The sequence below is a fragment of the Streptomyces sp. CA-210063 genome, from assembly GCF_024612015.1.
In the GTDB taxonomy this organism is placed as follows: Bacteria; Actinomycetota; Actinomycetes; order Streptomycetales; family Streptomycetaceae; genus Streptomyces.
This window is the reverse complement of the sequence record NZ_CP102512.1, coordinates 4,200,873-4,255,199: the sequence shown is the minus strand read 5'-3', so window position 1 is coordinate 4,255,199 and position 54,327 is coordinate 4,200,873. Positions and strand designations below refer to the sequence as shown.

The 54,327-nt window shown below is 70.6% G+C and carries 59 protein-coding genes (2 of these 59 running past the window's edge); 26 read left to right on the top strand and 33 right to left on the bottom strand.

Going from position 1 to position 54,327, the window contains the following annotated elements; translation table 11 throughout:
• The 6 genes from JIX56_RS18270 to JIX56_RS18245 form a co-directional block, all read right to left on the bottom strand.
• Positions 1-1,628, bottom strand: the 5' portion of a protein-coding gene (locus JIX56_RS18270; RefSeq protein WP_257542038.1) for an asparagine synthase-related protein. The gene continues 229 nt to the left of window position 1, outside the view; 1,628 of the gene's 1,857 nt are visible here — the first part of the coding sequence; the start codon lies at positions 1,626-1,628; the stop codon falls past the left edge of the window.
• 190 nt (positions 1,629-1,818) lie between these two features.
• A complete protein-coding gene (locus JIX56_RS18265) occupies positions 1,819-1,953 on the bottom strand; it encodes a lasso RiPP family leader peptide-containing protein (RefSeq protein ID WP_257542036.1) in 135 nt (44 codons plus the stop codon).
• A 374-nt stretch (positions 1,954-2,327) separates the two neighbouring features.
• Complete coding sequence (locus tag JIX56_RS18260; protein WP_443032047.1) at positions 2,328-3,503, bottom strand: pyridoxal phosphate-dependent aminotransferase; 1,176 nt, start codon at positions 3,501-3,503, stop codon at positions 2,328-2,330.
• A gap of 175 nt (positions 3,504-3,678) precedes the next feature.
• A complete protein-coding gene (locus JIX56_RS18255) occupies positions 3,679-4,365 on the bottom strand; it encodes a hypothetical protein (protein WP_257542032.1) in 687 nt (228 codons plus the stop codon).
• 267 nt (positions 4,366-4,632) lie between these two features.
• Positions 4,633-5,571 (bottom strand): class A beta-lactamase, encoded by a 939-nt coding sequence (gene bla / locus JIX56_RS18250; RefSeq protein ID WP_443031838.1) that lies wholly within the window; start codon positions 5,569-5,571, stop codon positions 4,633-4,635.
• Positions 5,572-5,655: 84 nt separating this feature from the next.
• Positions 5,656-6,687: an Lrp/AsnC family transcriptional regulator gene (locus JIX56_RS18245; RefSeq protein WP_257542030.1), complete on the bottom strand. Its 1,032-nt coding sequence runs from the start codon at positions 6,685-6,687 to the stop codon at positions 5,656-5,658.
• Positions 6,688-6,802: 115 nt separating this feature from the next.
• On the opposite strand from JIX56_RS18245, the gene JIX56_RS18240 reads away from it, so the two are divergent.
• Both JIX56_RS18240 and JIX56_RS18235 read left to right on the top strand, forming a co-directional pair.
• On the top strand, positions 6,803-8,410 hold the full coding sequence (locus JIX56_RS18240) for an AbgT family transporter (RefSeq protein ID WP_257542028.1): 1,608 nt from the start codon (positions 6,803-6,805) through the stop codon (positions 8,408-8,410).
• 59 nt (positions 8,411-8,469) lie between these two features.
• The gene (locus tag JIX56_RS18235) at positions 8,470-9,654 is read left to right on the top strand and encodes a M20 family metallopeptidase (protein WP_257542027.1); all 1,185 of its coding nucleotides are present in this window, start codon (positions 8,470-8,472) and stop codon (positions 9,652-9,654) included.
• Positions 9,655-9,690: 36 nt separating this feature from the next.
• Here JIX56_RS18235 and JIX56_RS18230 read toward each other — a convergent pair whose 3' ends face one another.
• Entirely contained in the window at positions 9,691-10,620 is a 930-nt protein-coding gene (locus tag JIX56_RS18230; RefSeq protein ID WP_257542025.1) for a LysR family transcriptional regulator, read from the bottom strand.
• Positions 10,621-10,803: 183 nt separating this feature from the next.
• Between JIX56_RS18230 and JIX56_RS18225 the strand changes: the two genes are divergently transcribed.
• Entirely contained in the window at positions 10,804-11,508 is a 705-nt protein-coding gene (locus tag JIX56_RS18225) for an NAD(P)-dependent oxidoreductase (RefSeq protein WP_257550951.1), read from the top strand.
• A 76-nt stretch (positions 11,509-11,584) separates the two neighbouring features.
• Here the strand turns inward: JIX56_RS18225 and JIX56_RS18220 are convergent, their stop codons facing one another.
• Positions 11,585-12,022, bottom strand: coding sequence for a hypothetical protein (locus JIX56_RS18220; protein WP_003974483.1), 438 nt, complete (start codon positions 12,020-12,022; stop codon positions 11,585-11,587).
• 994 nt (positions 12,023-13,016) lie between these two features.
• Here JIX56_RS18220 and hemL point away from each other — a divergent pair.
• The 9 genes from hemL to JIX56_RS18175 all read left to right on the top strand — a co-directional run bounded on the left by hemL (position 13,017) and on the right by JIX56_RS18175 (position 22,758).
• Entirely contained in the window at positions 13,017-14,336 is a 1,320-nt protein-coding gene (gene hemL / locus JIX56_RS18215) for a glutamate-1-semialdehyde 2,1-aminomutase (RefSeq protein WP_257542023.1), read from the top strand.
• Positions 14,333-15,007: a histidine phosphatase family protein gene (locus tag JIX56_RS18210; protein ID WP_257542022.1), complete on the top strand. Its 675-nt coding sequence runs from the start codon at positions 14,333-14,335 to the stop codon at positions 15,005-15,007. The genes hemL and JIX56_RS18210 overlap by 4 nt, the downstream gene beginning before the upstream one ends.
• Positions 15,008-15,255: 248 nt before the next feature.
• Positions 15,256-16,524 (top strand): hypothetical protein, encoded by a 1,269-nt coding sequence (locus JIX56_RS18205; protein WP_257542020.1) that lies wholly within the window; start codon positions 15,256-15,258, stop codon positions 16,522-16,524.
• Positions 16,525-16,612: 88 nt separating this feature from the next.
• Positions 16,613-17,215: a TlpA family protein disulfide reductase gene (locus JIX56_RS18200; RefSeq protein ID WP_257542019.1), complete on the top strand. Its 603-nt coding sequence runs from the start codon at positions 16,613-16,615 to the stop codon at positions 17,213-17,215.
• Positions 17,216-17,291: 76 nt separating this feature from the next.
• Positions 17,292-18,029, top strand: a complete 738-nt coding sequence (locus tag JIX56_RS18195; protein WP_257550949.1) for a cytochrome c biogenesis CcdA family protein — start codon at positions 17,292-17,294, stop codon at positions 18,027-18,029.
• A gap of 3 nt (positions 18,030-18,032) precedes the next feature.
• Positions 18,033-19,796: a cytochrome c biogenesis protein ResB gene (gene resB, locus JIX56_RS18190; RefSeq protein WP_257542017.1), complete on the top strand. Its 1,764-nt coding sequence runs from the start codon at positions 18,033-18,035 to the stop codon at positions 19,794-19,796.
• A complete protein-coding gene (ccsB, locus tag JIX56_RS18185) occupies positions 19,793-20,911 on the top strand; it encodes a c-type cytochrome biogenesis protein CcsB (RefSeq protein WP_257542015.1) in 1,119 nt (372 codons plus the stop codon). Before resB ends, ccsB begins: the two co-directional genes overlap by 4 nt.
• 138 nt (positions 20,912-21,049) lie before the next feature.
• Entirely contained in the window at positions 21,050-21,691 is a 642-nt protein-coding gene (locus JIX56_RS18180; protein WP_443031837.1) for an RNA polymerase sigma factor, read from the top strand.
• Positions 21,688-22,758, top strand: coding sequence for a CU044_5270 family protein (locus JIX56_RS18175; RefSeq protein WP_257542013.1), 1,071 nt, complete (start codon positions 21,688-21,690; stop codon positions 22,756-22,758). The genes JIX56_RS18180 and JIX56_RS18175 overlap by 4 nt, the downstream gene beginning before the upstream one ends.
• A 65-nt stretch (positions 22,759-22,823) precedes the next feature.
• Here JIX56_RS18175 and JIX56_RS18170 read toward each other — a convergent pair whose 3' ends face one another.
• Complete coding sequence (locus JIX56_RS18170; protein ID WP_257550946.1) at positions 22,824-22,952, bottom strand: DUF397 domain-containing protein; 129 nt, start codon at positions 22,950-22,952, stop codon at positions 22,824-22,826.
• Positions 22,894-23,850 carry a helix-turn-helix domain-containing protein gene (locus JIX56_RS18165; protein ID WP_257550944.1) on the bottom strand — a complete coding sequence of 319 codons (957 nt, stop codon included), beginning with the start codon at positions 23,848-23,850 and terminating at the stop codon, positions 22,894-22,896. The genes JIX56_RS18170 and JIX56_RS18165 overlap by 59 nt, the downstream gene beginning before the upstream one ends.
• A 121-nt stretch (positions 23,851-23,971) precedes the next feature.
• Between JIX56_RS18165 and JIX56_RS18160 the strand changes: the two genes are divergently transcribed.
• Together JIX56_RS18160 and JIX56_RS18155 are read left to right on the top strand one after the other, a co-directional pair.
• Positions 23,972-24,181 carry a hypothetical protein gene (locus tag JIX56_RS18160; RefSeq protein ID WP_257542011.1) on the top strand — a complete coding sequence of 70 codons (210 nt, stop codon included), beginning with the start codon at positions 23,972-23,974 and terminating at the stop codon, positions 24,179-24,181.
• Positions 24,178-24,606 carry a DUF7848 domain-containing protein gene (locus JIX56_RS18155; protein WP_257542009.1) on the top strand — a complete coding sequence of 143 codons (429 nt, stop codon included), beginning with the start codon at positions 24,178-24,180 and terminating at the stop codon, positions 24,604-24,606. Before JIX56_RS18160 ends, JIX56_RS18155 begins: the two co-directional genes overlap by 4 nt.
• Here the strand turns inward: JIX56_RS18155 and JIX56_RS18150 are convergent.
• The 18 genes from JIX56_RS18150 to JIX56_RS18065 all read right to left on the bottom strand — a co-directional run bounded on the left by JIX56_RS18150 (position 24,576) and on the right by JIX56_RS18065 (position 38,694).
• Complete coding sequence (locus JIX56_RS18150) at positions 24,576-26,759, bottom strand: hypothetical protein (RefSeq protein ID WP_257542008.1); 2,184 nt, start codon at positions 26,757-26,759, stop codon at positions 24,576-24,578. The genes JIX56_RS18155 and JIX56_RS18150 overlap by 31 nt on opposite strands.
• Positions 26,756-27,877, bottom strand: a complete 1,122-nt coding sequence (locus JIX56_RS18145; RefSeq protein ID WP_257542006.1) for an alpha/beta hydrolase — start codon at positions 27,875-27,877, stop codon at positions 26,756-26,758. Before JIX56_RS18145 ends, JIX56_RS18150 begins: the two co-directional genes overlap by 4 nt.
• A 214-nt stretch (positions 27,878-28,091) precedes the next feature.
• Complete coding sequence (locus JIX56_RS18140) at positions 28,092-28,781, bottom strand: hypothetical protein (protein WP_257542004.1); 690 nt, start codon at positions 28,779-28,781, stop codon at positions 28,092-28,094.
• Positions 28,782-28,881: 100 nt separating this feature from the next.
• Positions 28,882-29,706, bottom strand: a complete 825-nt coding sequence (locus JIX56_RS18135) for a C40 family peptidase (protein ID WP_257542002.1) — start codon at positions 29,704-29,706, stop codon at positions 28,882-28,884.
• Between the two features lie 262 nt (positions 29,707-29,968).
• Positions 29,969-30,355, bottom strand: a complete 387-nt coding sequence (locus JIX56_RS18130) for a GntR family transcriptional regulator (RefSeq protein ID WP_257542000.1) — start codon at positions 30,353-30,355, stop codon at positions 29,969-29,971.
• Positions 30,352-31,173, bottom strand: coding sequence for a hypothetical protein (locus JIX56_RS18125; protein ID WP_257541998.1), 822 nt, complete (start codon positions 31,171-31,173; stop codon positions 30,352-30,354). The genes JIX56_RS18130 and JIX56_RS18125 overlap by 4 nt, the downstream gene beginning before the upstream one ends.
• A 175-nt stretch (positions 31,174-31,348) precedes the next feature.
• Positions 31,349-32,359 (bottom strand): isopenicillin N synthase family dioxygenase, encoded by a 1,011-nt coding sequence (locus tag JIX56_RS18120; protein ID WP_257541996.1) that lies wholly within the window; start codon positions 32,357-32,359, stop codon positions 31,349-31,351.
• 4 nt (positions 32,360-32,363) lie between these two features.
• Entirely contained in the window at positions 32,364-32,813 is a 450-nt protein-coding gene (locus JIX56_RS18115; RefSeq protein WP_257541994.1) for a nucleoside deaminase, read from the bottom strand.
• Between the two features lie 102 nt (positions 32,814-32,915).
• On the bottom strand, positions 32,916-33,329 hold the full coding sequence (locus JIX56_RS18110; RefSeq protein ID WP_257541992.1) for a gas vesicle protein K: 414 nt from the start codon (positions 33,327-33,329) through the stop codon (positions 32,916-32,918).
• Complete coding sequence (locus JIX56_RS18105) at positions 33,304-33,642, bottom strand: gas vesicle protein (RefSeq protein WP_257541990.1); 339 nt, start codon at positions 33,640-33,642, stop codon at positions 33,304-33,306. The genes JIX56_RS18110 and JIX56_RS18105 overlap by 26 nt, the downstream gene beginning before the upstream one ends.
• Positions 33,643-33,678: 36 nt before the next feature.
• Complete coding sequence (gene gvpJ, locus JIX56_RS18100) at positions 33,679-34,191, bottom strand: gas vesicle protein GvpJ (protein ID WP_257541989.1); 513 nt, start codon at positions 34,189-34,191, stop codon at positions 33,679-33,681.
• Positions 34,188-35,309, bottom strand: a complete 1,122-nt coding sequence (locus tag JIX56_RS18095; protein WP_257541987.1) for an SRPBCC family protein — start codon at positions 35,307-35,309, stop codon at positions 34,188-34,190. The genes gvpJ and JIX56_RS18095 overlap by 4 nt, the downstream gene beginning before the upstream one ends.
• Positions 35,302-35,937 carry an ABC transporter substrate-binding protein gene (locus tag JIX56_RS18090; protein ID WP_257541985.1) on the bottom strand — a complete coding sequence of 212 codons (636 nt, stop codon included), beginning with the start codon at positions 35,935-35,937 and terminating at the stop codon, positions 35,302-35,304. The genes JIX56_RS18095 and JIX56_RS18090 overlap by 8 nt, the downstream gene beginning before the upstream one ends.
• Positions 35,934-36,194, bottom strand: a complete 261-nt coding sequence (locus JIX56_RS18085) for a gas vesicle protein GvpG (protein ID WP_257541983.1) — start codon at positions 36,192-36,194, stop codon at positions 35,934-35,936. Before JIX56_RS18085 ends, JIX56_RS18090 begins: the two co-directional genes overlap by 4 nt.
• 91 nt (positions 36,195-36,285) lie before the next feature.
• Positions 36,286-36,999: a GvpL/GvpF family gas vesicle protein gene (locus JIX56_RS18080; protein WP_257541982.1), complete on the bottom strand. Its 714-nt coding sequence runs from the start codon at positions 36,997-36,999 to the stop codon at positions 36,286-36,288.
• 8 nt (positions 37,000-37,007) lie between these two features.
• Positions 37,008-37,460, bottom strand: a complete 453-nt coding sequence (locus JIX56_RS18075) for a gas vesicle structural protein GvpA (RefSeq protein WP_257550942.1) — start codon at positions 37,458-37,460, stop codon at positions 37,008-37,010.
• 110 nt (positions 37,461-37,570) lie between these two features.
• A complete protein-coding gene (locus JIX56_RS18070; RefSeq protein WP_257541980.1) occupies positions 37,571-37,897 on the bottom strand; it encodes a gas vesicle protein GvpO in 327 nt (108 codons plus the stop codon).
• A 53-nt stretch (positions 37,898-37,950) separates the two neighbouring features.
• Positions 37,951-38,694 carry a MerR family transcriptional regulator gene (locus JIX56_RS18065; RefSeq protein ID WP_257541978.1) on the bottom strand — a complete coding sequence of 248 codons (744 nt, stop codon included), beginning with the start codon at positions 38,692-38,694 and terminating at the stop codon, positions 37,951-37,953.
• Between the two features lie 108 nt (positions 38,695-38,802).
• Between JIX56_RS18065 and JIX56_RS18060 the strand changes: the two genes are divergently transcribed.
• Together JIX56_RS18060 and JIX56_RS18055 are read left to right on the top strand one after the other, a co-directional pair.
• Positions 38,803-39,621: an RNA polymerase sigma factor gene (locus JIX56_RS18060; RefSeq protein WP_257541976.1), complete on the top strand. Its 819-nt coding sequence runs from the start codon at positions 38,803-38,805 to the stop codon at positions 39,619-39,621.
• Complete coding sequence (locus JIX56_RS18055; protein WP_257541974.1) at positions 39,618-40,685, top strand: CU044_5270 family protein; 1,068 nt, start codon at positions 39,618-39,620, stop codon at positions 40,683-40,685. The genes JIX56_RS18060 and JIX56_RS18055 overlap by 4 nt, the downstream gene beginning before the upstream one ends.
• Before the next feature lie 26 nt (positions 40,686-40,711).
• Here JIX56_RS18055 and JIX56_RS18050 read toward each other — a convergent pair whose 3' ends face one another.
• Positions 40,712-41,710: a quinone oxidoreductase family protein gene (locus tag JIX56_RS18050; RefSeq protein WP_257541973.1), complete on the bottom strand. Its 999-nt coding sequence runs from the start codon at positions 41,708-41,710 to the stop codon at positions 40,712-40,714.
• A 126-nt stretch (positions 41,711-41,836) separates the two neighbouring features.
• On the opposite strand from JIX56_RS18050, the gene JIX56_RS18045 reads away from it, so the two are divergent.
• Positions 41,837-42,163: an ArsR/SmtB family transcription factor gene (locus JIX56_RS18045; RefSeq protein WP_257541971.1), complete on the top strand. Its 327-nt coding sequence runs from the start codon at positions 41,837-41,839 to the stop codon at positions 42,161-42,163.
• Positions 42,164-42,229: 66 nt separating this feature from the next.
• On the opposite strand, the gene JIX56_RS18040 is transcribed toward JIX56_RS18045, so the two are convergent.
• Positions 42,230-42,634, bottom strand: coding sequence for a PLD nuclease N-terminal domain-containing protein (locus JIX56_RS18040; RefSeq protein ID WP_257541969.1), 405 nt, complete (start codon positions 42,632-42,634; stop codon positions 42,230-42,232).
• Positions 42,635-42,751: 117 nt separating this feature from the next.
• On the opposite strand from JIX56_RS18040, the gene JIX56_RS18035 reads away from it, so the two are divergent.
• Positions 42,752-44,209, top strand: a complete 1,458-nt coding sequence (locus JIX56_RS18035; RefSeq protein ID WP_257541967.1) for a menaquinone biosynthesis decarboxylase — start codon at positions 42,752-42,754, stop codon at positions 44,207-44,209.
• Complete coding sequence (gene mqnP / locus JIX56_RS18030) at positions 44,206-45,108, top strand: menaquinone biosynthesis prenyltransferase MqnP (protein ID WP_257541965.1); 903 nt, start codon at positions 44,206-44,208, stop codon at positions 45,106-45,108. Before JIX56_RS18035 ends, mqnP begins: the two co-directional genes overlap by 4 nt.
• Before the next feature lie 256 nt (positions 45,109-45,364).
• Here mqnP and JIX56_RS18025 read toward each other — a convergent pair whose 3' ends face one another.
• Complete coding sequence (locus tag JIX56_RS18025) at positions 45,365-45,982, bottom strand: rhomboid family intramembrane serine protease (protein WP_257541963.1); 618 nt, start codon at positions 45,980-45,982, stop codon at positions 45,365-45,367.
• Between the two features lie 91 nt (positions 45,983-46,073).
• Here JIX56_RS18025 and JIX56_RS18020 point away from each other — a divergent pair, with 91 nt between their 5' ends.
• The 6 genes from JIX56_RS18020 to JIX56_RS17995 all read left to right on the top strand — a co-directional run bounded on the left by JIX56_RS18020 (position 46,074) and on the right by JIX56_RS17995 (position 50,405).
• Positions 46,074-46,772: a UbiX family flavin prenyltransferase gene (locus tag JIX56_RS18020; RefSeq protein WP_257541961.1), complete on the top strand. Its 699-nt coding sequence runs from the start codon at positions 46,074-46,076 to the stop codon at positions 46,770-46,772.
• A 119-nt stretch (positions 46,773-46,891) separates the two neighbouring features.
• On the top strand, positions 46,892-47,347 hold the full coding sequence (locus JIX56_RS18015) for an Lrp/AsnC family transcriptional regulator (protein WP_257541959.1): 456 nt from the start codon (positions 46,892-46,894) through the stop codon (positions 47,345-47,347).
• A gap of 61 nt (positions 47,348-47,408) precedes the next feature.
• Positions 47,409-48,572 (top strand): aminofutalosine synthase MqnE, encoded by a 1,164-nt coding sequence (gene mqnE, locus JIX56_RS18010; RefSeq protein ID WP_257541958.1) that lies wholly within the window; start codon positions 47,409-47,411, stop codon positions 48,570-48,572.
• 185 nt (positions 48,573-48,757) lie between these two features.
• Complete coding sequence (locus JIX56_RS18005) at positions 48,758-49,282, top strand: GNAT family N-acetyltransferase (protein ID WP_257541956.1); 525 nt, start codon at positions 48,758-48,760, stop codon at positions 49,280-49,282.
• A 107-nt stretch (positions 49,283-49,389) separates the two neighbouring features.
• A complete protein-coding gene (locus JIX56_RS18000) occupies positions 49,390-49,701 on the top strand; it encodes a DUF4229 domain-containing protein (RefSeq protein WP_257541954.1) in 312 nt (103 codons plus the stop codon).
• Between the two features lie 59 nt (positions 49,702-49,760).
• A complete protein-coding gene (locus tag JIX56_RS17995) occupies positions 49,761-50,405 on the top strand; it encodes a TetR/AcrR family transcriptional regulator (protein ID WP_257541952.1) in 645 nt (214 codons plus the stop codon).
• Positions 50,406-50,628: 223 nt separating this feature from the next.
• On the opposite strand, the gene JIX56_RS17990 is transcribed toward JIX56_RS17995, so the two are convergent.
• Both JIX56_RS17990 and JIX56_RS17985 read right to left on the bottom strand, forming a co-directional pair.
• Entirely contained in the window at positions 50,629-51,921 is a 1,293-nt protein-coding gene (locus tag JIX56_RS17990; protein WP_257541950.1) for a DUF6716 putative glycosyltransferase, read from the bottom strand.
• A 247-nt stretch (positions 51,922-52,168) separates the two neighbouring features.
• Positions 52,169-53,164 carry a MaoC family dehydratase gene (locus JIX56_RS17985; protein ID WP_257541948.1) on the bottom strand — a complete coding sequence of 332 codons (996 nt, stop codon included), beginning with the start codon at positions 53,162-53,164 and terminating at the stop codon, positions 52,169-52,171.
• A gap of 278 nt (positions 53,165-53,442) precedes the next feature.
• Between JIX56_RS17985 and JIX56_RS17980 the strand changes: the two genes are divergently transcribed.
• Positions 53,443-54,327 carry the 5' end (the start) of an AMP-dependent synthetase/ligase gene (locus tag JIX56_RS17980; RefSeq protein ID WP_257541946.1) on the top strand. 1,065 nt of this gene lie beyond the right edge of the window, so only the first 885 of its 1,950 coding nucleotides appear in the window; its start codon is at positions 53,443-53,445; its stop codon lies beyond the right edge, outside the window.

Genomic DNA, 54,327 nt, shown 5'->3' with positions numbered 1-54,327 from the left:
CTCTGCATCTCGGCGCTGTACTCGCCCTTGGTGCGGCGGGCGAGCAGTTCGGCGGGCACCGCCTCCCGCATCGCCCGCACCAGGAGCGGCTTGTAGGCGAACGGGGTGGTGCGCTCGTGCAGCCGTACGGCGAGGGCCGCCTCGACCACGCGGTCGTCGTAGAACGGGTAGTGCGTGGGCAGGCCCGCCTCACTGGTGACGCGGGTGAGCTGGCGGGCGAGCCGGGTGCCGTTGCGCACGGACCACAGGACCTCGTGCTGCCCCCGGGTCGGTGCGAGGGGTTCGGCTTCGAGGGCGGTCTGCCAGAGGAGTTCGCGTACGGCCGCCGCCGCGTCCGGGCTCGCCCAGGGCGGGAGTTGGGGCCGCAGCATCTGCCAGCCCAGGGCGGGGGTGCCGTCCAGGGCCAGGACGGGGGAGAGGTCACGGGCGGTGTCCGCGAGCCAGCGCCCGTACGAGCGGCGGTCGGCCAGCGCTCTCAGGGTGGGGAGCAGATGCCAGCGCTGGGCGGAGAGGGTGGCGCGCAGATGTGTGAGCGCGGTGCGTGGCCGGGTGCGGAACGTGGTGTGCAGATACGGCGGTCGCGCGGACAGGATCTGGTCGGCGCCCTCTCCGGACAGATGCAGCCGCGAGCCCATGCCCGCCAGACGGCGAGCGGTCTCGGCGAAGGGCGCGCGGACGCGGACACCTGTGAACGGCTCGTCGACACCTTCGCCGGCCCGCAGCACACCGGTGTAGTGGGGCGGCAGTTCGTCCATCGGCAGCACCTGGTGGTCCGTGTCCGACAGGTGCGCCGCCGCCCGCCGGGCCCAGGAGAGGTCGTCGTTGGCGGGGTCCGCGCCGGTGAGGGTGAGGGCCAGCAGCCGGGCGGGGCCGCGCGCGGCCAGGAAGCACAGCGAGGTCGAGTCCAGCCCGCCGGACAGGTCCGAGCTGATCACCCCGCCCCCGGCGGTGCGTACGGCCACCGCGTCCGCGAGTGCCTCGGCCAGCCGCTCCGCGCCCTCGGCGAGGGGCAGTTCGGGCTCGGGGGCCTGCCACCAGCGGCGGGTGCGGGCGTTGCCGGCGGCGTCCGTCAGCAGGGCCGTACCGGCCGGGACCGCCGACACGCCCCGCCACAGGGGGCGTTCGGCGAGGGGGTGCGGGATCAGCGGGTCCATGAGCCGCAGCGCCACCAGGCGTTCGTCGATCCCGGCGTCGACGGCCGTGGCCAGGACGTCCGCCCGGTCGCAGGCGACCACGACCCCGGCCAGCCGGGCGGAGAACAGCTGCCGCAGCCCCGAGGCCGTGCCCTGGGAGCGCAGCCGCCCCGACTGCGACGCCAGCAGATGGCAGCCGCCGACCGGGCCGGTGGCGAGCCGGTCGAGCGAGCCGAGCGCGTCGTCCTCCCGGACGAGTGCGGCGAGGCGGGACTCGGTCAGCGGGGAGAGCCCCACCACCGCCACCCGGGCGTCGCCGACCGTCGCGACGACCGCCTCGTCCTCCGCCCACCGCCCGACGAGCCAGGGCCGCCCGGACGCGTGCTCCACGATCCGCGTCGCCTCCGCGCCCAGCACCGCGGCCGCCGCCCGCGCCGCGTCACAGTCGGGCAGCACCGCGAACCAGCCGCTGCCCGGCGTCGTACTTTCCGGCATCACGCTCATCGACCCCCTGGTCTTCTCTGCTTGCAGCCCGAATTCAAGAAGCTTTTCCGAAAGCATGTGGGAATGGGTGAATGAATTCCGGCAGCGGCCGGGAACTCGCACCCCGGCAGGAAAGGGCGGAGTGCGGTCCCGGCCGCGCCCCGTCACGCCGGACGCGCCGTGGCGATCGGGATGGTTGGAATCAGCAGATGTTGTGCTGGGCGGGCATCTCGAAGAAGTCGAACCCACAACCGGTGGTCAGCTCCGAGAATTCGGCGACCTCGGCCACCGCCGGCGGCTGGTACACCGGCTTCTCGTCCATCTGGGGCTGCTCCATCGCATGTCTCCTTCCGTGAACGGGTGGAAAATCCGGATACATGCTGCGATGCCGGAAGTGCGGCCCACAAGAGACGGTTTTCGCCGCTGCGGACCAGCGAATGTCGAGCGGATATTCGAGTTTAGGTGCGTGTCGATGGCCGAATGGACGGGCTGCGGCGGCCGTCGTTCGCGCGGGCGATTGTCGGGCTCGGATTCCCCGGTGTCCACCCCGGTGCGGCCAAACCCTTCCTCCCGGTGATTCGGTATCCCACTCGGAGAGATCGAATGCGATCGAATGCGGAGGAAGGATATTCATCGAGCCATGGCCGCTTTCCGTCCTCCGCTAATCCGACAATGGCTGAAAGGGCTGAGGCGTCGCCCTCGCCCGCCGGATCACCGCAGCGTGGCCATGAACTTCCCCAGCCGGGCGATCCCCTCGCGCAGCTCGTCCGCCGAAGCCGCGTAGGAGAGGCGGACATGGGTGCCGGCGGTGTGCGTGCCGAAGTCCTTGCCCGGGGTGAGGGCGACGTGCGCCTCCCGCAGGGCCCGTTCGCAGAACTGCCAGGAGGTGAGGCCGGTCCCGCCGACGTCGAAGTAGACGTAGAACGCCCCGTCGGGCGGCACCGGGACCGGCAGCCCGATCCGCGCCAGCCCGTCCAGGACGAGCGCGCGCCGCTCGCCGAACTCGACCCGGCGGGCCTCGCACACCGCGAGCGACTCGGGGGTGAAGCAGGCGAGGGCGGCGTGCTGGGCGGGGGCGGAGGCGCAGAGGAAGTAGTTCTGGGCGAGGCGTTCGAGGGCCGGGACGAGAGGTTCGGGGACGACGCACCAGCCGAGCCGCCAGCCGGTCATGCCGAAGTACTTGGAGAAGCTGTTGATGACGACGGCGCCGGGGTCCAGTGAGAGCGCGCTGCGCGGTGGGCGGCCCCGCTCGTCGTGGTCCCCGAGGTCGAGGTAGATCTCGTCGACGAGGCGCCACGCGTCGCGTTCGCGGGCGAGGTCGCAGATCGCGGCCAGTTCGTCGGCCGGTACGGAGGTGCCCGTGGGGTTGGACGGGGTGGCGACCATCACCCCGCGCGTGTGGTCCGTCCAGTGGGAGCGGACCGACGCCGCGTCCAGCTGGAACCGGGACTCGGCGGTGGTGGGGACGAGGGTGACCCCGGCGCCGAAGCTCTCGACGATCTGCCGGTTGCACGGGTAGGAGGGGTCGCCGATGAGGACCTCGTCACCGGGGTCGACGAGCGCGGCGGTGGCCAGCACGAGCGCGGCCGAGGCGCCGGCCGTGACGACGATCCGGCCCGGATCGACGTCGACGCCGTGCTGGTCGCCGTAGAACCCCGCGATGGCCTGCCGCAGGGCCGGCAGCCCGAGCGCCGCCGTGTACGTCATCGGCCGCCCGTCCATGACCTCGCGCATCGCCTCCAGGACGGCCGGGGGTGCGCCGAAGTCCGGCTCGCCGAGGCTGAGTCTGACGACGTCGTGCCCCTGGGCGGCCAGCGAGGCGGCCTGCTTGGCGAACTCCATCGCGTAGAAGGGGGCGACGGCCTGGGCCCGCCGCGAGATCCGCATGCCGCTCGTGTCTGTCCTGCCGCTCACGTTGCTCATGCCGCTCATGCTGCGGCCCCGAGGGGGATCGGGGCCAGCGGCAGGGGCGAGGCCCAGGACGGGAGGTGGTCCTGGGCCTCGCGGGCGCGCCCGGGGCAGGGGCGCGCGGGGTGGGTCAGCCGATGGCCGAGCTTGTGGGTCAGCCGACGTTCTTGAGGGTGGCCCGGTAGCTGCTCTTGGCGCCGAGGACGGTCTGCGCCTTGTACGCGGGCTTGCCGAAGGACTTCACCTGCGGGATGGCGGCCCAGGAGGCGGTGGCGCCGAAGCCCTTCACGCTGACGCGGTCGTTCTTGATCTTGATGGCCGCGTTGACGTTGGTGACCGTGGCGCTGGCCCTCGCCCGCTTCGGGCCCTTGCCGACCGTCGGGTAGCTGATGGTCAGGGTCTCGCTGGTGACCGGGATACGGAAGATCTCCTGGGTCACCGTGAAGCTGACGGTCGTCGTGCGGCTCTTGTCCTTGGCGACGATCGAGGACGCCTTGGTGACGAAGCGCACTTCCTTGTTGTACGGGTCGATGATGCTGACCGGCTTGCCCACGGGCGCCGCCACCTTGCCGAGCAGCGCCTTGTAGATCCTGCGGTCCTGGAGGTCCTTCACGAAGACGGTCTGCTGACCCTTGCTCAGCCCCTGGAACTTCTTGAGGGTCTGCTTCGCCGCGGGCGTCTTCTGTGCCTTGAGGTACTTGGTGTAACCGGCGACGGTCAGCTTGACCGCGGGCTTCGCCGGCGCCTGCTCCACGGCCTGGGCGGCGGGCGCGAGAACAGCGAGACCGGCGACCGTGGCGACGGCCGCGGTCGTGAGTCGACCGGTGGTGGAAGTAAGCATCTGGGCTCCCCGTGACGCGTGCGTTTACCTGCGTCAACGACCCTACGAACCCCGGCACTCGCCCGAAATTGTCTCTCCAGCCACTGCCCCGAAGGCCACCACCCCGAAGGCCACCACCCGAAGGGGCAGCACCCGGAAGGGCACTGCCTGATCGTCCCCGCGCCCCGTGAGGGGCGCGGGGCTGTGTCGAATGTGCGGCTACCGCCGCGTGGGCGCGACCAGCCCCCACCGGCCCGCAGCTTCGCCACCGTCCTACCAGCGGAGCGCTCAGCCCGTGAGTTCCCCCGCCACCAGCCCCGCCGCCCTGGCCACCAGCGGATTGTCCGTGGGCCCCGCGGGGTCGTACTTGGTCGACAGGACGGACAGGACGAGGGGCGGGCGGCCGGGCGGCCAGACGATGCCCACGTCGTTGGCGACGCCGTACGCCGATCCGCCCCCGGTCTTGTCCGCGAGGGTCCAGTCGGCGGGGAGACCCGCGCGGAAGCGCTGGACGTTGGTCGAGTTGGCGATCAGCCAGTCGGTCAGCAGTTCCCGGTCCCTGTCCGGCAGGGCCCGGCCGAGGACGAGCCGCGCGTAGGTCTTCCCGATCGCGCGCGGGCTGGTGGTGTCCGTGGTCCGCCACGGTTCCGCCGTGTTCAGCTCGGGCTCCCAGCGGTCGAGCCGGGTCGTGCGGTCGCCGAGCGAGCGGCTGAACCGGGTGATCGCGGCCGGCCCGCCCAGCTCGCGCAGCAGCAGGTTCGCCGCCCCGTTGTCGCTGTGCGAGACGGTGGCGGCGCACAGCTCCCCGACGGTCATGCCGGCGGCCACGTTCGCGTCCGTGCCGGTGATCGGGGCGTAGCCCGCCGCCGTGACGTACTCCTTCGTGTAGTGGATCCGCCGGGCGAGGTACTCGCCGTCGCGGTCGAGGTCCCGTAGGACCGCCCCGGCGGCGAGCGTCTTGAACACCGAGCAGATGGGGAACCGCTCGTCCGCGCGGTACGCCACCGTGCGCCCCGTGGCCGTGTCGTGGGCGAAGATCCCCAGCCGCGCGGAGTACTCCCGCTCCAGCTCACCCAGTCGCCGGGAGAGCCCCGCGTCGCCGGGAGCCGAGGCGTACGCCGCCCCCGGCACGGCGGCCGCGAACGCCGCGCCGGCACCGACGGCACCGAGGGCGAGCACCGCGCGGCGGCTTCGCTCCGGGGTGGGACGTGATCCTGTGGTTTCCAAGGTTTTCCCCTGCCTGGTCTTGATCTCCGCTCGCCTCTGAAGACGCCACCGTGGCCACACAGGTTTCCCTCCGCCCCAGGTCGCTCACAGCAACGCCGGTGCGTGGAACTCCCCGAGGCCCGAGGTCAGATCGCGGTCCAGCCAGTAGCGGCGCGGCTCCGCGAGCATCACGTCGACGCCGGCCGTGACGATGCCGGGGATCTCGGCCAGCTCGTGGTCGATGAAGGACGAGAGGGCGGAGCGGTCGGTGACGAGGCCGGTGGCGAGGACGGACATGTCGCTGGCGACGTGGGCGGCGAGGCGGGTCTGCGGGAGCCGGTCGATACGGCGCATGACGTCGGGGGTTTCGCCGGGGGCGACCCGCAGCCGGAGGATGAACGGGGTCTGGAAGCCCAGCCACTGCGACACGACCTCCAGCCGGGGCCTGACCCAGCCCTCGTCCAGGACCCGGCGGACGACGCGGTGCGCGGTGGAGGTGGCCAGGCCCGCGGCCCGTCCGATGCTCGCGGAGGAGGCCCGGCCGTCCCGGATCAGCTGGGCGACGACGGTGCGTTCGGCCTCGCTGAGGGGTTTCGCGGGGGGCGTGGCGGTCGCGGTCGCGGTGCCCTCCGGCCGGCCCCCGGTGAGCTTCAGCAGCTCGGCCCGCTCGGTGTCGGTCAGGAACTGCGGGTCCCAGGTGATGCCCCGGCGCAGCGTGCTGAGCGCGGGCAGGGAGTTGACGCGGCGGACGCCGGGGACGGAGAACATCCGGTCGACCGCCTCGCTGGTCGCCGCCTCGGAGGGGGCGTGCACGACGGCGTAGAGCGGGTAGTCGCCGGAGACCTGCGCGAGGAGCTGGAGGTGGGGCAGGTCGCGCAGCCGGTCGAGGACGGCCAGCGGGGTCTCGCCGGTGATGTCCAGGAAGACGTGGACCGGCATGGCCGTGGAGTGCATGCCCCAGTCCGCCTGCCCGATCACCCGCACCATCCGGGCCTCGTGCAGCCGGTCGTAACGGCGTTTGAGCGTGCTGGCGTCGGCGGACAGGATCCCGCCGATGTCGTCCCAGGTCGCCCGGGGCGCCAGGTGCAGTGCCCCGATGAGGCGCCGGTCGAGCTCGTCGAGGAGAGGGCGGGTCATGCTGCCCCACCTTAGACCGCCGATTAATCCCGATGTTACGTCGGCGTCCTGGGAAATCTCTCATGTGGGTGCCATCGTATGCAGGAACATCCCTCCAGTGCACGAAGAGGTACCGATGAGTGCCACCTCTGCCCAGCCACAGCCGCCCGACCCGACCGAGCCACACCCGACCGAGCCACGCCCGACCGAGTCACAGCCGGCCGAGCCCCGGTCGAAAGCCCTGCGTGCCGCGTTCCGGAGCTTGGCGGCGGTCGAGAAGGTCGGCAACAAGCTCCCCCACCCGTTCTGGCTGTTCTGGATCCTCGCGGGGGTCGTCGCCGTCCTCAGTGCCGTGCTGGCGGCGCTCGACGTCAGCGCCGTGCACCCGGGGACGGACGAGAAGATCAAGGTGCTGTCCCTGCTCAGCGGGGACGGCATCACGATGGCCGTCGAGGGGGCGGTCGAGAACTACGCGGCCTTCCCGCCGCTGGCCACCATCCTCACCGTGATGTTCGGCATCGCCGTCGCCGAGCGCAGCGGCCTCTTCTCCGCCCTCCTGCGCCGCATGGTCGCGCGCGTCCCCGGCCGGTATCTGACCTTCGCGCTGTCGATGACGGCCATGGTCAGCCATGTCGCCGGCGACGCCGCGTACGTCACCCTCATCCCGCTCGGCGCGCTCGTCTACCGCGCGGCGGGCCGCAGCCCGGTCCTCGGCTGCATCGTCGCGTACGTCTCCATCTCGGCCGGCTACGACGCCTCGCCGTCCCTCACCACGACCGACGTCCTGCTGTCGTCGATCTCCACCGCCGCCGCACAGACCATCGACGCCGACCATGTCGTCACCCCGGTCGCCAACTACTTCTTCGGGCTCGCCTCGTCGGTCCTCGTCGCCCTGGTCATCACCCTCGTCGTCGACAAGGTCCTCGCCCGCCGCCCGGACCTGGAGCCCGACGAGCCCGTCACCGCGCTGAGCGCCGACGAGCGAGAGGCGATCGAGGTGACCCCGCGCCAGCGCCGCGCCCTGCGCGTGACCGGGCTGGTCGCCCTCGGCTATGTCGCCCTGCTGGCCGCCGCCATGATCCCCACGTCCTCACCGCTGCGCGGCGAGCACGGCGGCATCGTCGACTCCCCGCTCATCGGCGGGATGGCACTCGTCCTCGGCGTGTTCTTCGCCGTCCTCGGCACCGTCTACGGCCGTATGACCGGCGCCTTCTCCGCCGCCCGCGACATCGTCTCCGCGATGGCCGACGGCACCCGGTCGATGGCGCCGATCCTCGTCCTGTTCTTCGCGATCTCCCAGTTCCTCGCCTACTTCAAGTGGACGAACATCGGCAACGTCCTCGCCGTCTCGGGCGCGGAGACGCTGCGCGACCTGAGGCTCGACGGCTGGACCGTGCTGGTCGGCATCGCCGTACTGATCACCCTGATGAACCTCCTCATCACCAGCGGTTCCGCGCTCTGGGCCCTGGCCGCGCCCGTCTTCGTCCCCATGCTGATGCTCATCGGCATCGAGCCCGAGACCACCCAGGCCGTCTACCGCGTCGCCGACTCCGTCACCAACTGCGTCACCCCGATGAGCCCGTACTTCGTGATGGCGCTGGGCTTCGTCCAGCAGTACCGGAAGTCCGCCGGCATCGGCACCCTCGCCTCCTTCACCCTCCCGATCGCCGCCGTCGTCTGGGTCGTCTGGATCGCGTTCTTCGTGGCCTGGTACCTGCTGGGCCTCCCGTTCGGCATCAGCTGACCCGCAACCCCCAGAGACACCCCCCCGCACACAAACGCCGTCGCACGAGAAGGCAGACCATGACCGCATCGCATGCCGCCGCCCTCACCGCCCGCGCCCAGGACGTCTCGGCGGAGATCATCGCCGACATCCTGACCCTCGTACGCCACGAGACCGGCAGCTACGACCTGCCCGCGCTCGCGGCGGGCCTGGACGTCCTGCGGGAGGTGGCGGTCACCCGCCTCGGTGCGCCCGACGGTGAACACCGGTACCCCGGCGGGGCGTGCGGGGACACCCTGACGCTCACCTACGCGGGCACGGGCGCCGGACACGTCGCGCTGGTCGGCCACTACGACACGGTGTGGCCGACGGGCACGCTGGCCGGCTGGGAGCAGCCGGAGGCGACGGACGAGGACGGACGGGCGAGGCTCAGCGGGCCGGGCATCTTCGACATGAAGACCGGCCTGGCGCAAGGGATCTGGGCCCTGAAGCTGGCCAGGGAGAGCGGCGCCCCGGTCCCCACCGTCACCTTCCTCTTCAACGGCGACGAGGAGATCGGCTCCCTCTCGTCCCGCCCGGTGATCGAGGAGACCGCCAAGAAGGTGGACGCGACGCTGGTCCTGGAGCCCACGGCCCACGGCGCGGTCAAGACCGCCCGCAAGGGCTCCGGAATCTTCAAGGTCACGGCCACCGGTGTGGAGGCACACGCCGGGCTCGCACCGCAGGACGGGGCGAGCGCGACCCTGGCACTGTCCGAATTCATCGTCGCCGCCGCGGCCGTGGCCGCGCCCCCACGGGGTACGACGATCAACCCCGGCCTCATCAGCGGCGGTTCGGCCATCAACGTCGTCGCAGGGTCGGCCAGCGCGGGCATCGACATCCGGGTCAGCAGCGAGAGCGAACAGCACCGTGTGGACGCCGAGTTCGCCGCGATCCAGGTCAGCGACCCCCGCGTACGCATCGAGGTCGACCACGCCTGGAACCGCCCCCCGATGACCCTCAACGCCGCCTCCGCGCCCCTCCTCGACCTCGCCCGCGAAGTCGCCCACGACCAGGGCCGCGCCCCCCTCCCCGACACCGCCGTCGGCGGCGCCAGCGACGCCAACTTCATCTCCGCCCTCGGCCTCCCCGTCCTCTGCGGCATGGGCGCCATCGGCGACGGCGCCCACGCCCGGGGCGAGTACATCCACCCCGACACGGTCCCGGCCCAGACGGCCCTGGTCGCGGGGCTGCTGTGCCGCCTGACGGAGCCGCTACCGGGCTGAACGCCGGCGGATGGGCCATCACCACCCCTGCCCGGGCTACGCCTGTCGCCCGACCCCGAGGACGTCGAGTATCGCTCGGGTGGCCGGGCTGGGGTTGAAGCGGCTCCACGCCAGATACTCGGTGCGACGCGGCCCGTCGGCCACCGGGACCAGCGCGAGTTCGGGATGGTCGGCGGCCAGCGGTCGGACGAACGCCGACGGCAGTAGCGCGATGCCGAGCCCGCGCGTGATCAGCCGGGTGATCAGCTCGACGACGCCGGCCTCGTACGCGACGTCGCGGACCAGGCCCGCGGCAGCGAACGCCTGGTCGGACTGGGCCCGGGCAGGTGTCCCGGCCACGAAGTCCACGAACGTCTCCTCGGCGATCTCCTGGAGCGCGACGCGGGAAGCGCCGGCCAGCCGGTGTCCGGCCGGCACCACCAGTACGTGCTCGTCATGGTCGAGGACGATGGCTTCCACGCCGGACGGCCGTTCGCCCTCCGGCAGGCCCAGGAAAGCGATGTCCAGGTCGCCGTTCCGGATCGCCGCGGCCAGGTCGTCGCTGCGTCCGGAACGGAGGAAGACGCGGACGTCCGGGTGCCGGGCACGGTATCGCTGCAGCAACTCGGGTACGTCGACGGCAGCCGTGGTCACGATCACGCCGACGGCGAGTCGGCCGCGTACCACGCCGTTCGCGGCGGCGGCGTCGGCGACCGCGCGGTCGGCAGCGGCCAGACACTCGCGCGCGCCGGCGACGAACGCCGTTCCGGCACTGGTCAGCTCGACGCGGCGGCTGGACCGGGCGAACAGCTTGACCCCGAGCTCCCGTTCCAGCCCGGCGATCCGGTGACTGAGCGACGACTGCACCACGGAGCAGCGCTCGGCGGCGCGGGTGAAGTTGCGGGTTTCGGCGACGGCGACGACGTAGCGCATCTGCTGGAGATCCACACCATCATCGTTGTCGTTCATGGCTGCCATGGCAAGCATGCTTTGGATTCATGGTGAGTGGTACTGAGACTTCATCACATGCAGAACACACAGAGCCCGCAGAGTGCTCGTGGCGCGCAGAACCCGCGGACCTCGACCGAGCGGTTACCGGGCCAGGAGCAGGAGCAGGAGCAGGAGCAGGAGCAGGAGCAGGTGAAGGTGAAGGTGAAGGTGAAGGCAGCCATGACGATCGCCGTGCTCGGCGCCACAGGGATGGTCGGCAGCCGGGTCATCGCCGAGGCCGGCGCACGCGGACACCGGGTGCTCGCCCTGTCTCGGAAGCCCGCGAGCGAGAACCCGAACCAGACGAACCAGGTGAACCGGGCGAACCAGGCAAGCCTGACGTCGATCACGGTCGACGCGAATGACTCGCACGCCGTACGCGAGGCGTTTGCGGGCTCCGCCTCGAGCGGCGCCGCGGACGCCGTCGTCCTGACCGTGCGGACCGATCCGGTCGACCAGGAGTTCCTGGTCGGCACCACCCGTACGGTGCTGGACATCGCCGCACAGCTCGGAATGCGCGTCCTCGTGGTCGGCGGAGCCGGGGCGTTGCGCAGCCCCGACGACCACGATCTGCTGGTCGCCGACAACCCCGCCTATGTGCCGGACGAGTTGAAGCCCGTAGCCGCCGCCGGGGTCGCCCAGTTGCGGACCTGCCAGGCTCATGCCGCTGCCGACTGGGTCTACCTGAGCCCGCCGGCCCTGCTGGAGCCCGGTGAACGCACCGGCAGCTACCGGCGCGGCACCGACACCTTGCTCACCGGCCCCGACGGCCGATCCTGGATCAGCGCCGAGGACCTGGCCGCCGCCGTCATCGACGAACTGGAGACCCCTGGCCCCGAACACCTCATCACGGTCGTCCACCACGAGGAACATCCGCCGACGTGAGCCCAAGACCCTCACCGACCCACCCATGACGAGGGCGGAGCCCGAAAGCTCCGCCCGCCAACCATGAGTCCCCGGGTCAGGGCCAGACCAGGCAGTACGGCTGATGCCCCGCCTCATGCAGCCGGTGGCTGAAGTCCTGCCACTCGTGCAGCAGTTGGTAGACGTTGAACGCGTCCCGGGGGCCGCCGCGGTCCGGGACCGTCGACCAGATGAAGGCCGCCGCGCCCACCGCTTCCTCGCCGATGCCACGGAGGGGGTCGACGACGGTCATCGGGAGCTTGACGACCGCGTAGTCGGGGTGGAGGACGACCAGTTCGAGCGGGGGCACCTTGTGGAGGGGGACGCCTTCGATGCCGGTCAGCACCATCGCGGCCATCGTCTCCGGCTTGATCTTGGTGAACATGCCGTTCATGCCGAGCTCGTCGCCGCCGAGTTCCTCGGGGCGCATCGAGATCGGGACGCGGGCCGCGGTCGCGCCGTCGGGCGCGCCGAAGTATTTGTACGTCACCCCCACCCGGCCACCATTCCCGCTCCCCGCCCGGAGCCGCTTGACCACGTGGTCCAGGCCTTCCACACGGTCCACGCGGTCCGCACTCTCGATGCGGTCCGTACGGTCCTTGCGGTCCGCGCGGCTCCTGCGTTCCGCGCGACTCCTGCGATCCACCAGGTCAGGACGGTCCATCCGGTCCGTCTGATCCATTCCGTCCACACGATTGACACGATCCACATGATCGGCACGATCCATACGGTCCATACCGTCCATACGGCTGCGCCGCCCGATCCGCTCAGGGCCACCGCTCTGGATCCGGTCGGACTCGTTGGTCTGGAGCCGGTCGGAACCGTCCTCGGCCCGGTCGGAACCGCTCGGGATCCGGTCGGTGTGGGTGTCGGTCCGGTCGGCGTCGCCCTGCGTACCGTGCGTACCGTGTGGGTCGTGTGTGCCGTGTGCACCCTGCGGACCGTACACGCCCGGCCGGCCCTGCGGAGCGTACGGGGGCTGTGACCCCGGCGACCCCGACAGCGGCGCGGGGGGTACCAAGGGAGCCGGCGGTACCGGGGGCACGGGTGGCCCGGGCGGCGGCGCGGGCAGCGAACCCGGCGACGAACCCTGCGGCCCGGGCGACGAACCCGGCGATCCCGGCCCGGTCGATCCAGCCTGCCCGGTCGGCCCTGCCGACCCGCTCAGCTCGCCCGGTGCGCCCGAAACACCTGGTGCGCTCCGGTCCGGGGACGCGCCCCGTTCCGTCGGCCCGCCCCGCTCCTGTCGCTTCTCCGCGGTCTCCTCCGCCTCGCGTCGGTGCCTGCCCCGCCGGGCACGACGAGGACCGAGGTCACCGGCCCCCTCGCCCAGTCCGCCACCGCGATGCATATCTCCACCCGAACGCATTTCTGGGCCGCGTGACCCCCGCCGCGCAACCCGATCATCGTGTCAGTGACCTCCCCCGCGACCGCCCGCCGAAACGTGCGCGGAAACACCAGTCCGCAGGATCTTCGGAGCCTCTGACACCATGGCCTGTGTGAGCTATCCGTACGAAGCCCCAGTTTCGCAGACTCTTTTCGAGCGCGCGGCGGCCGTCACGCCCGGCGGCGTGAACTCTCCCGTCCGCGCCTTCCGTGCCGTGGGCGGTACGCCCCGGTTCATGGTGTCCGGTACCGGTCCATATCTGACCGACGCCGATGGTCGCGAGTATGTCGATCTTGTGTGTTCGTGGGGTCCCATGATCCTCGGGCACTCCCGTCCCGAGGTCATCGCCGCCGTCCAGGAGGCCGTCTCGCGCGGCACCTCCTTCGGTACGCCCGGTGAGGGCGAGGTCGCGCTCGCCGAGGAGATGGTGGACCGCGTCGGGCCGTTGGAGCAGGTGCGGCTCGTGTCCAGCGGGACCGAGGCGACCATGTCCGCGATCCGGCTCGCCCGCGGCTTCACCGGCCGCGGCAAGGTGGTGAAGTTCGCCGGGTGTTACCACGGTCACGTCGACTCGCTGCTCGCCGCGGCCGGGTCCGGCGTCGCCACGTTCGCCCTCCCCGACACCCCCGGTGTCACCGGCGCCCAGGCCGCCGACACCATCGTGCTGCCCTACAACGACCTCGACGCCGTACACGCCGCCTTCGCCGCCCACCCCGGTGAGATCGCCTGCGTCATCACGGAGGCCTCCCCGGGCAACATGGGCGTCGTGCCGCCGCTGCCCGGCTTCAACCAGGGGCTCAAGGACGCGTGCGCCGAGAACGGCGCGCTGTTCGTCTCCGACGAGGTCATGACCGGGTTCCGGACCAGCCGGGCCGGATGGTTCGGGATCGACGGGGTCGTCCCGGACCTCATGACCTTCGGCAAGGTCATGGGCGGTGGCTTCCCCGCCGCCGCCTTCGGGGGGCGCGCCGACGTGATGGCGTATCTCGCTCCCGCCGGGCCCGTCTACCAGGCCGGCACGCTCTCGGGGAACCCGGTCGCGACGGCCGCCGGGCTCGCGCAGCTGCGGTTGCTGGACGACGCGGCGTACGACGTCGTCAACGCGGTGTCCGAGCGGATCCAGGGGCTCGTCTCGGACGCGCTCACCAAGGAAGGCGTCGCGCACACGGTGCAGAACGCCTCCAACATGTTCTCCGTGTTCTTCACGGACACGCCCGTGCGGAACTACGAGGAGGCCAAGGCGCAGGAGTCGTACCGCTTCAACGCCTTCTTCCACTCGATGCTGTCGCAGGGTGTCTACTTGCCGCCGTCGTCGTTCGAGTCGTGGTTCGTGTCGACCACGCACGACGAGCGGGCGGTTCAGCGGATCGCCGACGCCCTTCCGGCGGCGGCGCGGGCAGCAGCGGAGGCAACAGCGGCATGAGTGACATCACCGTCGTCCACCTGATGCGGCACGGCGAGGTCGCCAACCCGGACGGGATCCTGTACGGGCGACTCGCCGGCTACCACCTCTCCGACCTCGGGCGCCGTATGGCCGACCGGGTCGCCGACCATCTCGCACCCCGGGACGTCACGTTCGTCGGCGCCTCCCCGCTGGAGCGGGCGCAGGAGACGGCGACGCCGATCGCCAAGGCGCACGGGCTGGACCTCGCCACCGACGCGCGACTCATCGAGGCGGACAACGTCTTCCAGGGCAAGACCTTCGGCGTCGGCGACGGCGCGCTGAAGCGGCCGGAGAACTGGAAGCATCTGGTCAACCCCTTCAAGCCGTCCTGGGGTGAGTCGTACGTCGACCAGGTCATCCGCATGATGGGGGCGCTCGACGCCGCCAAGGACGCGGCGCGGGGGCGCGAGGCCGTGCTCGTCAGCCATCAGCTGCCGATCTGGATCGTCCGGTCGTACGTCGAGAAGCGGCGCCTCTGGCACGATCCGCGCCGCCGGCAGTGCACGCTCGCCTCCCTGACCACGTTCACGTACCAGGGCGACAAGATCGTGTCGGTCGGCTACAGCGAGCCGGCGCGGGATCTCGTACCGCCGCATCTCCTGGCCGGGGCCAAGCGGGTCAAGGGCAAGGACAAGGCGTTTGGGGCGTAAGCGCTCCGCTGGAGAGCCGGTGATTGAGGTCGTCGGGGAACTGCGGGCCCGTCGTGGTCGCTCGCGCAGTTCCCCGCGCCCCTAAACGAGCCGCGCAGTTCCCCGCGCCCCTAAACGACCCGCGCAGTTCCTCGCGCCCCCAAAGATCTGCGCTTTCCCGAGATCAATGGGAACCTCGGCGTTCCCTCATCCCTCTAAAACGGTGTGCTTCACGTGAACTGGTGCGTGAGCTGACCAAGGGGGATGTAATGCGTGAAATATCGCGAAGGGGGATGCTCGGGCTCGGTGCGGGTGCCGCTGCCGGGCTGGGGCTGACCGGGTGCGGTACGGGGCTCGGGGGCAAGCCCAGCGAGGCCGGTGGGTCCGGTGGTGGCGGCAAGGGGCCGGGGAAGAAGAAGCCGGGGAAGACGGCGAAGCCGCTGGGTGACGGGTCGACGTCGTACACGGGGAAGCAGCCGAACCAGCCGGGGAAGCCGCAGCCGTTGGCCGCGGGGGAGACGCCTCCGCAGTTCGTGGTGTTCTCCTGGGACGGGGCCGGAGACGTCGGGAACGGGCTTTTCGAACGGTTCCTGAAGGCCGGGCGGGAGCACGACGCCCATATGACGTTCTTCCTCTCCGGGATCTATCTCCTCCCCGAGTCGAAAAAGCGCACGTATCTGCCGCCGAACAACGCGCCCGGCGCCTCCGACATCGGTTATCTGACGGACGAACACATCAAGTCGACGCTGGGGCATGTGCGCACGGCGTGGCTCGACGGGCACGAGATAGGCACGCATTTCAACGGCCATTTCTGCGGCGGCACCGGCTCGGTCGGGAACTGGACGCCGAAGCAGTGGCGCAGCGAGATCGACCAGGCGAAGGCGTTCGTCAAGGAGTGGAAGACCAACAGCGGCTGGACCGACGTCGAACCGCTGCCCTTCGACTACGACAAGGAGCTGATCGGCGGGCGCACGCCGTGTCTGCTGGGGCAGGAGAACCTGCTGCCCACCGCGCGCGAGCTGGGCTGGCGCTACGACTCCTCCTCGCCCGGCGGCCTCCAGGTGTGGCCGAAGAAGAAGCAGGGACTGTGGGACCTGCCGTTGCAGTCCGTGCCCTTCCCGGGCCGTGGCTTCGAGGTTCTCTCGATGGACTACAACATCATGTACAACCAGTCCCAGAACTCCACCCAGGCCCCGCCCGCCAACTACCCGGCCTACCGCACCCAGGCGACCGGCGCGTACGTCGCCGGGTTCCAGCGCGCGTACGAGACGAACCGGGCGCCCCTCTTCATAGGCAACCACTTCGAGGAGTGGAACGGCGGGGTCTACATGGACGCCGTCGAGGAGGCCCTCAAGCACATCGCCCGGGCCAAGGAGAAGGCCAAGGACGGGGACATACGGATCGTCTCCTTCCGGCAGTTCGTGGACTGGATGGACGTCCAGAAGCCGGAGGTGCTGGCCAAGCTCCGGACGCTTGGGGTGGGGCAGGCGCCGACGGGCGGCTGGAAGGAGTTCCTGAAGGCCGGATCGGCCGCCTGACCTCGCCGTACGACGGCGTCTGACCTCGGCATACGACGGCGGCTGACCCCGCCGTAAGACCGCGAAACGGGCATGCGAAACTTTTCACATGAGTGTCCGTACGAGCCGTAGTCGTGCCGCTTTGCTCTCCGCCGGGGCCGCTGCCCTGGCGCTGGTGCTGTCCGCCTGTGCGGGCGGAGGTATCGAGGGCGGTAGTGGCGGGACCGGGTTCATCACCGGTTCCGACGGGATCGCGACGGTGGAGAAGGGAGAGCGGGACGACGCGCCCGCCCTCTCCGGGAAGACCATCGACGGCGACCAGCTCGATGTCTCGTCCGCCTACAAGGGCAAGATCGTCGTCCTGAACGTGTGGGGCTCGTGGTGCGCGCCGTGCCGTGCCGAGGCGCCCAACCTGGTGAAGGTCTCCGAGGATCTCGCCGACCAGGGCGTGCAGTTCGTCGGCATCAACACACGTGACACCAGCACCCGGCCCGCGCTCTCCTTCGAGGAGCAGTACAAGGTCGACTACCCGAGCCTGTACGACCCCACCGGCAAGCTGCTGCTGCGCTTCGAGAAGGGCTCGCTCAACCCGCAGATGATCCCCTCCACGCTCGTCATCGACCGGGACGGGAAGCTCGCGGCGCGCACCCAGCAGGCGCTCAGCGAGGACAAGCTGCGCAAGATGCTCAAGCCGATCCTCGCGGAGAAGTGACGTGCCGGGGACGTCCGTGCTGACCACGACCGCTGATCTGGCCACGACCACCGCGCTGACCACGACCGCCGCCGAGATGAACGAGACCGTCTTCAGCGGGGCGCTGCTCCTCGCCCTGCCGGTCGCCGTCCTCGGAGGGCTCGTCTCCTTCTTCTCGCCGTGCGTCCTGCCGCTCGTGCCGGGCTATCTGTCGTACGTCACCGGAGTCGGCGGCACCGATCTGGCCGACGCCCGCAAGGGGCGGATGGCGGCCGGGGCCGGGCTGTTCGTGCTCGGGTTCACCGTGGTGTTCGTCTCCAGCGGCGCGCTCTTCGGGTACTTCGGCCGGAACCTCCTGGAGCACCAGGCGGTGCTGACCAAGGTGCTCGGCGCGCTCATGATCGCCATGGGTCTGTTCTTCATGGGGCTGATGCCCTGGTTCACCCAGCGGGAGTTCCGCTTCCACACCAAACCGACCACCGGGCTGGTGGGCGCCCCGATACTCGGCGCGCTCTTCGGTATCGGCTGGGTGCCCTGCATCGGCCCGACCCTCGCCTCGGTCAACGCCCTCGCGCTTTCGGAGGCCAGCGCCGGTCGCGGGGCCCTGCTGATGGTGGCGTACTGTCTGGGCCTGGGCCTGCCCTTCGTGCTCGCCGCGGTGGCCTTCCGCAAGGCGCTCGGCGCCTTCGCCTGGGTCAAGCGGCACTACGCGTGGGTGCTGCGCATCGGCGGCGGCATGATGATCACGATCGGACTGCTGATGCTGACCGGCGCCTGGGACCGCATCATTCAGGAGATGCAGGTCTGGTCCTCCGGCTTCACCCCTGGGATCTGAGCCATGACGACGACCGACTCCGGCAACCGCGAGAACACGGCCGGGCGCGGAAGCGCCGCCACCGATGACACCGATCTCGGTGCCGCCGGTTCGCAGCTCTCCACGGCGCCGAAGGAGGACGCGCCGAATCTGCCCTCGCTCGGGGTGATCGGCTGGGCCCGCTGGTTCTGGCGGCAGCTGACGTCCATGCGGGTCGCGCTGCTGCTGCTCTTCATGCTGTCGCTCGCGGCGATCCCCGGCTCGCTGATCCCGCAGTCGGGGCAGGACGCGACGCGGGTCGCCGACTTCATGAAGCGGTACGACACCCTCGGGCCGATCTACGAGAAGCTCGGGCTGTTCCACGTCTACAGCTCGGTGTGGTTCTCGGCGATCTACATCCTTCTCTTCGTCTCGCTCATCGGCTGCATCGTGCCCCGCACCTGGCAGTTCGTCGGGCAGCTGCGCGGCCGGCCGCCGGGGGCACCCAAGCGGCTGACCCGGCTGCCCGCGTACGCGACGTGGCGCACGGAGGCCGCGCCCGAGCAGGTGCGCGAGGCCGCGCTGAAGGCGCTGAAGAAGCGCCGGTTCCGCGCGCACCTCGCCGGGGACGCGGTCGCCGCCGAGAAGGGCTATCTGCGGGAGGCGGGCAACCTCGCCTTCCACATCGCGCTGATCGTGATGCTCATCGCCTTCGCCTGGGGCCAGCTCTACCGGTCCGAGGGCAACAAGCTGATCGTCGAGGGCGACGGTTTCGCCAACACCCTCACGCAGTACGACGACTTCAAGTCCGGGAACCTCTTCACCGCCGAGGACCTCAACCCGTTCAGCTTCGACCTCAAGAACTTCCGGGGCACGTACGAGACCAGCGGACCGAACAAGGGCACCCCGCGGATCTACGAGGCCTCCGTCGACTACGCCGTCGGCGCCGACGGCGAGGAGAAGTCGACCAAGGTCGAGGTCAACAAGCCGCTGGAGATCGACGACTCGAAGGTCTATCTCGTCAGCCACGGGTACGCCCCCGTCATCACCATCAAGGACGGCAGGGGCGAGGTCGTCTTCAACGACGCCGTGCCGCTGCTGCCGTTGGACGCCAATGTCACCTCCACCGGTGCGATCAAGGTCATGGACGGGTACCGCGACGCCCAGGGCAAGTGGGAGCAGCTCGGTATCCAGGCCTTCTTCCTTCCGACGTACGGCGGTGCGAACACCGCTGTGGTCTCGCAGTTCCCCGCGCTGCTGAACCCCCGGCTGAACCTGACGCCCTACCACGGTGATCTCCGGGTCAACGGGGGGATCCCGCAGAGCGTGTACCAGCTCGACAAGTCGAAGCTGAAGGGGTTCAAGGACTCCGAGGGCAAGCAGATGCGGGCGAACCTGAAGATCGGCGACTCCGTGACGCTGCCGAACGGTGCGGGCACGATCACCTTCGACGGGGTCAAGGAGTGGGCCGGGTTCCAGGTCACGCAGCAGCCGGGCAGTGGGTGGGCCCTCGCCGGGGCGATCGCCGCGATCGGTGGGCTTGCCGGGTCGCTGTTCATCCAGCGGCGCCGGGTGTGGGTGCGGGCGACGGTCGGCTCCGACGGGGTCACTGTCGTGGAGATGGCGGGGCTGGGGCGCAGTGAGTCGGCGAAGGTGCCGGAGGAACTGGGCGACTTGGCTGCCGCCGTGCACGCCGAGGCCCCGACTGTTGCTGAGCCAGAGCCAGAGCCAGAGCCCGACCCCAAGAACCCCGCCCCTACCCCCACCACCGACCCCCAAGTCGTACCTGCCGAAAGGCCTGAGAAGTGACTCTCGCCGCCGCCACAAACGAGAACCTCGCGAATGTCAGCAATACGCTGATCTACTCCGCGATGGCCGTGTACACCCTGGCCTTCTTCGCGTACATCGCTGAATGGCTGTTCGGCAGCCGGAGCAAGGTGGGCCGTACGGCGGCCGCGCTGACCGCCGAGACGAAGGGGGCCGAGAAGGCGGACGGGCCCTCCGTGACCGTGAAGACGGCCGGTGGGACCACCGTGCTGGAGCGGCCGAAGGTGGTTGTGCGGGCCGCCGTCGGTGCGCGGGACGTGCCGGACGGGCCCGGCGCCCATGGCGGGGACGAGCAGGGCGACCTCTACGGCCGTATCGCCGTGTCCCTCACCGTGGTCGCCTTCCTCGTCGAGTTCGGCGGGGTGCTCGCGCGGGCGCTGTCGGTGCAGCGGGCGCCGTGGGGCAACATGTACGAGTTCAACATCACCTTCTCCACCGTGGCCGTCGGCGTGTACCTCGCGCTGCTCGCGCTGAAGAAGAACGTGCGCTGGCTCGGGCTCCCCCTCATCACGACGGTCCTCCTCGATCTCGGTCTAGCCGTCACTGTCTTGTACACCGCCAGCGACCAGTTGGTTCCCGCCCTCCACTCGTACTGGCTGTACATCCACGTCTCCACCGCGATCTTCTGCGGCGCGGTCTTCTACGTGGGCGCGGTCGGCACGATCATGTACCTGTTCAAGGACTCGTACGAGAGCAAGCTCGCGAGCGGCGGCAGGCCCGGCCGGTTCGCCACTTCTGTCCTGGAGCGGCTGCCCTCCTCGGCCTCCCTCGACAAGTTCTCGTACCGCGTGAACGCCGCCGTCTTCCCGCTGTGGACGTTCACGATCATCGCGGGCGCCATCTGGGCGGGCGACGCGTGGGGCCGCTACTGGGGCTGGGACCCCAAGGAGACCTGGTCGTTCATCACGTGGGTCTTCTACGCCGCCTACCTGCACGCCCGTGCCACGGCCGGCTGGAAGGGCCGCAAGGCCGCGTACATCGCGCTCGCCGCGTTCGTGTGCTGGCTGTGGAACTACTACGGCGTGAACATCCTCGTCTCCGGCAAGCACTCCTACGCGGATGTGAGTCTGGCCGTGCTGCAGTCCGTCGGAGTCTGACGGTCCGGCTCACGGACAGCGGCTCCCGGACAACGGCTCCTGGACAACCGCTCCCGTACAGCTTCCGTACACCCGAGGCCGGTTCTCTGTGACGTGGGTCACGGGAACCGGCCTTCGGCGTGCGGACAGGGGGAGGACGTGGAGACGAATGACGGGGACACGGGGGACCGGCGTGAGGTGCGCGCGCGGATCAGAGACGGGGACGCGGGCGCCTTCGGGGAGGTCTTCGACGCGTACGCGCGGTCCGTCTACAACCATGCCTTCCGGCTGACGGGGGACTGGTCGACGGCCGAGGACATCGTGTCGCTGACCTTCCTGGAGGCGTGGCGGCTGCGCGGGCGGCTGGACGCGGAGGGCGGTTCGCCGCGCCCGTGGCTGCTCGGCATCGCGACCAACGTGGCCCGCAACACCCGCCGCGCCGGCCGGCGGCACGCCGCCGCCGTCGCGCGGCTGCCGAGGCCCGAGTCCGTGCGGGACTTCGCCGACGAGGTCGCCGGGCACCTCGACGACCAGGCCTATCTGCGGGCCGTCCGCACGGCGGTGGACGGGCTGCGCCGTCCCGAGCGCGAGGTGCTCGCCCTGTGCGCGTGGGGCGGCCTCGACTACGCGGCCGCCGCCGAGGCGCTCGGCATCCCCGTCGGCACCGTACGCTCCCGCCTCTCCCGGGCCCGCGCGAAGCTGGCCGCGCGGTTGGGCGACCGGGAACCCGACGGCGGCCGCGGACAGACAAAGGGCGGCCACACCCCCGTGGCCGGGCCCATCCAGGAGGGGAAGCAGTGAACGACATCCCGTCCCCCCACGACAGGGACCTTCCGCCGGGCCGTCACCAAGCCCTGAGGGAGCACCTGATGCGTGAGATCGAGACCGGTGACGGTGCCGAGGCCGCCCACGGCACCCGTCCGCCGGTACGGCCCGCGCGGCGTCTCTGGCGCCGTCCCGCCTTCGTCGCCCCCGCCGTGGCCGCCACCCTGACCGCCGCCGTGGTCGTCGGCGCCACGTTCACCCAGAACGCCGCCGCGCCGCCGCGCCCCGGCGTGGACACCGCGACCGGGCGGCGCGGGGTGGCACCGAGCGACGAGAGCGCGGCCAAGCTCCTCGAGCGGATCGCGGAGGCCGCCGGCCGGCGGACGCTGCCCGCGATCAGGGACGACCAGTTCGTCTACACCGAGCGGGAGGACTACCACTGGAAGGTGGACCCCGAGAGGTCGAGGACCACCTGCGCGTCGACCGACGAAGGGCACTTCTTCGGCGTACGCGAGACCTGGTGGTCCGTCGACGGACAGCACGTCGGGCTGTCGCGGGAGCACAAGGACAACGGCAAGGTGGTGGAGCGGTCCGTCGCCAAGCAGCTGCGCGCGAAGAACAACGTCAACTTCTACCGGGAGGCGGAGGACGAACTGCCCACCGACGCCGGGGAGATGTACCGCTACCTGTACGGGCTGAAGTCCGCCGAGCAGCCGTCCGGCGAGAAGACCGCCGACCGGGACGCTTTCGAGAAGGCCTCCGCACTCCTCACGGGTCAGCTCCTGCCGCCGAAGGTCGAAGTCGCGCTCTATCTGGCCCTCGCGCGAATCCCCGGACTCACCGTGTACGAGGGCACCGAGGACGCGGTGGGCCGCACAGGGGTCTCCATCGGCATGGACGGGACATTCCCCCGTGACTTCGGCCAGGACCGCACGCGCCACGAACTGCTCTTCGACGGGCGGACGTTGGCCTTCCTGGCCCAGAACGCGGTCAACCTCGACACCCCGGACGACGACTGCGAGGTCCTCGAGGCCGGGGACCTCGTCTCCTCCGTCGCCATCCTCGAACGGGGGGTGGTCGACCGGACGGGACAACTGCCGTAGCGCTCCGCTGGGGGTGTCGGGCGGGTGCGGGTGGGGTGTGGTTGCTCGCGCAGTTCCCCGCGCCCCTAAAGGCGGCGACCTAGCTCTTCGATGAAGCGCTGCCAGGCGGAACGGTTGATGAGCAGTACGGGGCCTTCAGGGTTCTTGCTGTCGCGGACCGGGACGAGTCCGGGGAAACCGGGGGCTACTTCGATGCAGTTGCCGCCGTCGTTGCCGCTGTAGCTGCTCTTGACCCAGATCGTCGCGCTCAGCTCGTACCTGTCCATGACGCTCGTACCCCTCCATCACGTCGCTGATCAGGGCGGCGGACTCGCGGGCTGACGGGATGTCGGCCCTGAGCACATCATAGGTCTGGCTGTCGCGGGTGTAGGCCGCCGGATCGTTGTTGAAGTGGCCGCTGTGCTGCGATTCCGAGTAGACCCACCGCTCGCCGGGCAGGTCGATCAGCGACATGGAGACCTTGGGGCGGACGAGTCCATAGAGATCAGCCGGGACCACCTGGATGCGGATGTTGGGCCGTTGTCCGACGCTGAGCAGATGCGCGCACTGGTCACGCATGACCTCCGGGTTCCCGACCGCGTTGCGCAGGCAGCTCTCGTCCAGGACCGCGACATACAGCGGACCGCCGTCGGCCAGGAAACGCGGCTGGCGGCTCATCCTGGCTCGGACGCGTTCGTCCACCTCGTCACCAGTCGAGACCTGGGAGAACAGCGCGTGCGCGTAGGCCGGTGTCTGCAACAGGCCCGGGATGACCTGCTCTTGGTACTCCCTCAGCCCAACGGCTACCGCGTCCATCTCGACCCTGCGTTCGAACCAGTCGGGATGCTGGACGTCCGGATACCAGTCGATCTTGACCCACATCCGGGTCAACACCCCACCCGTATCCAGCACTTCATCGGCCCGCTTCGCGAACTGCTCGCTCGGGACCCTCGTGCCCGCCTCGATCTTCGCCACCTGCGACCGGTCGCACGGGATCTCCCTCGCCAGCGACCCCTGCGTCAACAGCGCCGCCTCGCGGTAGTGCCGCAGCACCTCTCCGAACAACGCCGCGCTACTGGCTCCGCTAGCCCCTTCCGAGTTCCGCCTGGACACAACGTCCCCCTCGTTCTCCCCGGTGGCAAAGCCCAGTGCCACACGTTTCGCGTTGATTGCGACCGTTCCCTTCGGCGACGCTATATACACCCAGAGTTACGAACAGGGCTGTGGAGTGCGCGTGGAACCAGAGGGACAGCTTGTCTACGATCCGCGGACGCGGCGCGTGGGCGAGTACCGGGACAAAGTCGGGCCGTACGCGGTGTTGCGCCCGGTGGGTGGTGGCCGGGAGTGGGAGGCGGACCCGGAGACGTTGCGGCCGGCTACTCCGGCGGAGCGGATCGGGGCGCAGGTGAAGGCGGCCAACCACCGTACGAAGAGGAGGGTGTGACGTTGCGTCAGCGAGATGAGGTCGGACTTGGGCGCCCACCCGTTCCGGCGCCCGGTTGTGTGACGTGCGCCGAACTGGTCGTACGACGGGACGAGGCGCGGGCCCGTTACGACCGCAGCGCGGAGACCGACGCGAACGTGCTGCTGCGTCATCATCAGCGGCGCGAACACGCCGTCGGGGCTGCCCGTACGCGTCGGGTGTTCCGGTACGTGCCGTACGTCATCGCGCAGGACGCGACGGCGGAGCCGGAGTACGAGGCGCGGTGTGTGTCCGGTGACGAGACAGAGTGCGGCGCGGAGTCGGGCGTACGGAGTGATCCGGAGGCCGTGGAGGAGTGGCAGCGCAAGCACATGCAGGAGACGCGGCACACCCGGTACCGCCGGAACTTCGCGGACTACGCGGTGATGGAGCCGGCCGGGTCGTGATCGTCCGCCGACCGCGCACCGGCTCCGGGCGGCCCTTCGTAGCGCCCTTGACGGGCCAGACGGTCTCGGAGCCGGGCGTGGCGGAACTGGTAGTACGCGCCGGACTGGCGCAGTACGCCTCGGTCGTGGGCGTCGCGGAGGAAGGCGCTCGGGCGCCAGGGCAGGCGTCCGGTCAGCGGCAGCCAGACGCGGCACAGGACGAGCCAGTGGCCCCAGGCGGTGAGACCGAGGCCGTAGGCGAGTCCGACGCCCAGGCCGCCGACCACCACGTACACGAACCAGTCGGCGACCCGGAACCATTCGAGCTCGTACAGGATGCCGCCGAGGGTGCCGCAGAGGAGCACGCACACCAGCAACTGGAAGAGCACGTTCGCGCGGTTGATGCTCAACAGGGCGGAGGGGCTGACGGCGGTTTCGATCCTGACGAGGGCCTCGAACCAGGTCATGAGCGTGAACACCAGCGCGGCCGAGACGCCGTACAGGATCCCGGCGTTGAAGCCTGCCCACAGTCCGGACTCCACATAGTTCATGAAGCCGCCGTACTCGAACCCCTCGTTGGCCCCGAGCAGAAGCATGGCCAGGGGCCATGACAGGAAACCGAAGACGAAACCGCCCGCCAGACCCAGCGACGGCTTGGCGACGACGGACCGGAGCGTCCTCCTCTCTCGGTCGTCCCTCGTGCGGCTGAGGATGCGGATGCTCTGGCGGGACGGTTCGCACGCCTTGTCCCCGTGTCTGAACCTGTACACGAGCCCGAAGACAAGTCCGGACGCGGATCCGAAGGCCGTTCCGTTCAGCAGCCCGATCCAGACCGCCTCCACGGGGCTGTGAGTGTGCAAGATCACGGCGAACATGAACCCGGCGGCCAGGGCGTCCGCGAGCCCCACGACCAGCCCGGCCGCGAGCCCGATCACCCACGCGCGCGACGAGCGGCCGAGGGAACTGCCCAGCTTCCACCAGGCGAGGTCGTCCGTGCCGAGTCGGGCGAGGTAGCCGAGCCAGCGCTGGACGCCGGGCGCGTCCTGGTAGACCGTCGGGACGAACTCGTCCAGGAGGTGGTCCTCGAGAGCCTCCGGGGTGCTGAACCGGTCGGCGTCCAGCAGATCCTGCGGATCGCGGTTCGTCTCCTTGCCGTAGACGGTGCGGGCGAGCATGACCATCAGGGGAGTCGTCAGTACGGCGGCGAGCCGGGCGGCGGCCGGGGCGTCGGGGTTCTCACGCAGGGTCCGCAGGACGGGGGTCCAGGGAGTGGGGGCGATGGTGCCCAGGGGCTTGCCGTCAGGGCCGCCGCCGGGTTCGCCGGAGGGCTTCTTGCGGGCGGTACGCGGCAGGTATGCCTCCAGATCCTTCAGACGGAGGTCTTGGAGTTGGATTCCCGCGGTGGAGGTCAGGGCGCCGGCCTCCGTCACGGCCGCGGCGTATTCGAGGGGGCGGCTGGTCAGCAGCAGCGGTCCGAGGTCGCTGCTGAGCGCCTTCAGCGCCGGACCGTGCAGGTGGCCGGCGATCTCGTCGAACCCGTCCAGCACGGGCAGGACGCGCCGGCCGTCGACCAATGCGGCGGCCAGAGTCGGGCCGTCGGGTGTGGCTGCCCGCAGGCCGGAGTGGTCGCGCTCCAGTGCGCCGACGAGCCAGTCGCGCAGGGGCGTCACGGGGTCCCACGATCCGAGGCCGAAGATGACCGGGACGACGCCGACGGAGGTGCCGGGCGGCCCCAGCATTTCCAGCGCGAACCGCATGGCCAGGACCGACTTTCCCGATCCCGAACGACCCAGCACCGCCAGCCGTCCGGACGGTATCCGCTCATAGACGTCCAGGATCTGGCTCAGCTCACCGGCCAGCGGCAACGGGTCGGGGACGGCTTCTGCCGGTACGCCCCAGATGTTCTCCGCGTGATCCGTGAGGGCGTCGGGGGCCAGGTCCCAGCGGATCGTCAACGGGCCCGGATTCGGTACCTTCCGTCGGTCCTCCTCGTGCTGCCACTGCTTGCGAAGCGCTGTCGCGAGTTTGTCCGCCGCGTCGTCCAGGGGCGTTCGGGGAGGCGAGGGACGGGTGCTGTCGATGTAGACGTCCCTGGCGTTGTTGAACTGGGCCACCGAACCGCCCACGTTGTTCCCGTCGGCCCTGTTGGACGCCTGTCCCTCGTGCGGGGTCATCGACTCGTGACCGGCCGCTTCGCGATCAGCTTCACGAAGTCGTCCATGTCCGCCTGGAGGCACGGATCCTGGTTGTGCTTGCCGTTGCAGCCCTCGCCCCACCCGGTGCCGTCGCCGTAGTCGGCGAAGCGGTACGGGATGCCCGCCGCCCGTAGGTGGGCCGCGGTCGTCACGGCCGACTGCCGGTCGACCTTCTCCGCCAGGGACAGGGCCGGGTCGACCGTCAGGTCACCACCGTTCCCGGCGTACATCGCGACGCCCATGCCGCGCAGCGGTGCGACGTTCTGCGCGGCGCTCGCCGCGTTCCAGCCGCCGTCGAGCGGCCACACGGGGGGTCCGAAGACCGCGTCGGGCCCGTTGAGCGGCGTACCGTACGCCGCGATCACCCCACTGCCGACGACGGCGGCGCGCAGGGCCGAGTCGTGGAGGTCGAGGGTGCCGGAGAAGCTGCCGACGTAGCTGAACAGCTCCGGCCGGGTCTCGGCGTAGTGGAACGCGCCGAGGCCGCCCATCGAGTGGCCGGCGATCGACCGGCCCTCTCTGGTCGCCACGGTCCTCAGATTGGCGTCGACGAACGGGATCAGTTCGTCGAGGTGGAAGGACCGCCAGTTCTGGGGGCCGAGCTCGCCGGGGTTCAGCCAGTTCGTGTACCAGCCCTTGCCGCCGCCGTTCGGTGTCACCGTGATCAGCGGCACGCCCTCGGTCGCCCGCTCGGGGATGACCTTGTTCCGCATGGCGTTCGGCAGGTCGCCGGCGCCGTGCAGGTTGTACAGCACGGGGTAGCGGGTGGCGTCGTCGCCGTAGCCGGCCGGGAGCGTGACCATGACGACGTGCTCGTCCGGGATCTGGCCCTCCATCGCGGCGTAGACCGGGACCTGTTCGGACCTCAGGCTGAAGAAGAACGTGCGCTCGTCGTCGTCCGCCCACTGCGGCTGGCGTACCACGGTGAGACCGAAGCCGTCCGCGAGGCGCGGTGGCGCGCTCGCGGCGTACGCGGCGGGCGCGGCCGGCCCCAGCAGCCCCCACAGGGCGACGAGGCTGACGAGCGCGGCGGTGACGGCGCGTAACGCGCCTCCGGCGTCGTTGTTGGCGTCGTTCTCGGCGTCGCGACTCTTCAACTGACCTCTCCGACATCGGCGTTGTGCGTCTGGAGACACCGGCCGTGGTGTGCGGTGCTCTGCGGTGTCGACGGCACTGCGGTGGCTTGGTGAAAGCCGGGACTCAGATGGTGAGGTGGGTGATTGCCGGTGTCAACGTCCTTGTGTGGCAAGGGAGTTGGGGTTTGGTGAGGGTGTGGTGCGCGGCGGGGAGGGGCAGGGCGTCCCAGAGGTTCTACTTCTTCTTGTCCCACGCGTTGGGGCCGAAGGCGCGCAGCAGGACCACCAGCGCGGCCCCGAGTCGCCAGTCCGACCCCGGTGCGTGCACATGCAGCTTGTCGCCGCTGGATCTGAACTCCAGCGGGACCCGCCCACCCGCGCGCCACACGATGCGCCGGGGGCCGCGCCCGCCCACGCCCTCATTGCCGGGGATGCCGTCGAAGACGGCCAACACGATGACCAGCACCTGCAGGGGCAACAACAGCCACCACATCCACCACCAGACGATCCGGCCCTTGAAGCCCACCGCCTCGGGGCCGCCGGCCTGCGTCACGGTCCAGCGGGTGCGCAGGCCCCTGCCACGGAGCGCCTTCTCGCGCACGAGCGTGCCGATGAGCTCGCCGTGCGCGCCGAGCACCTGAAACGTCGCGACACCGCCGGTGGCCGACAGGGTCACCAAGGTGGCCACCCGCTCCCGGCGGTGCTTGTCGGCCCACAGGACGAAGGAGCGAGCGCCGCTGCCGCGGGCCGCGAGGTATGCGGGTATGCCGCCCGGCGGCAGCTCGCGCTCCACGTACGCGACCACCCGGGGCGGTCCCGATCCGTCGGAGAACTCGACCACGTCCTTGACCGGCACCGGAACGCCGATGGGATCGACGGCGCGGAGTCCTTCCCGGAAGACCCTCATGGTCAGTGCACTGCTCATCCGACGTGCTCCCTCGTGCTGGTGTGGGTGCGGCTCCGGTCGGGCCCACCTTGACATCTGTGCGGACAACCGCGCCCCACACGGGACTGGACCGCTCGCGTCAGCGGGTGCCGAGCAGGGCGCGCCAGGTGTTCGGGCCGATGATGCCGTCGGCGGACAGGGACCGGGACTTCTGGAACTGGATCACCGCGGAGCGGGTGTTCGGGCCGAAGATGCCGTCGGTCCCGACCGTGTAGCCCTGCGCGGCCAGCAGCTGCTGGGCGGACCGCACGTCCGCACCCCTGGAACCGCTCTGGAGGATCGGCCAGGAGACACCCGGGGACGGGAGCTGCCCGCCGCCACCGCCGTCACCCAGGTTGACCGGGCGGAAGGGGTCGTAGTTGTCACTGCCGATCCGGTAGCTGAGCTGCCGGTGGGTCGTGCCGTACCTGTTGCGCTGTTCGTACCCCCAGTAGGCGTTGTGCGACGCGTTGGCCCACTTCTCGAAGATCACTACGTGACGGAAATCGCCGTCATCGGTGCGGTAGTCGATCAGCAGGTCACCCTTCTTGAGCTGACTCACGCTGCTGAGCCGCGTGGTGGCGCCGCTTCGCGAGTCGGCCAGCCCGACGGTGTTCAGGCCGGGCCTCCCCAGTCCGAGCGCCATGGAGACGAAGCCGGAGCAGTCCTGGCGGTAGCCGTCCTTCCAGGTGCGTTCCATGCTGTAGGGGACCGGGCTTCCGTTGTTGGCCGTGAGCCAGGTACGGGCCCGGTTGATCATCGTGTCGCGCGAGATGGTGGCCGTGGCCATGGTCGACAGCTCGCCGACCTGGGTGACGAGCTTGCTGTCGGCCTCGGGCTCGGGCCCGTAGCCGGTCTCCTTCGCGGCGTGAGAGTCGGCTGCGAAAAGACATGATTTCCCCGTGATTTCCCGTTGTTGTGGCACGCCGAGCCCAGTGGGCCAACCAGGGCTTGGAGTGCTTGTCGTTCATCGGGTGCCGCCTGTGGCCCCCGACGGGTCATCACGATGGCAACGATCACTGCTCCTGCCCAGCGTTGTGTGGAAGCCGCATCAGGCAGTGACGTGACCTCGACAATGTCCGGGATGTGCGGCCGATCTCGTGACAGCCGATCTCGCGGGAGCGGGACGTGCGACGCTCCTGATCACTGTCTCTGGGAGCCTCTCGACAGCTGGGAGCTGCGTCCGCTCAGGAAGGGTCCGGGCCCAGCGCGTCGCGGACGGCGGTCAGGATGGCGTCGGTGTCGGCGCCCAGTGCGCGGGCCGAGGATGTGAAGTCCCGGGCGAGTGTGGCCAGTTGGGCGTTGTAGGGGCGGGTCGGGCCGGCCGGGGGCGCCGCGACCCGGGTGCCCGCGCCACGGCGGGTGCGGATCAGCTCGGCGGCCTCCAGCTCGCGGTAGGCGCGGGCGACGGTGCCCGGCGCCAGACCGAGGTCCGTGGCCAGCTGGCGCACGGTCGGCAGCCGCTCGCCCTCGGCCAGCCGGCCGGTGACGATCAGCGCGGCGAGCTGCGAGCGGATCTGCTCGTACGGCGGAACCTGGCTGGTGGTGTCGACGCGGACGGCGGGGTCACTCATCGTCGCCGGACTCCGTCCTCGGCCGCATCGTCCTCGGCCGCTTCGTCCTCGGCCGCTTCGTCCTCGACCGCGCGGGGTGCCACCACGGTGACCAGGGACCAGACGACGGTGAACAGGTTCAGCAGGGCCAGGGGGTAGAACACCCAGAAGGTGAGGGCGCCCAGCACGCCGGCGCAGCCCGTCTCCGTCAGCGAGACGGAGACCATCAGCACGGCGTACAGCTGCTGGCTCGACACCAGCAGGCCCCAGGCCCCGGTGACCGCCCACGCGCGGTCGCGGCGCTGCTGTTCCTCGCCCGGGCCGTGGGCGATGCGGCGCAGGGCCCAGACACAGGTGGGGGTGGCTATGGCGAGCGCGCCGAACATCGGGAGGCTGTAGTACAGGCCGGGCCAGGGGCCGGTGGTCGCGCGCATCCCGTTGCAGGTGATGGTGAGGACCTTCCCCGTGCTGAAGATGCGGTCGGGGTCGACGGAGGCCGTGGCGGCCGTGATCACCAGCAGGGCGACGAGGGAGACCCCCTGGAGGGCGATCAGGGGGCCCAGGTGCGGTGGTACATGGTCCCTGACCAGGCGCGGGGCGAGGCTCGCGGTGCGTACCGCGTCCTGGGGGCGCAGGGTCAGGGCGTCGGCGAGCAGGACACCGGCCACCGCGCACAGGCCGAAGGCCGTGATGCAGAACACGACGCGCTGCTCGAACTCGACGTCCCCCAGGGTGGACAGCGCCTGTGCGACGACGAGGCCGATGGCCAGACCGGACCAGCGGGCGTAGTGGTCGGCGTGGTCGAGGAGTCTGGACGCCGGTGAGGCGGTGTCGAGCATGCGGAGGTCCCCCCGGATCATCTTGTATCAAGCGGTGAGTACAAGATGCCGTGGCCCGGATCTTGTGTCAAACGCTCGATACAAGGTGATACAAGGTGAGACGGCTTTCCGCGCGAGGGGGTTCCCCGGGGTGCGACGAAAGTGACGAGGGCTGACGAGGGGGACGGGGGCATCGTCAGTCGACGGTGATCGAGTCCAGCTGCGCCCGCAGGTACACGTGGGAGTCCACCGGCGGGTACGCCACCCGGCCGACCGGCGCGGGGACGGACTCGACGACCGTGCCCGGGGTGCACTCGCCGAAGTAGACCAGCGACATCAGCTCCTCGGCGGGCTCGTCGGCCGGGGGCGGCAGCACGCGGTGGCGGCCGGAGCGCCAGCGGTCCCCGGTCCAACGGGCCATCAGGTCACCGATGTTGATGGTGAAGGCGTCGGGGTCGTAGGGGGCGTCCTCCCAGCCGCCCTCGTCCGTGTACACCTGGAGCCCGCCCTTGCCGGCCTGCCGGTCCAGGATCGTGACCGTGCCGAAGTCGGTGTGCGGGCCGATGCGGAACTGACCCGGCGCCGGGTCGCCGATGACCTCCGTACCCGGATACCAGTTGATGTTGAAGCCGTAGGTGGGGTGGCTCATGTGCCGGGAGAAGAAGTCCGGTTCGAGGCCGAGGGCCTCGCCGAGGAGGGAGAGGAGCAGGTGCTCCAGCTCGCCCATCCGCGCCAGGTACTCCTCGCAGAGCGCCCGCAGCTCCGGGACCTCGGTCGGCCAAACGTTTGGTTGGTACCACTCCGCGTTCACGGCCGGGTCGTCGAAGGGCTCGTGCGTCGCGAACGTCAGCGACTCCTTGAGGTCCGGCGGTGTCTCCGTACCCTCCGCATACCCGTTCGCCTCGGCCCCCGGCCCGAGCCATCCGCGCCCGCCGACCTTCACCTCGTACGCCTGCTTGGCCTCGACGGGCAGCCTGAAGAAGGTGCGCGCGGCCTCCCGGACGCGGGTGCGGAGGGCCGGTTCGACACCGTGGCCGGTGACGAGGAGGAAGCCGGCGGTCTGGAGGGCCTCGTCGACGGTACGGGCGATGGCGGCGCGGGCCTCGGGGTCGCCGTCGCGCCAGGGGCGCAGGTCGATGGTGGGGATGCGGGGGCCGCCGGGGGCACCGAGGGCGCCGGGGGTGGCGGGGGTCGCGGGTGTCGTCATGGGCTCACTCACCGATGTCCTCGTTCCATAGAGCGGGGTGGTGCTTGATGAAGTCGCGCATCAGGGACACGCACTCCGGGTCGTCCAGTACGACGATCTCCACGCCGTGTTCGGCGAGCCAGTCGTGCCCGCCGTGGAAGGTGACGGCCTCCCCGACCACCACCCGGGAGATGCCGAACTGCCGTACCAGACCAGAGCAGTACCAGCACGGCGACAGCGTCGTCACCATCGTCGTACCGCGATACGTCCGCTGCCGCCCCGCCGCACGGAACGCGGCCGTCTCGGCGTGCATGGACGGGTCGCCGTCCTGCACACGGCGGTTGTGGCCACGCCCGAGGAGGGCGCCGTCGGGGCCGTAGAGCGCGGCGCCGATGGGGATGCCGCCCTCGGCCAGCCCGGCCCGGGCCTCCTCGACGGCGGTGGCGAGCCATCCGCGAGCTTGTGCCTGATCCATGACCATGACCTCACTCTGCCCTTGAAACAGCCGGGTTACCGACTGTGGTCGAGACAGGGTCGATCCTGGACACTCCGGGACAGAGCGGTACGGCGACGCTGGTCAGGGCGGGAGGAGGGTGCCCAAGGGGCCGAGGTCGAGGTTGAGGTCGTCCAGGGTGAGACCGTAGTGGTCGCAGAGCTCGGTCATCCGGTCGTGGAGGACCATCAGGGTCATGCCGAGGCGTTCTTCCTGTTCCTCGGTGAGGTTGCCCTGGTCGACGCGGTGGAGGGCCTGGCGTTCCATCAACTGGCGGAGGAGTTCGACGATGGTGAGGACGAGGCGGACGAGATCCCGCTCCACCGTGTCGGGGTCGGTGCGCAGCCGGCGCGCCACGGCTCCGCCCCGGCCGGCGGGCGGCGGGGCGACGTCGTCGGGCCGTGCCGGCAGCAGCGAGAACGCGCGGTTCGCGGCCTCGGACACCTCGCGGAGCCGGTCGGCGGGCGGGCCGTCAGGCAGGGGCGGCGGTGTCACCATGGCCGCCCCCTTCCGCGTACGTCCGCTCGGGCTCGGGGAGGGCGGGGGCCCGCCGGCCGGCCTGTCCGTCGTGTCCGGGCTCGGGTGCCGCTATCGACCACTGCTTGTCCATCTCCTCGCGGACGGCGACTATCACCGCGCGCAGCGAGACCCGCACCAGGTCGATGTCCGCGATGCTCAGGACGAGGTCGCCGGTGAGGACGACGCCGCCGCGCAGGAGCCGGTCGAGCAGGTCGATCAGCGCTACCTGCGGCCCGCTGATCGGGCGGTCGTAGTCGTCGTAGCCGTCGTCGTACGCGCCGTACGCGCTCATGGTCGGCGGGTCCTTCCTCAGCTCCGGTCCTTGTCGTCAGCCCCGGTCCTGGTCGTCCTCGTCGCCCTCGTCGGTCACGGCCTTACGGCGTTTGCGTCGGGGCTCTGCCGTACGGCTCTCCTCGCGGGGCTTCCGCTCGGTGGCGCGGGGGCGGCGGCGCTCGGTCGGTTCGCTCGGGGCGAGCTGCGGTGGGGGCTCCGCGACGCGTTGGCGTAGTTCCTTCACCTCGGCGCGGAGACGCTCGTTCTCGTCGGCGAGGCTCCGTCGGCCGGCGGAGCCGGACGCGCGGGAGGAGAGGGCGGGGTCGTGCTCCCACCAGTCGATGCCCATCTCCTTGGCCTTGTCGACCGAGGCGACCAGGAGGCGCAGTTTGATGGTGAGCAGCTCGATGTCGAGCAGGTTGATCTTGATGTCGCCGACGATGACGATGCCCTTGTCGAGGACGCGTTCAAGGATGTCGGCGAGGTTCGCGCTGGAGCCCTGGTTGTACGGATAGGGGCTCCGCGACGGCGGCGACGGCGAAGGGAGGGAGGAGTCGGGCTGGGTCACGGCTCACTCGACCTCGTTTCCTTCCGCCCTTCGTCCTCGTCCTCGTCTTCGTCTTCGTCTTCGTCCGCTTCCTCCTCCCGATCGTCCCGCTCGGAGCCGTCGTCCTCGTCGTCCTCGTCGTCCTCGTCTGTGGCCTCGTCCTCGTCGTACTCGTCCGCCGCGTCCGTGTCGTCGTCTTCGTCGTCGTCTTCGTACCGGTCCTCGGGCTCTTCTTGGTCCGCTTCCGCTTCCGCTTTCTCTTCTTCGCCCTCGTCCCGCTCCTCGTCGGCCGCCTCCGGTTCCTGGACCTCGGCGTCGCGGATCTCCCCGCGCCAGCCCCCGGTGGCCTCGCCGTGCGTCATGACGAAGGTGCGGTAGAGCTTGAGGTCGAGGCGGGTGCGGCGGCCCTGAACCAGGCCTCCCGCCTTCTCGAAAAGTCCCTTCGGGAAGTACTCGAGAACCAGCAGCACCTTGGTGAGGTTCTCCGCGAGCGGGTGGAACGTGACGACGCCCCTGGTCGTGGCCTTGTCGCCCTCGGTCGTCCAGGCGATGCGCTCGTCGGGCACCTGCTCCGTGATGGTGCCACGCCAGCGACGGTTCGACTTGGCGACCTTGACGTGCCACTTGGTGGTGACCTCGTCCTCCTGCTCGACATCGACCACACCCTTGGCGAACCGTTCGAAGTCCTGGAACTGCGTCCACTGGTCGTACGCCTCGCGCACCGGCACACCCACGTCGATGTCCTCGATGATGGTGTGCCCCTTGCCGCTGCCGCCCGGCGGCTCCTTGCCGTGCCCCTTGCCGACGGCGTCCTTCGCCTTCTCGGTGACGTCCTTGGCCTTATCGGTGACGACGTCCTTCGCCTTGCCCGTGACGCCCTTCGCCTTGTCGGCCAGCGCGTCCTTGGCATGGGACGCGGTCGACGTCAGCGTTCCCGCGCTCATGTCGCCCAGCTTGCGCGCACCCTCGCCGAGCCCATGGCCCACGCCCTGGAGCATCAGCGACAGCCGGGCCTCGATGTACTCCTCCAGCTCTTCCTTCAGCCGGGTCGTGCCCGCGGGCGGACCGGCCTCCTCGCGCGTCCTGCTGAGGGTGCCGGCACCCGCCGAGCCGCCTTTCGCCGTCCTGCCCTCAGCCATCGTCCTGCCTCCTCGACCGTGAGCCGGTGCCGCTCCTGGGGCGGTCGGCGGCGGCCCTCTTCTTCGGACGCGGTTCGCTCTTGCGGGCCGCCGACCCGCCCCGCGGGGCCGTCGAGCGTCCGCCGCCCCGCCGCGCCGAGCCCCCTTCGCCGGCCCTCGCGGCCCGGCCCGTCCGGCCCTCTCCGGCCGGCTCCTTCTCCTCGTCCTCTTCGACGTCGTCGCCCTGTTCGTCCTCTTCAGCCTCTTCGTCCTCTTCAGCCTCTTCGGGCTCATCGTCCTCTTCGGCCGGTGCCTTGTCCTCGTCCTCGTCCTCGGCCCGGTCCTGCTCGCCGGTCCCCTCGGCCCGCTCGCGCAGGCCCGCGGTGCGTTCGTGGAGGGTTTCGGCCAGGCTGTCGGCCTTCGCCGTCAGTACGGAGGTCGCCGCCGCCTTGCTCGCGTCCGTCAGCTCGGTGCGCACCTGCCGGGTGATATTGCCGATGAACGGGGAGTCGAGCGCCTTGCCGAGGTCCCCGGGCCTGACCCGGGATCCGGCCAGCAGCGCGCCGAGGCTGAGGGCGAGCTTGCCCTTCTTCGTCCGCCCCAGCAGATAACCGCCCAGGACGGCCGCGCCCATCGTGGCGTTGTTCATGACTCTGTCTCCCTCTGCCGAAGCCGGTAGGCGCTGATCTCCTCCAGCCGGTGCAGCAACTCCTCCTCGCGCCGCGCGAACGCCTCCTCGTCGACGCGTCCCTCGGTCCGCGCCCGCTCCAGGTTCACCAGCTCCTCCTGGACGGGGGCCGGGTCGTAGTACTCGTCCTCCGCGGCCTGTCTCACCTTGTCGACCACCCACCCGACGCCCCGCACGGGGGCGAACGGCAACGTCAGAATGGTCCCGACCAGTCCCACCACACCGCCTCCTCAGGCTGAACGGCCGTACGAACCGAACGGCCGCGAACCGAACGGTCGTGCGAACCGAACGGTCGTAGGAAGTGAACGGTCATACGAAGCTGTACGGCGGCAGCGGGCCGCGCAACCGCAGCTCCACCCCCTCTCCCAGGGCCTCGGCCAGCTCGCCGCCGGCTTCGGTGAACTCGTCGGACCGTTCGGCGTCCACCAGGAGGGACGCGTTCACGAAGTACTGCTGGGACGCCGGGGAGAGCCGCTCGTCCAGCGCGTACGGCCGCAGCGCGGCGAGGACCTCCTCGCCCAGCGCCTGCTCCCGGGCCTGTACCTCCTGCGCCACCAGCTCGCCGAGAGCGAGACGGTCCTCGTACGTGCCGCCGCCCTCGCGGATCGCCTCGTTCAGCTCACGGGCCCGCGAGGACTCCGTCAGGATGGTGCGCAGGAGGGCGTCCTCGTCGTGGACGCCCTTGACGTTGAACTCCGAGCGGCCGGTGAGCTCGTCGAGGCGCCGGGAGAACGCCTCGGCCTGCTCCTGGAGCAGCGCCTCCACGGAGGCCTCGTCCTGGGCCACGAACCCGAAGCTCATCGGGAGGATCGCGCCGTCGGCCCACAGCCGTTCCTGGACCTCGTGGTGCGCCTCGACGTCCCGGCGGCTGACCGACAGGTCCTCGGGGCTCTCGCTGACGACGGCGCTCAGACCGCCGCCGCTGACCGCGTGCAGTTCGGCGGGCTCCTCACCGACGCCCTTGACGTCGTCCAGGCCCAGCGGATGCGCCGCCTTGGTGATCGCGTAGACGTACACGGACATCGGCTCGCTCACTCCTCACGTTCTCTGGAGGAACGGCGGCTCGCGCCCCGCTCGGAGCGCACGCGCTCCCTCTCACGCCCGGACTCGCGGTCCTCGTCGTCCCCGCGCCCCTTCTGGAGCGACTCGGTGACGGCTTGGACCGCGCCCGTGAGCGCCCCTTTGCTCTTGCCCCGGGCACCCGACTCGACGGTGTTCCCGACGATGTCCGTCAGCTGGGAGGGGGCCTTGCGGCCCGACTCCAGGTCCAGCCGGTTGCACGCCTCCGCGAACCGCAGATACGTGTCGACGCTGGCCACGACCACCCGGGCGTCGATCTTCAGGATCTCGATGCCGACCAGGGAGACCCGTACGAACGCGTCGATGACCAGACCCCGGTCGAGGACGAGTTCCAGCACGTCGTAGAGGTTCCCCGAGCCGCCGCCACGGGCGGCTACGGCGCCGCCCTCGCCCTGCGGCACCACAGTCACGATCTCTTCCTTCCGGTGCGGGAAGCCGTACGACGGGGGTCGAGCCGTGGCGCCGGCGGCAGCTGTGCCTCAACGGCAGCCGTACCTGCCGCGGCTTCGGCGGCTCAGCGGGTGCCCCGGTCGACCTGTGCGCGCGTGTACCGGCGTCCTCGTTCGTACGCCAGCAGGTTGCCCGCGGGATCCAGAGCGACCCGGTAGGCCGCCATCACACTGGTCGTCTGCGGGATGCGCTCCAGCTCCATGACCTCGACCTGGGCCTCCCAGCCCTCGTCGGTCGGCTTCAGCTCGGAAACAGACTCGGGAGCGCGGCCCAGCAGCTGGCTGAGCTGCTCGATCGCGCTCCGCATGGCCTCAGGCGCGGAGACCCGGTCCTCGGCGGCCGACTGCCGCGACGAGGAACGGCTCTTCTCGGACTCGCGGCCGTTCGTCATCATCACCTTCTTACCCTTTGTCCATCATCGACCCCCGGCGCGGCATATGCCACTCAGGCGGGCGTCAAGCCGTCGAGAGACCTCAGATACGTGTGCAGGTGACCCGCGCCCTCCAGCATCGCCGCGGTGCGGGCGGTCAGGGCGGTGTGGCGGGTGGTGATCGCCGCGTGGAGGGCTTCGGTGGTGCCTTCGCGGCGGAGGGCTTCGAGGACGGGGCGGATGTGGTCGAGGAGGTAGTGGTTGCGGCGGAGGGCGAGGATGAAGCGGGCATCGCGTACTTCTTCGGGCGTGTAGTGCCGGTAGCCGGTGCCGGGCTCGCGGTGGGGGGAGAGGAGACCGGCCGCCTCCCAGACGCGGAGCGTGGACGTGCGGACGCCGAGCAGCGCGGCGACCTCGCCGATCAGCAGGTCGGTGTCGGGGACGTCGTCCTCGGGTGGCTCCCCGGCCAGCGTCCGAAGCGCCTCGTTCGTCGCCCGCAGCGACACCCGCTCCGCGTGCAGCGCCGCGTGCTCCGCGTCCACCAGGGCCAGCGCCCCGGGTACGTCCCCCTCGTGCACGGTCCGCATGATCCGCGTCGCCGCCACCGCCCCGTACCCCTTCGACAGCGCCCGGTACGTCAGCAGTGCCCGGCGGTGCGCGTCCCCGAAGACCCGGTACCCGGAGGCGGTGCGCGGGACGGGCGGCAGGACGCCCGCCTCCTCGTAGTTGCGGATCTGCTGGGTGGACACACCGGAGAGCCGGGCGAGGTCGACGGGGCGCAGGCGGGCGGCGGTCGCGGGTTGTTCGGGTCGGGACATCGGGTTGAAGGTTAGGGCGGTTCGAGGAGTGGGGGAGGAGCGTCCCCATGTGACCGGGGACACAGGGACGGCACAGGGACGGCCGGTACCGGGCGGACAGGGGAAGGTGTGGAACTTTCTTTACGGGCCCGAATTCGGGACGGCGATCCGGAGGCGTTCAGCCGCCTGTTCCGGGAGCACGCACAGGCCGTGTACGGCCATGCCGCGCGGCTCACGGCAGACCGGAACACAGCCGAGGACGTCGTCTCGCTGACCTTCCTGGAGGCCTGGCGGCTGCGCGAGAAGCTGCTGTCGGACGCCGAGTTGGCCGAGCTGGCCAAGGGATCCGGGATGGCCAAGGGATCCGAGACCGTCAAGGGATCGGGGGCGGACGGCTTCGACGACGGTGACGGAGGCCTGGGCGCCGGCGGTCCGGGGGACAGCAGTACGGGCGACAGCAGCCTGCGCGCCTGGCTGTTCGGCATCGCCACCAACGTGCTGCGCAACACCCGCCGCGCCGCCCGGCGGCACAGCGCCGCCCTCGCCCGGCTCCCGGAACGCCACGCCGAACGCGAGACCGTGCCCGACTTCGCCGACGAACTGGTCGGCCGTATGGAGGACTCCGACCGGCTCGCCGCCGCCCACGCGGCCCTCGCCAAGCTCCGCCGTCGCGAGCGCGAGGTGTTCGCGCTGTGCGTCTGGTCGGGGCTCAGTTACGCGGCCGCCGCCGAGGCCCTGGACGTGCCCGTCAGCACCGTACGGTCGCGGCTGGCCCGTGCCCGCCAACGCCTGCGCGGCCTCGCGGAGGCGGAACTCGCGCGGCAGCCCGTACGGCGCGAAAGAGCGAGACCCCTGCCCGGCGGCGGACAGATACCTGTCGGCCGCACCGAGGCGGTCGGGTCGGCAAAGGCGCAGGCGCAGGCACAGTCACAGGAGAGACTCCGATGAACCCAGTGGAACGAGAAGAGCTGGCGCGGTTGCTGCCGAGCCCGGGTGACCCGCTCCTGTCGGACGACCGTCTGGCGCGGCTGGAGGACCACCTCAGGCAGGAGATCACCGGCGAGGCCACGGTACGGATCACCGGAGCGCGGACGTCGACGGACGGCGTGCCGGGGGCCCGGACGGCAGGGGCCCGTCCGTCCCTGACGCGCCGCCGGTTCGCCCTGGTCGCGATGCCGCTCGGGGTGGCCGCCGCGGTTCTCGCGACGGTGATCGCGACCGGCGTGGTCGGGCGGGGGCCCACCGTCGACGAGGAGGCGGCCGGGCTGCTGAAGCGCATCGCCACGGTCGCGACGGACGGGGAACCCACACCCGTACGCGCCGACCAGTACCTCTACATCAGGACCCAGGGCAAGACGTCGGACTTCCAGTACACGATGGAGGGCGAGAAGATCGCGACGCCGGAGTACACCTACCGGCGGACCGACTGGATCTCCGCCGACGGCAAGCGGAAGGGGCTCGCCCGGACCACCTGGCTGGACGGGCAGCCGATCCCGCAGGGGATGCCGGACGAGGAGATCATGAAGCGCTTGGAGAAGCCGACCGAGGACATGACACTCTCCGCCGACCCGGACAACAGCTTCTACCACGAACTGCGGGCGCTGCCCACGGACCCCGACAAGCTCTACGACAAGGTGTGGGCCGACACCAGCGGCCAGGGCCCGACCCATGAGTGGGCGGCGTTGGAGCACATCGAGACGATGCTCGACGGGGCGCAACTGCTGCCCGACCTGAACGGCGCGCTCATCCTCGTGGCCGCAGAGATCCCGGGTGTGCGGATCGTCGAGACGGCGAAGGACGCCGTCGGCCGCGAGGGCATCGGCCTGGCCTTCGGCGAGGGCGACGACCGTACCGTGTGGGTCTTCGACAGGGAGAGCCTGAAGTACCTGGGTTCGGACAGCCAGGCCCTGCTGGAGGTCGGGGTCGTCGACAAGGTGGGGGAGAAACCGGAGACGCCGGAGACACCGGAGACACGGGCGACGCCGGAGACACCGGCGACGTCGGCCGGCTGAGAAGCGTCCTGCGGCTGCGGCGGCTGTTACGCCGTGTCGCCCCCCACCCGCAGCAACAGCTTCCCCACGCTCTTCCGCGCGCCCATCAGCCGGTGGGCCTCCACCGCCTCGGCCAGGTCGAACTCCGCGGTCACCGGCAGCGACACGACCCCGTCGACGACCGTGGCGAACGCCCGCTCGGCGAGGGTGCGCAGCTCGGCGGGGGCCGACTTGGCGAGGCTGAGGATCGAGAAGCCGGAGACGGTCAGACCGAGGGCGTACAGCTCCGGCTGGCCGACGGTCCACGGCCGCTCCCCGCTCGCGTTGCCGAAGGAGACGAGGCGGCCGAAGGGGGCGAGGGAGCCGAGCCCGGCGCGGAGGGTGTCGCCGCCGACGGGGTCGAGGACCAGGTCGACGCCACGGCCGCCGGTCGCGGCCCGCACCTCGTCCGCGAAGAACCCGGTGGCGGCGGCCCCGGCGAAGACCTCGTCGTAACCGTGGTCCAGCGCGTGCTTCGCCTTGGCCGCGTCCGACACGACCCCGTACACCGCCCCGGCGCCCGCCGCCCTCGCCAACTGCCCCACCACCGTGCCGATTCCGCCCGCCGCGCCCTGCACGAGCACGGTCTCACCGGTCCGCAGCCGCCCCACCGTGTGCACGAGCGCGTACGCCGTCGGCAGCACGGTGGGGAGCGTGGCCCCGGTGCGGAGGTCGACGCCCTCGGGCAGCGGGAAGACCGTGACGGCGTCGGCCACCACGACCTCCGCGTACGCGCCCGCGTCCGTCAGCGCGGTCACCGGCTGTCCGACATTCAGCCCCTCGACGCCCTCGCCGAGGGCGCGCACCCGCCCGGAGACCTCCAGGCCGGGGCGGTAGGGGAGCGCCGGGACCCGGTAGCCCTCGGCGCGGGCCTTCAGGTCGGCGAAGTTCACCCCCGCGTACGTCACGTCGACGCTCACCTGCCCGGGGCCGGGCTCGGGGGCCTCGGCCTCCACCACCTTCAGGACCTCGGGGTCGCCGTACTCCTGGAACTCGATCGCGCGCATGCCGGACTCCCCGCTCGACTGTTCAATGAAAAGCGAACAGTCGCGAGTGTATGATTCTCATCGAACACTCTGCAAGGAGCGAGCGCCCTGCGGGAAGCGGGAGCGGGACGAGAGGGAGGGCCGGACATGGTGGAACGCGCCAGTCATCGGGCGGCCCCCGAGCACACCCACCCCGACGACGTCCCGGTCCTGACCGCCCTCGCGGCTCTCGCCGATCCCGTACGCATCACGCTCGTACGGGAGTTGGCGGGTTCCCCGGTGTGGACGCGCAGCTGCGGCAGCTTCGACGTGCCGGTCGGCAAGGCCGCCCTCAGCCACCACTTCTCCGTACTGCGGGGCGCCGGGCTCGTCGAACAGCGCGACGAGGGCGCCAAGCGCGTCAACCGCCTGCGGCGCGAGGAGTTCGACGCCCGCTTCCCGGGACTGCTCGCCCTCGTCCTGCGCGAGGACTGACGCCTCGGAGACCCCTCGGAAGGGCCAGGGCCAGGGCCAGGGCCAGGGCCGTGCGGTGCCGCCGGGTTACTCCTCGCCGTCCTTCTTGTCCCCCTTGTCGCCCTTCTCCTCCTGCCGCTTCAGCTCCTCCTCGCGGCGGCGCAGGTCGGCCTCCCAGCTCTTGAGCAGGGACTCGTCCTTCTTGTTGTCCTCGGCGAGGGACTTCAGGAACTCGGGGTTGTCGTCGGGGGCGACGTACTCCGTGCGGTGGTTGCGGTGCCACTCGGAGGGTGTGCGGCCACCCGCGGGGGCGCTTCGCAGCTTGCCGGCGGCGAGCCAGGCGATCGGGCCGACGATCCAGAAGAGCAGGATGATGAAGACCCAGGCGATCTTCGGCAGGTGCTTCGCCTCGTCCTCGGGGGTGTTGAGGCAGTCGATGAAGGCGTAGATCGTCAGCGCCAGCGGCACGAGGTACATCAACACCCTGAGCATGGAACAGCCCCCTGGAAGCGGTGGCGGGCCGCGTGTGCCGGACCCGGACATTACGGCGGGACCGCGTGCGGGGCCCCGTGACGGGGTCAGGGTAGCCCCTCGGGGATACTTGACCCCATGGCTTACGACGATCTTCGCTCCCTGCTCCGCGCACTGGAGCGCGAGGGCGATCTCAAGCGCATCAAGGCCGAAGTCGACCCCTATCTGGAGGTCGGGGAGATCGTCGACCGGGTCAACAAGGCCGGCGGCCCCGCCCTGCTCTTCGAGCACGTGAAGGGCTCCTCGATGCCCCTCGCGATGAACGTCTTCGGCACGGACCGCCGCCTGCTGAAGGCCCTCGGCCTCAAGTCGTACGGCGAGATCAGCGAGAAGATCGGCGGCCTGCTCAAGCCCGAACTGCCGCACGGCTTCGTGGGCGTGCGCGAGGCCTTCGGGAAGCTCGGCGCGATGGCCCACGTACCGCCGAAGAAGGTGAAGTCCGACAACGCCCCCGTCCAGGAGGTGGTCCTCCAGGGCGACGACGTGGATCTGGAGCAGCTTCCGGCGCTGTTCACCTGGCCCAAGGACGGCGGCTCCTTCTTCAACCTGGGGCTCACACACACCAGGCACCCCGAGACCGGCGTACGCAACCTCGGCCTCTACCGCCTCCAGCGCCACGACCGCCGCACGATCGGTATGCACTGGCAGATCCACAAGGACAGCCGCAACCACTACCAGGTGGCCGCGAAGCGCGGCGAACGCCTGCCGGTCGCCATCGCCTTCGGCTGCCCGCCGGCGGTGACGTACGCCTCCACGGCCCCGCTCCCCGGTGACATCGACGAGTACCTGTTCGCCGGGTTCGTCGCGGGCAAGCGGATCGAGATGGTCGACTGCAAGACGGTGCCCTTGCAGGTGCCGGCGCAGGCGGAGGTCGTGATCGAGGGCTGGCTGGAGCCCGGCGAGATGCTCCCCGAGGGCCCGTTCGGCGACCACACTGGTTTCTACACCCCGCAGGAGCCGTTCCCGGCCCTGAAGATCGACTGCGTGACGATGCGGAAGCGGCCGCTGCTCCAGTCGATCGTGGTGGGGCGCCCGCCGACGGAGGACGGCCCGCTGGGCCGCGCGACGGAACGCTTCTTCCTGCCGCTGCTGAAGATCATCGTCCCGGACATTGTGGACTACCACCTCCCCGAGGCGGGCGGCTTCCACAACTGCGCGATCATCTCGATCGACAAGAAGTACCCCAAGCACGCGCAGAAGGTCATGCACGCGATCTGGGGCGCCCACATGATGTCCCTGACGAAGCTGATCGTGGTGGTGGACTCCGACTGCGACGTCCACGACCTGCAGGAGGTCGCCTGGCGCGCGCTCGGCAACACGGACTACGCCCGCGACCTCACGGTGGTCGAGGGCCCGGTGGACCATCTGGACCACGCCTCGTACCAGCAGTTCTGGGGCGGCAAGGCGGGCATCGACGCCACGAGGAAGTGGATCGAGGAGGGCTACACACGGGACGGGGGCTGGCCGGACATGGTCGAGTCGGACCCGGCCACGGCGGCGCTCGTCGACCGCCGCTGGAAGGAGTACGGGCTGTGAGCAGCGCCTCCGCCGCGATCCCTCAACCGGGCCGCACCAAGGCCTTCCTGCGCCTGGTGATGATCGAACACTCGATCTTCGCGCTGCCCTTCGCTTACATCGCCGCGCTCACGGCCATGTTCCAGCTGGACGGGAACGTCCACTGGGTCCGGCTGCTGCTGGTCACCATCTGCATGGTGGGCCTGCGCACCTTCGCGATGGCGGTCAACCGGATCATCGACCGCGAGATCGACGCGCGGAACCCGCGCACGGCGCAGCGTGAGCTGGTGACGGGCGCGATGTCGGTCCGCCACGCCTGGACGGGCGCCTTGATCGCGGTCGTGATCTTCCTGGGCTCGGCGGCGCTGCTGAACCCGCTCTGCCTGGCCCTGGCCCCCGTCGCGGTGATCCCGATGGTGGTCTACCCCTACGGCAAGCGCTTCACGAACTACCCCCAGGCGATCCTGGGTCTCGCCCAGGCCATGGGCCCGGTCGGCGGCTGGCTCGCCATCACGGGGTCCTGGTCCTGGGACGCGGTGATCCTGGGCCTGGCGGTGGGCATCTGGATCGGCGGCTTCGATCTCATCTACGCCTGCCAGGACGTCGACTCCGACCGTGAGTCCGGCGTCCTGTCGGTCCCGGCCCGCTTCGGTGTCCCGGCGGCGGTGTGGGCGGCGAGGGTCTGCCACGCCCTGACGACGGCGCTGTTCATCTGGTACGCCGTGCTGACGGACGCGGGTGCCTTCCTGTGGCTGGGGCTGGGGATCGTCGCGGCCGCGTTCGTGTACGAGCACACGATCGTCCGTCCGCACGACCTGTCCCGCCTCAACCGGGCGTTCTTCTCCGTGAACGGCTTCATCGGCATCGCCCTGTTCGTGTGCGCGCTGCTGGACCTGCTGGTGCGGGGGCTGACGCTGTAGCCGTGGCTTCGGGGCGGGGCTGTTCTCCTCGCCCCCGCCGCCCCTACCCGCCCCATCTCCAGGGGCGCTGCCCCTTCGACCCCGAGGGGGGTGGGGTGCGTGGTTGTTCGGGTGCGGGTGGTGTGTGGTTGCTCGCGCAGTTCCCCGCGCCCCTAAAAGACTCCGGGCGCGACCCATGCTGTCAAGGGGCGCGGGGAACTGCGCGACCAGCCCCCACTCACCCGCACTCGCCCGACAACCGCAGCCTCCCGAGCTCTCAGGCGGCGACAGCCTGGCGTCGGCGGCGGAACAAGAACGCCGCCACCACTCCCGTCACCAACCCGATCAGATGCCCCTGCCAGCTGATGCCGGCCTCGGTGGGGGCGATCCCCCCGAGGATCGACCCACCCCAGACCGCGGCGACCAGCACACCCACCGCGACCCCCCACAGCCGACGCTCGACGAACCCGCTGACGACCAGGAAGCCGAAGAGACCGAAGACGACGCCGGAGGCGCCCGCCGTGTTGGTGTGGGCCGGGGATATCAGCCAGACCCCCAGCCCGTCCGCGACGATGATCAGCGCACAGACCGCGGCGAAGCGGCGCAGCCCCCCGAGCGCCGAGAGGAACCCCAGCACCAGCAGCGGCACGCTGTTCGCCGCGACATGGCCGAAGCCGAAGTGGAGGAACGCGGCGGGCACGACATCGACCAGCTCGGGCACCGAGCGCGGCATGATGCCGAAGTCGTCCAGCGCGTGACCGCTCGCCACATCGATCACTTCGAGGATCCACAGCAGCGCCACCCAGCCCACCATCAGCTTGGCGGCGGCCCTCACCCGGTCCCCCCGCGACCACTCCCGCTGCGGGCTCAGCGCCCCACGCACTCCACCAGCCATCTCGAACCCCCGACTCGACTCGTCCCCTCAGGGAAACGGCCGTGCCCCCTTGACCGGTTCCCGCCCCGCGACGCCGGATAGGCTCGGTCTCGTGAACCCAGTCAAGCCAGGAGAGACGCCGCGTACGCCTTGGATCGTAGGGGTGTCCGGCGCATCCGGCACCCCATACGCCGCGGCCGTGCTGCGCGCGCTCCTCGCCGCCGGTGAGAGTGTCGACCTCGTGGTGTCCCGGGCCTCGCGGCTGACCCTCCTGGACGAGACGGGAATCCCCTTCCGGGACGCGCACTGGCGTGACGACCTGCGGGAATGGCTCTCCCGCGGGGCCGACGGCAAACCGGGCACCTTCCCGGCCGACATCGACGGCGACCGCGTACGGCACTGGAGCGCCGGTGATCTGGCCGCCGGACCGTCCTCGGGCTCGTACCCCGTCAAGGGGATGCTGATCGTCCCCGCGTCGACGGCCTGCGTGGCGGGCGTCGCCCTGGGACTGAGCAAGGACCTGCTCCAACGGGCCGCGAGCGTCACCCTCAAGGAGCGGCGGCGCCTGGTCGTCGCCGTACGCGAGACCCCCTTGAACGGGCAGACCCTGCGGCATCTGGTGACTCTGGACGACGCGGGCGCGACCGTACTGCCCGCCTCCCCGGCCTTCTACGCGGGGGCCACCCACATCCAGGACCTGGTGGACTTCGTCGCCGGACGGGTGCTGGACGCGGCGGGCGTCCCGCACACCCTGTACCGGCGCTGGGAGGGCGACGTCGGCGGGGCGCGTGCCACCCACAGGACCGACTGAGCGGCGGGCGTTCACCCTTCATCCCGCCACGACAACCCGCACCACCCTCATCCCACCCGTAACTCTCACCCGTGACTCTCACCCACAACGCAACTCTTCAGCGGAAGGCAACCGATCGCATGGACGCGGTGGACAGGCAGCTCATCCAGGCCCTGAGGGAGAACGGCCGGGCCTCCTACGCGGAGCTGGGACGCCTCGTCGGCCTGTCGGGACCCAGTGTCACCGACCGCATCAACCGGCTGGAGGCGGCCGGTGTCATCACCGGCTATCGCGCCACCGTCAACTCGGCCTCCCTCGGCCTCGGCGTGACCGCGCTCATCGGCATCTCGCTCTCCGACGCCGTCGACCACGAGGACGTGGCGCACCGGCTGCGGGACCTGGCCGAGGTCGAGGACTGCTGGTTCATCGCGGGTGACGACTCGTTCATGCTCAAGGTGCGCGCCCCGGACGTCGACGGCCTGGAGAAGACCATCCGCCGGCTCTCCGGCACGAAGGGCGTCTCCCGCACCCGTACGACGATCGTGCTCTCCACGAAGTGGGAGAACCGGGTGGGTGAGCTGCCGGAGGAGGAGTAGCCGCAGGGGGAGCAGAGGGCGGGGCGTACGGTTTACAGGGTCGTCGGAGAAAGGTGTGAGCATGGACGTCGGGCTCAAGCGCGAGCTGGAGGACAAGGTCCGGGCCGGTGAGCGGCTGTCCCGCGAGGACGGCATCGCGCTGTACGAGTCGGACGACCTGGCCTGGCTGGGCGGCCTGGCGCACGAGGTGCGGACGCGGAAGAACGGCGACGTCGTCCACTTCAACGTCAACCGCCACCTCAACATGACCAACGTGTGCACCGCCTCCTGCGCGTACTGCTCCTTCCAGCGCAAGCCGGGGGAGAAGGACGCGTACACGATGCGCATCGAGGAGGCGGTGAAGCTCGCCAAGGCGATGGAGGGCGAGAACCTCACCGAGCTGCACATCGTCAACGGCCTGCACCCCAACCTGCCGTGGCGCTACTACCCGCGCTCCCTGAAGGAACTGAAGGCCGCCCTCCCGAACGTGTCCCTGAAGGCCTTCACGGCCACGGAGATCCACCACTTCGAGACGATCAGCGGCCTGACGGCCTCCGAGATCCTGGACGAACTGATCGAAGCGGGCCTGGAGTCGCTCACGGGCGGCGGCGCGGAGATCTTCGACTGGGAGGTCCGACAGCACATCGTCGACCACCGCACCCACTGGGAGGACTGGTCGCGGATCCACCGCCTGGCGCACGAGAAGGGCCTCAAGACGCCCTGCACCATGCTCTACGGCCACATCGAGGAGCCGCGCCACCGGGTGGACCACGTCCTGCGGTTGAGGGAACTGCAAGACGAGACGAACGGCTTCCAGGTCTTCATCCCCCTGCGCTACCAGCACGACTTCGTGGACATGAAGGACGGCAAGGTACGCAACCGCCTCCAGGCACGGACGCAGATGGCGACGGGCGCCGAGGCCCTGAAGACCTTCGCGGTGTCGCGGCTGTTGTTCGACAACGTCCCCCACGTCAAGGTCTTCTGGGTCATGCACGGCGTCCAGACGGCTCAGCTGGCGCTCCAGCACGGCGCCGACGACATGGACGGCTCGGTGGTGGAATACAAGATCACCCACGACGCGGACAACTACGGCACGCCGAACAAACTCACCCGCGAGGACCTGCTGGACCTCATCCGCGACGCGGGCTTCCGCCCGGTCGAACGGAACACGCGCTACGAGATCATCCGCGAGTTCGAGGGCCCGGACCCGTCCCGCCGGGAATCCCCCCAGCCGATGCGCGTCTGATCCGGACCGGTCGATTTCGTCAGTTCCCCGCGCCCCTTTCAGGGGCGCGGGGAACTGCGCGAGAAGCCCCACCGGACCCGCGGCTGGGGGTCGAAGGGGCGCAGCCCCTGGGGATGGGAACGGGTAGGGGCGGCGGGGGCCGAACCCTCTTGAGACAAGCCCCAGGTAATGGCTACGGTCACCCCATGCCCCTTACGTTTCACCTGGACCCACCCCTCACCCCAGCCCTCCACGACGGCATCCTCAAACTCTGGGCGGACGTCTCCAACGCCGGCGGAGCCGTGGGCTTCGTCCCCCCGGTCACACGGGAGGAGATACGCCCGGAACTCCTCAAACACCTCACCGCCATGGCAGAGGGCAGACACCGCCTCCTCCTCGGCCTCGACGAGCACGGCACCCCCGCGGCCACCGCCTTCTTCAGCTTCAATGCGCATCGGCTGATGACGCACTGGGTGTGGCTGTACACGGTGATGGTCCACCCCACCCATCACGGCAAGGGCTACGGCCGCGCCCTCATGGCGGCGGCCGAAACCGCGGCCCGTGACTTCGACGGCATAGACGCCATCCGCCTCACCTGCCGAGGCGGCCTCGGCCTGGAACACTTCTACGCCGCCTGCGGCTACAAGGAGGTCGGCCGAGTCCCCGGCGCGATCCGAGTCGCCCCCGACGACCACCGGGACGACATCACGATGCTGCTGCCCCTGACCTGAGGCCCGGCCGGGGCCCCGCACCCCCCTGCAAGATCGCACGCCGACCGTGCTTCACTGGACGATGCCCTTGGCCCATGTCCGAAACGGAAACGAAAGAGTGGATTGAGATGCTCCGCTACACACTGATGCGCCTCGGTATCTTCGTGGGCTGCTTCGTGGTCGTCTGGGCCCTCGTCTACTCCGGCGTCGCCCCGCGCGGCCTCGGCGCCTCCAACGGCATGTGGATGGTCGTTCTCTCGCTCCTGGTCTCCGCGCCGATCAGCTTCGTCGCCCTCCGCAAGGAGCGCGACCGGGCCTCCGCCCGGATCGCCCCCCGCCTCGACCGCTCGATCGACCGCGTCAAGTCCAACCTCGCGGCCAACCGCAGCCAGGAGGACGAGGCCGACGACGAGGCGAGGACGCCGAGCCAGGCCTCGTAAGGGGCACCCCCTCCGACGCCCGGGTCCGTACCAGCGGTCGGAACCGTACGCTTGCCCGCATGGGTGCTGTGAAGAGCAAACGGATGCCCCGTGCGGTGCGGGAACAGCAGATGCTGGACGCGGCGGTGCGGACGTTCGGGCAGCGTGGCTACCGGGCCGCGTCGATGGACGAGATCGCCGAACTGGCGGGCGTGTCCAAGCCGTTGGTGTACCTGTACCTGAACTCCAAGGAAGACCTCTTCACGGCCTGCATCCGCCGCGAGGCGAAGGCGCTCACCACCGCCGTACGCGCGGGCGTGAACCCCGACCTGCCCGCCGACCGCCAACTCTGGGAAGGGCTGCGGGCGTTCTTCACGCACACCGCGCGCAACCCGGACGCGTGGGCCGTACTGCACCTGCAGGCCCGTACACACGGCGAACCGTTCGCCGCCGAAGTGGCGGCGATGCGGGAGGAGATGGTGGCGTTCGTGACCGGGCTGATCCTGGTCGCCGCGCGGGAGGCCCGCCGCGATCCGTCCCTGCCCGAGCGGGAGGTCGCCGGCCTCGCCGAGGGCCTGGTCGGCGCGGCCGAGGCGCTCGCCGCCTGGGCCAACGCGACGCCCGGCATCACGGCCAGGCAGGCCGCCGCCACCCTCATGAACTTCGCCTGGGCGGGGTTGGGCGACCTGATGGATGGCCGCCCCTGGGCGCCGCCGATCGCGTGAGAGCTCGGGGGTACCTGTACGACGGCGGGTGCGGGTCCGGTGGGGCTTCTCGCGCAGTTCCCCGCGCCCCTGAAAAGCATGGGCTGCGCCCCGTGCTTTTCCGCCCGCAGCCCGTCGCCTTTCAGGCCCGCAGGGCCTGGTCTTTCAGGGGCGCGGGGAACTACGCGACCAGCCCCCACTCACCCGCAGTCGAACAACCGGCCCGACACCCCCCAACGCCCCCCTACGCCGCCCCCCACTTCCGCAACGTAGGCGCCACCCTCTGCCGCCCCACCCGATACAGCGACTTCGCCCCACTGCGCGCCGCACGGCGAACCGCGGCCTTGACCCGCCCGGGGTCGCCGCCGAGCGCCGCAGGCACAGCGCGGCCCTTCTCGTCGAGGCCATGGCGGAGCAGGAGGTCGCCGAGGTAGAGGCCGGCGCGCTGGGGGGTGTAGTAGGGGCGGAGGGCCGGGAGGGGACCGCCGGCGCGGAGCGCGGCCACGCGGGTGCGGGCCGCGGCGTACGGGTCGGACTTGCCGATGCCCTGGGCCTCCGACCAGGCCGGGTCGGGCTGCGGCAGCACCCCGGCGTCGATGTCGTCCCAGGAGGCGAGGCACCCGGAGTGCAGGAAGTAGTGGTTGCCGTGGGCCTCGCGGACGCCGAAGTCGGTGAGGATCGCGGTCGGGATGCCCCGGTGCATCGACTCCAGCGCGGCCGTGGAGCTGACGGTCACCAGCAGGTCGGTACGGCCGAGGACCTCGCCCATGTTGCCGTAGACGAGCCGGAGATTGGCCGGCGCGGCCTCGGCCAGCTGCTCGACGAGGAGCTGGTACGGGTCGGCCTCGACGTGGGTCGTCGCCTCGCCGGGCATGCTGCGCAGCTTGATCAGCACCTCCCGGTCCGGGTGCCGGCGCGCGTGCGCCGCGGCCCGCTCGAGCAGTGCGAGCCGCGCCGCCTTGCCCTTCGGCACGGACGGCTGCACGGCGAAGGTGAGCGTGAACGGCCGGTCGCCGGACGACGCCAGATACGGGTCACCGCCGAGGAACGGCAGCGCGCACTCCACGACCGAGTCCGGGTCGACGCCCACACTCGCGAACGCCTTCCGGAAGCGGCCCGCGTCGTACGCCGAGTTGGCGAGGACGACATCGCTGCCGGCCCGGGTCATCAGCCCGTCGACCATCTTCTCGTAGACGACACCGACGTACCCGGTGACGGTGATCGGCCGCCGCTCCCGCCCCTCCCACGCCAGCCCCAGGCTGTGCGTGAGCGTGAGGACCGTACCGCCGAGCAGCGCCATCACCACGATGTCGGCCGCCGCCAGCTCCTCGTCGTCGACCAGTTCGGCGGCCGATATCTCACGCCGGGTGTCGGGCACGATCCCGATCTCGGCGAGCTGCCGCTCGGTCGGGGTCGACCGGCCGCGCAGGAAGTACGCGTCGAGCGCGTGCCCGGGAGCGAGCTGCTGAGCCACGGCCGCGCCCCACTTCCAGCGGGTGTCCGAGTCGGCGAGTACGGCGATGCGTCTGGGAGGCATGGCTCAGGGCCCTTCCTGGCATGAATCGTCCGGTGCGCGCCCCGGTTCGGCGTGTTCGCGCGGTGCGGAGAGATTAAGGAGGACTCCTGAGTGTCCTATGGGTATTTCTTCGCAAAGCCCAGGTGGCGGCTGTGAGCCCACTGTGGGTGATTCTCAACTCCCTTGATCCGCAAGCAAGTTGATCGACCGGTCCGATGGTCTACGCCGTCTCCCGGCCGTGAAGAGTTTGAGTGATGTTCATGTGTGCTCAAGCGACGAGCGGGTAAACATAGCCCCTCACATGGAGTCGTTCCCCGCCCGGGTCGGGAGCGCCGTCGGCCGAGGTGTGGAGGCCGCCGCTCCGGAGCTCGAAGCCGCCCCATGCCTGCCCGTCCGCCGCGTAGGTCACCGTGCTCGGCAGCGGTACCGGCGCCCGGAACTCCGCGCGGACGAGGGCCGCCGGGGGCGTGCCGTGCTCGGCGAGGCAGCGGGCCACGGTCCACATGCCGTGCGCGATGGCCCGGGGAAAGCCGAACAGGCGTGCGCCGAGCGGGTGGAGGTGGATCGGGTTACGGTCCCCGGACACCGCCCCGTACCGCCGCCCGACATCCCCGGCCAACCGCCACTCGGCGACCGCGGGCAACGGCTCGCGCTCCTCCCGGGGCCGCTCGCTCCCGCCGGTCCGCGCGTCTTCGCCGCGCCGGTGCCGGGCCAGATACGTGCTCCGCGACTCCCAGGCGACCCCGCGGCCACCCCCGCCCCCAGCCCCACCTTCGTATCCGCTCCCGTCCCGCACCTCGGTCACCACCGTCGCCGAGGTGCCCCGCCGATGGGGCGCCAACTCGTCGACGTACACGGTGATCTCGTACTCGCCGGTGGCGGGCAGTCGGCGCCGCCGGGTGATCTCGATCGAGGTGTGGACGAGACCGAGGAGGGGGAGCGGGAAATCCCGGCCGGACATGATCCGCATGGCGAGCGGAAAGCCGAGGACGTGCGGATAGGTCAGCGGGACGGCGTCCTCCCCGGTGGGGAAACCGCAGACGCGCTCGTAGGCCGCGAGGCGGACGAGGTCGATCCGGACGCCGGGGAGCGCGAGCCGGGGGAACCGGGTGGAGCGGGCAGGTCCGATGGCGGCATCGGCGTCGGCGTCGTACCCGGCGGCCGTGCGGGGGAGTCTGAGGCTCTTGCAGGGGGAGAGGAGGGCGCCCCGGGCGAGCAGGGGGCTGAGGGAGGGCGGGTCGGTGAGGGTGCGGGTGTGGTGCATCGGGCGGTTTTTCCCTTCCTCGCGCCGGCCTCCGCTTTTCTTACTCATCGGTCACGTTACCCGAGGTAATGGTCGGTCGGGGCTGCCGTGGAACCCGGGAGCTGAACGACCCTCAGGTAACTTGGTATGCCCTTGACCTGCACATGAGCCCTGCGCGGGCGACCGTCGACACTGCACATCCCTGGCGCGGTTCCATCTCCGGACCATCGCGATACTCACACCGACCTCACACAGCGGCCCCGTACGATCCGGGCACACCGAACGCCCAGGAGCCGCCCGTGTCCAGCCTCGAACACACCGAACCCGCGCTGGTGGAACCCGAGTTGAAGCGGCTGGACGGCATCGTGCGAGAGGCGTACGTCCCCGCGCTCGCCTCGCCGGTGACGTACGGCTCGCTCGCGGACATCCCGTTCGACAACGCGGCCCACGAGCCCGGCTCCGTGGTCCTCAGCCGTAAGCACGGGGGCGCGGCGGGCGGCGGTACGGCGGGCGGCCGTACGGACGGGGAGGGGGCCGGCGACGGCCGGTGGCGGGATGTGACGGCGGCGGAGTTCGCGGCCGAGGTGCTCGCGCTGGCGAAGGGCCTGATCGCCGAGGGCCTGATGCCGGGCGACCGTATCGCGATCATGGCGCGGACGACGTACGAGTGGACGCTCCTCGACTTCGCGGCCTGGGCCGCGGGCCTGGTGACGGTGCCCGTCTACCCGACCTCCTCCGTCTTCCAGACCCGCTGGATCCTCCAGGACTCGGGCGCGGTGGCCCTCGCCGTGGAGACCGCCGGCCAGGCCGCCGCCCTCGGCCCCGAACGCGACCGCATCCCCGATCTGCGCCACATGTGGGTCTTCGAGAAGGGCCACCTGGACCGGCTCGCCGAGCTGGGCCGGGACGTATCCGACCAGGAAGTCGCCGTACGGCGTGGGGTGTTGGGCCCCGACACCCTGGCGACCCTGATCTACACCTCGGGCACGACCGGCCGCCCCAAGGGCTGCGCCCTCACCCACGGCAACTTCTGCGCCGAGGTCGACAACGCGATCGACCTCCTCTACCCCATCTTCCGCGCGAGAACCGACGAGGAGGCCTCCACCCTCCTCTTCCTCCCCCTCGCCCATGTCTTCGGCCGCATGGTGGCGATCGCCTGCATGCGGGCGCGGATCCGCGTCGGC

Excerpts from the sequence above, each read along its gene's own strand:
- JIX56_RS18265 (WP_257542036.1), bottom strand. The coding sequence starts at position 1,953 with ATGGAGCAGCCCCAGATGGACGAGAAGCCGGTGTACCAGCCGCCGGCG.
- JIX56_RS18260 (WP_443032047.1), bottom strand. The coding sequence starts at position 3,503 with ATGCGGATCTCGCGGCGGGCCCAGGCCGTCGCCCCCTTCTACGCGATG.
- JIX56_RS18255 (WP_257542032.1), bottom strand. The coding sequence starts at position 4,365 with ATGCTTACTTCCACCACCGGTCGACTCACGACCGCGGCCGTCGCCACG.
- JIX56_RS18245 (WP_257542030.1), bottom strand. The coding sequence starts at position 6,687 with ATGACCCGCCCTCTCCTCGACGAGCTCGACCGGCGCCTCATCGGGGCA.
- JIX56_RS18240 (WP_257542028.1), top strand. The coding sequence starts at position 6,803 with ATGAGTGCCACCTCTGCCCAGCCACAGCCGCCCGACCCGACCGAGCCA.
- JIX56_RS18235 (WP_257542027.1), top strand. The coding sequence starts at position 8,470 with ATGACCGCATCGCATGCCGCCGCCCTCACCGCCCGCGCCCAGGACGTC.
- JIX56_RS18230 (WP_257542025.1), bottom strand. The coding sequence starts at position 10,620 with ATGCTTGCCATGGCAGCCATGAACGACAACGATGATGGTGTGGATCTC.
- JIX56_RS18225 (WP_257550951.1), top strand. The coding sequence starts at position 10,804 with ATGACGATCGCCGTGCTCGGCGCCACAGGGATGGTCGGCAGCCGGGTC.
- hemL (WP_257542023.1), top strand. The coding sequence starts at position 13,017 with ATGGCCTGTGTGAGCTATCCGTACGAAGCCCCAGTTTCGCAGACTCTT.
- JIX56_RS18210 (WP_257542022.1), top strand. The coding sequence starts at position 14,333 with ATGAGTGACATCACCGTCGTCCACCTGATGCGGCACGGCGAGGTCGCC.
- JIX56_RS18205 (WP_257542020.1), top strand. The coding sequence starts at position 15,256 with ATGCGTGAAATATCGCGAAGGGGGATGCTCGGGCTCGGTGCGGGTGCC.
- JIX56_RS18200 (WP_257542019.1), top strand. The coding sequence starts at position 16,613 with ATGAGTGTCCGTACGAGCCGTAGTCGTGCCGCTTTGCTCTCCGCCGGG.
- JIX56_RS18195 (WP_257550949.1), top strand. The coding sequence starts at position 17,292 with ATGAACGAGACCGTCTTCAGCGGGGCGCTGCTCCTCGCCCTGCCGGTC.
- resB (WP_257542017.1), top strand. The coding sequence starts at position 18,033 with ATGACGACGACCGACTCCGGCAACCGCGAGAACACGGCCGGGCGCGGA.
- JIX56_RS18150 (WP_257542008.1), bottom strand. The coding sequence starts at position 26,759 with ATGACCCCGCACGAGGGACAGGCGTCCAACAGGGCCGACGGGAACAAC.
- JIX56_RS18140 (WP_257542004.1), bottom strand. The coding sequence starts at position 28,781 with ATGAGCAGTGCACTGACCATGAGGGTCTTCCGGGAAGGACTCCGCGCC.
- JIX56_RS18130 (WP_257542000.1), bottom strand. The coding sequence starts at position 30,355 with ATGAGTGACCCCGCCGTCCGCGTCGACACCACCAGCCAGGTTCCGCCG.
- JIX56_RS18125 (WP_257541998.1), bottom strand. The coding sequence starts at position 31,173 with ATGCTCGACACCGCCTCACCGGCGTCCAGACTCCTCGACCACGCCGAC.
- JIX56_RS18120 (WP_257541996.1), bottom strand. The coding sequence starts at position 32,359 with ATGACGACACCCGCGACCCCCGCCACCCCCGGCGCCCTCGGTGCCCCC.
- JIX56_RS18115 (WP_257541994.1), bottom strand. The coding sequence starts at position 32,813 with ATGGATCAGGCACAAGCTCGCGGATGGCTCGCCACCGCCGTCGAGGAG.
- JIX56_RS18110 (WP_257541992.1), bottom strand. The coding sequence starts at position 33,329 with ATGGTGACACCGCCGCCCCTGCCTGACGGCCCGCCCGCCGACCGGCTC.
- JIX56_RS18105 (WP_257541990.1), bottom strand. The coding sequence starts at position 33,642 with ATGAGCGCGTACGGCGCGTACGACGACGGCTACGACGACTACGACCGC.
- JIX56_RS18095 (WP_257541987.1), bottom strand. The coding sequence starts at position 35,309 with ATGGCTGAGGGCAGGACGGCGAAAGGCGGCTCGGCGGGTGCCGGCACC.
- JIX56_RS18090 (WP_257541985.1), bottom strand. The coding sequence starts at position 35,937 with ATGAACAACGCCACGATGGGCGCGGCCGTCCTGGGCGGTTATCTGCTG.
- JIX56_RS18080 (WP_257541982.1), bottom strand. The coding sequence starts at position 36,999 with ATGTCCGTGTACGTCTACGCGATCACCAAGGCGGCGCATCCGCTGGGC.
- JIX56_RS18070 (WP_257541980.1), bottom strand. The coding sequence starts at position 37,897 with ATGACGAACGGCCGCGAGTCCGAGAAGAGCCGTTCCTCGTCGCGGCAG.
- JIX56_RS18065 (WP_257541978.1), bottom strand. The coding sequence starts at position 38,694 with ATGTCCCGACCCGAACAACCCGCGACCGCCGCCCGCCTGCGCCCCGTC.
- JIX56_RS18055 (WP_257541974.1), top strand. The coding sequence starts at position 39,618 with ATGAACCCAGTGGAACGAGAAGAGCTGGCGCGGTTGCTGCCGAGCCCG.
- JIX56_RS18050 (WP_257541973.1), bottom strand. The coding sequence starts at position 41,710 with ATGCGCGCGATCGAGTTCCAGGAGTACGGCGACCCCGAGGTCCTGAAG.
- JIX56_RS18045 (WP_257541971.1), top strand. The coding sequence starts at position 41,837 with ATGGTGGAACGCGCCAGTCATCGGGCGGCCCCCGAGCACACCCACCCC.
- JIX56_RS18040 (WP_257541969.1), bottom strand. The coding sequence starts at position 42,634 with ATGCTCAGGGTGTTGATGTACCTCGTGCCGCTGGCGCTGACGATCTAC.
- JIX56_RS18035 (WP_257541967.1), top strand. The coding sequence starts at position 42,752 with ATGGCTTACGACGATCTTCGCTCCCTGCTCCGCGCACTGGAGCGCGAG.
- JIX56_RS18025 (WP_257541963.1), bottom strand. The coding sequence starts at position 45,982 with ATGGCTGGTGGAGTGCGTGGGGCGCTGAGCCCGCAGCGGGAGTGGTCG.
- JIX56_RS18015 (WP_257541959.1), top strand. The coding sequence starts at position 46,892 with ATGGACGCGGTGGACAGGCAGCTCATCCAGGCCCTGAGGGAGAACGGC.
- mqnE (WP_257541958.1), top strand. The coding sequence starts at position 47,409 with ATGGACGTCGGGCTCAAGCGCGAGCTGGAGGACAAGGTCCGGGCCGGT.
- JIX56_RS18005 (WP_257541956.1), top strand. The coding sequence starts at position 48,758 with ATGCCCCTTACGTTTCACCTGGACCCACCCCTCACCCCAGCCCTCCAC.
- JIX56_RS18000 (WP_257541954.1), top strand. The coding sequence starts at position 49,390 with ATGCTCCGCTACACACTGATGCGCCTCGGTATCTTCGTGGGCTGCTTC.
- JIX56_RS17995 (WP_257541952.1), top strand. The coding sequence starts at position 49,761 with ATGGGTGCTGTGAAGAGCAAACGGATGCCCCGTGCGGTGCGGGAACAG.
- JIX56_RS17990 (WP_257541950.1), bottom strand. The coding sequence starts at position 51,921 with ATGCCTCCCAGACGCATCGCCGTACTCGCCGACTCGGACACCCGCTGG.
- JIX56_RS17985 (WP_257541948.1), bottom strand. The coding sequence starts at position 53,164 with ATGCACCACACCCGCACCCTCACCGACCCGCCCTCCCTCAGCCCCCTG.